This window comes from Pseudomonas sp. A125, assembly GCF_055409485.1.
The window spans coordinates 1-55,095 of record NZ_JBUZVP010000010.1 but is presented as its reverse complement, the minus strand read 5'-3'; the positions used below and the strand labels follow the sequence as shown (position 1 = coordinate 55,095).

Below are 55,095 nucleotides of genomic sequence, written 5' to 3'. Positions count from 1 at the left end.
TCATGCAGGTGGCGGCGGCGCATTCGCTGGCGCTGGGCTTTTTCCCGCGCTGGATCGCGCAGTTGCGCAACGAAGGGTTGAACATCGCCACGCGGTTGGTCGCCACCAACGTGGGCGACGCCGTGCATGCGCTGCGCGAAGGCGGCTGCGACTTGATGCTGGCGTTCTACGATCCGGATGCGGCGATGCAGATGGACCCGGAGATCTTCCCGTCCCTGCACCTGGGCAACACCGAGATGTTGCCGGTGTGCGCCGCTGATGCTGACGGCAAGCCGCTGTTCGACCTGGAGGGCGAGGGCAGCGTGCCGCTGTTGGCCTACAGCGCCGGTGCGTTCCTGGGGCGTTCGGTAAACCTGCTATTGCGTCAGCGCGCTTTGCGTTTCACCACGATTTACGAAACCGCGATGGCCGACAGCCTGAAAAGCATGGCCCTCGAAGGCTTGGGCATTGCCTGGGTGCCGCAGTTGAGCGTGCGTGCCGAGTTGGCCCGGGGCGAACTGGTGGTGTGCGGCGGCCCGCAATGGCATGTGCCGCTGGAGATTCGTTTGTACCGCTGTGCCCTGGTGCGCAAGGCGAACGTGCGGTTGTTGTGGCGCAAGCTGGAAGGTGGCGCGGCGCAGAATACCTGAGCCCACACAGATCAAATGTGGGAGCTGGCTTGCCTGCGATAGCGGTATGTCAGCCAACATTTCTGACCCTGACACGGCGCCATCGCAGTCAAGCCAGCTCCCAGAGTATTTTGCGGTGTTTTCGCTGACCTGGAAGTCAATAAAACCGCCTGTTTGAGGTGTAAGACAGATGGTCACCCAAGGGGCTGTTTATCTGCGTTATTACGGTATACTGCGCGGCCTTCGGCCGGTCCAACCGGCCTTAATTCGTACAACAAGCCACGCCGGATTTCCCGCGTGGCTTGTTGTTTTTTGACGCGCCTGCGGGCGCCCAGAGAGAAGAGGCACGACGATGAGTGCATTGGTTGGCGTGATCATGGGCTCCAAGTCCGATTGGTCCACCCTTAGCCACACCGCCGATATGCTGGAAAAACTCGGCATTCCCTATGAAGTGAGGGTGGTTTCCGCCCACCGCACTCCGGACTTGCTGTTCCAGTATGCCGATGAAGCAGAATCCCGTGGCATCGAGGTGATCATCGCCGGTGCCGGCGGTGCAGCTCACTTGCCAGGCATGTGTGCGGCCAAGACTCACCTGCCAGTGCTTGGCGTACCGGTGCAGTCCTCGATGCTCTCGGGCGTGGACTCGCTGTTGTCCATCGTGCAGATGCCCGCCGGTATTCCGGTGGCCACCCTGGCGATCGGCAAGGCCGGCGCGATTAACGCCGCGCTGCTGTCTGCCAGCATCCTCGGCGCCAAGCACCCGCAGTTCCACGCGGTGCTGAAGAAATTCCGTGCTGAACAGACAGACAGCGTCCTGGACAATCCAGACCCACGCATTGCCTGAGGGTGTTGATTGATGAAAATCGGTGTAATCGGTGGCGGCCAACTGGGCCGCATGCTGGCCCTGGCGGGTACGCCGCTGGGAATGAACTTCGCTTTCCTGGACCCGGCGCCGGACGCCTGCGCGGCTGCGCTGGGTGAACACCTGCGGGCTGACTACAGCGACCCGGACCACCTGCGCCAACTGGCCGATGAAGTCGACCTGGTGACCTTCGAGTTTGAAAGCGTCCCGGCTGAAACCGTGGCCTTCCTGTCGCAGTTCGTACCCGTGTACCCGAGTGCCGACGCGTTGCGCATCGCGCGTGACCGCTGGTTCGAAAAGAGCATGTTCAAGGACCTGGGTATCCCGACGCCGGCCTTTGCCGACATCCAGTCCCAGGCCGACCTGGACGCAGCAGTCGCCTCCATCGGCCTGCCGGCCGTGCTGAAGACCCGCACCCTGGGTTACGACGGCAAGGGCCAGAAAGTCCTGCGCACCGCTGCCGATGTGGTAGGCACTTTCGCCGAGTTGGGCAGCGTCGCCTGCCTGCTCGAAGGCTTCGTGCCGTTCACCGGCGAAGTCTCGCTGATCGCCGTGCGTGCCCGTGATGGCGAAACCCGCTTCTACCCACTGGTACACAACACCCACGACAGCGGCATCCTCAAGCTGTCCGTGGCCAGCACCGATCACCCGTTGCAAGCCCTGGCCGAAGACTATTCGAGCCGTGTGCTCAAGCAACTGGATTACGTCGGCGTGATGGCGTTCGAGTTCTTTGAAGTGGACGGTGGCCTGAAGGCCAACGAAATTGCGCCGCGCGTACACAACTCCGGGCACTGGACCACCGAAGGCGCCGAGTGCAGCCAGTTCGAAAACCACCTGCGGGCGGTGGCGGGATTGCCATTGGGCTCCACGGCCAAGGTCGGCGAGAGCGCCATGCTCAACTTCATCGGCGTGGTGCCGCCGGTGGAAAAAGTCATCGCCATCGATGACTGCCATCTGCATCACTACGGCAAGGCCTTCAAGGTCGGGCGCAAGGTCGGCCACGCCAACCTGCGCTGCAAGGACCGCGCAACCCTTGAAGCGCAAATCCTCAAGGTCGAAGCGCTGATCGCCGAGCAATAACCCAAGGCCGGGCGGGAACCATTGGTACCCGCCACCCTCTGATTGCAGGAAGCCAAAGTCTGACTAGGCTTTGACTGAGTTCACTTCAATCAGAGGGAAATGCCATGGGTATCATTGGAACCATCTTTATCGGTTTGATCGTCGGCCTGCTGGCGCGTTTCCTGAAACCAGGCGACGACAGCATGGGCTGGATCATGACCATCCTGCTGGGTATCGCCGGTTCGCTGGTTGCAACCTATGGTGGCCAGGCACTGGGCATCTATCAGGCTGGCCAAGGTGCAGGCTTCATCGGTGCGCTGGTGGGTGCCGTGGTGCTGCTGGTGATCTACGGTCTGCTGAAAAAGAAGTAATTTAGCGACCAAGCCCTCTGCGCTGCGCAGGCGCAGGGGGCTAGAATGCCGGCACTGTAATCCTTGCCGAGCCTCTCCATGCGCCGTCTTCTGTTGACTCTCCTTTTGCTGGGCTCAGGCCTGGTGCACGCTGGCGAACTGCCGGAAACCGACTGGCTGGAACTGATGCCCAAGTCGGACCAGAAAGCCCTCGAAGAAATGCCGGAAATCGACCACAACTCCCCGGAAGCCCAAGGCACCTTTACCGTGAAGGGCGGCCTGAAGCAGAGCAAGGGTTTGCCGGCGGTGATGTATTCCACCAAGACCGTGGCCGCCATGAACGGCAAGAACATCCGCATCGGCGGCTACCCGGTGCCGCTCGAAACCGACGCCAAGGGCCGCAGTACGCTGTTCTTCCTGGTGCCTTACCCGGGCGCCTGCATCCACGTGCCGCCGCCACCGCCCAACCAGTTGGTGCTGGTGCGTTACCCCAAGGGTTTGAAGCTGGACGATATCTACACGCCACTGTGGGTGACGGGCACGCTGAAGGTGGAAAAGGTCAACAATGACCTGGCCGACGCGGCCTATGCGCTGGATGCGGGGAAAGTGCGGGCGGTCAAGGAATCGGACTTGTAAGCCGCGACACGATTCAAAATGTGGGAGCTGGCTTGCCTGCGGTGAGGGCCTGACAGTCGACATCTCTGTTGGCTGACACTGCGCAATCGCAGGCAAGCCAGCTCCCACATTGGAATCGGTTTACAGGGCAATACCGGCGATGCTCACGCCCAAGGTATGGCTTTCACCTGGCGCCAGTGTCACCACATCGTCCAGCACGTTCGCCGTCTCGATGCATAACATGCCTTGCCAGCCGTCGTCGGCCATGTCGCTGAAGGCCTTGGCGCGCTCGGTCCAGGGGTTCCAGATCACCGTCGAGCGCGAGCCTGTGCTGGTGAGCTGAACGCGGCGCTGCCAGTCTTTATCGACGATGTGCAGTTGGGCTGGCGTGTTTGGATAGATGCGGTCGGTCTCGGCGGTAAAGTGCAGCAGCCCCGATTGTTGCTTGTGGCTCCAACCTTCGGCGGTATCGATATAGGCCAGGCCGTCCAGACCTTCGACTTGCACGTTGCGCACATCGCTGACTGCAAAGTAGCTGTGCAGTGCCTGGCTGAGGCTGACGGTCTCGGTGCCACGGTTGTGGCTGGTCAGGCGGATGTGCAGTTGATCATCCAGCAGGAGGCTCATCTTCAGGTCAACCTGATGCGGCCAGCCCGGGAAACCACCTTCAGGCACCGGCAGTTCCAGCTCAACCCGCACTGCCGTGCCTTCAGCCTCAACGCCAACCAGCGTCCAGTTCGCCGTTCGCACGAAACCGTGGGCGCCCGCCGGCTCGTCGCCCTGGTACATGGCTTTCACGCTGTGCGGGTTGCGGTCGAACACGCCAAACCACGGCCAGCACACCGGCACGCCGGTACGAATGCCTTTGCCTTTCTTGAACACCACGTGGTCGTTAGGCCAGATCAGCGGCTTCTCGCCCGTGCGCTGGTAACTGACGATGTGCGCGCCTTGCTGGGCTACCACCAATTCGGCGCCGTTGTGGCGGATGCGCCAAGCGTTCAGCTCATCCAGTTTTACGGTTTCAACGTTGGGTGTAGACATAGGCGCGCGCTCTCAATGGCAGACAATGGGGCAATGGACCGTCAAAACATCGAGATGTTTAACGCGCCCGCGACGGAACCGACCGGGTGCGACCGCTGCCGTCGATGGCAACGAACACAAACACCGCCTCGGTCACCTTGCGCCATTCGCTGGAGAGCGGGTCATCGCTCCACACTTCGACCATCATCTGGATCGAACTGCGGCCGATTTCCAGGGCCTGGGTATAGAAGGACAACTGCGCGCCGACTGCCACCGGTACCAGGAACGCCATGCGATCAATCGCCACGGTCGCCACACGGCCACCGGCAACCTTGCTCGCCATGGCCGTGCCGGCCAGGTCCATCTGCGCGACCAGCCAGCCGCCGAAGATGTCGCCGAAACCGTTGGTTTCACGCGGCAGTGCGGTGATTTGCAGGGCGAGATCGCCTTGCGGGATAGGATCTTCTTGTTCGAGTTCGATCATGCCGGTGCCTCTGACCCGTGACGCTTCATGGGTATTTCAAGTGGATAGCCGTCTTCTGGAAAAACGTTTCAGCACCAACATACACCGCTCGATGCGTTTCTCGTAAGGCGTACTAAAGGGAAACTCTGCCAAATCGGCTGGCGGGCGGCCAACGGCGTTTTGGCACAGCAGCCCCTCAAGGATGCGGGTCTGGCGCTTGCAAGGGCCGAGTATATCGAGCCGTCGGCGCCGCGACGACCTCCCGACGCTCATTTGGTCGGTAAATAGACGCTGTATCGCGGCTTTTTCCGGCAACTGTGCTCCTGCTCAAGTTAATTGCACGTCTGCTACGGGAATATTTCGCTGAACTGAACTGTTAACTGCCCAACGCTGTGCTTTTTCAAGCGATTTGCTATCTTGCCAAGCCTGCCGCAAGTCCCGGGCTTGCCGTCCTGACTACTATAAGAGAAGCCTTGCCATGTCCTCCGTGCCCGCAAGCAGTGCGCAACCTTCGCGCCCGCTGACCCGCAACGACTACAAAACCCTGTCGCTGTCTGCCTTGGGCGGTGCGCTGGAGTTCTACGACTTCATCATTTTCGTATTTTTTGCCACGGTGGTCGGGAAGCTGTTCTTCCCCGCGGACATGCCCGAATGGCTGCGCATGATGCAGACCTTCGGCATCTTCGCCGCCGGCTACCTGGCGCGGCCGCTGGGCGGGATCATCATGGCGCACTTCGGCGACCTGCTGGGGCGCAAGAAGATGTTCACCCTGAGCATCTTCATGATGGCCGTGCCTACCTTGATCATGGGCCTGCTGCCGACCTACGCGCAGATCGGCCTGTGGGCACCGATCCTGTTGCTGCTGATGCGCGTGATCCAGGGCGCGGCGATCGGCGGTGAAGTACCGGGCGCGTGGGTGTTCGTTTCCGAGCATGTGCCGCCGCGTCATATCGGTTATGCCTGCGGCACCCTCACCAGCGGCCTGACGGCCGGCATCCTGTTGGGTTCACTGGTGGCGACTGCCATCAACACCCTTTATAGCCCGGAGCAGGTGTCGGATTACGCCTGGCGCATCCCGTTCCTGCTGGGCGGCGTGTTTGGCCTGCTGTCGGTGTACCTGCGGCGCTGGCTGCACGAAACCCCGATCTTTGCCGAAATGCAGCAGCGCAAGACCCTGGCGGCTGAACTGCCACTGCGCGCCGTGTTGCGTGACCACCGTGGCGCCATCGTGCTGTCGATGCTGCTGACCTGGCTGCTCTCGGCCGGCATCGTCGTCGTCATCCTGATGACCCCGACGGTGTTGCAGACCGTCTACCACTTCAGCCCGACCGTTTCGCTGCAAGCCAACAGCCTGGCCATTGTCACCCTGAGCATCGGTTGCATCATCGCCGGTGCCCTGGCGGATCGCTTCGGTGCGGGCCGTGTGCTGATCGCGGGTTGCGCGCTGTTACTGGCGACTTCCTGGACGCTGTATCACAGCCTCGCCAGCCACCCTGAGTGGCTGTTCCCGCTGTACACCCTGACTGGCCTGTTTGTCGGCACAGTGGGCGTTGTGCCCTACGTGATGGTGAAAGCCTTCCCGCCAGTTGTGCGCTTCAGCGGCCTGTCGTTCTCCTACAACGTAGCGTATGCCGTGTTCGGCGGCCTGACGCCGCTGGTGGTGTCGCTGCTGATGAAGGAAAGCCCGATGGGCCCGGCATACTACGTGGCCGTGATCTGCACGATGGGGATGCTGGTGGGTGCTTACCTGTGGAAACGCGGCCGCTGACTGACAGATAACCTTGTGGCGAGGGAGCTTGCTCCCGTTGAACTGCGCAGCAGTTCCATTTTTGGGGCCGCTACGCGACCCAACGGGAGCAAGCTCCCTCGCCACAGATTTTGCCTTACAACGATTACAGATTGTTTCCACGAAATCGCTCCAACCTCCTCGCAAGCCCCGGATTTATTGATCTTTCCCCTTCCTGTCAGCTTTTTCATAAATGCTGGCCTTTCATCTAATTGTCATATTCCAGACATAGAGTGTTCACACGGCCTACCGATACTTGGCCCCGATCCAACTATCCCTATCTGCTAGGAGCAAGGCATGAAACTGAAACGTTTGATGGCGGCAATGACTTTTGTCGCTGCTGGCGTTGCGACCGCTAACGCGGTAGCCGCTGGTGTTGACCCGGCGATTCCGGCTTACGTGAAGACCACTGGTGTGTCGGGCAACCTGTCCAGCGTTGGTTCCGATACCTTGGCAAACCTGATGACCCTGTGGGCTGAGGGTTACAAAAAGGAATACCCGAACGTCAACATCCAGATTCAGGCCGCCGGCTCCGCCACCGCACCTCCTGCGCTGACTGAAGGCACCTCCAACCTGGGCCCGATGAGCCGCAAGATGAAGGACACCGAACTCGCTGCCTTCGAGCAGAAGTACGGCTACAAGCCAACCGCTATCCCGGTTGCCGTGGATGCCCTGGCCGTGTTCGTGCACAAGGACAACCCGATCCAGCACCTGACCATGGAGCAAGTCGACGCGATCTTCTCCTCGACGCGTCTGTGCGGCGCCAAGGCTGACGTCAAGACCTGGGGCGACCTGGGCGTGACCGGCGACCTGGCCAACAAGCCAGTGCAACTGTTCGGTCGTAACTCGGTATCCGGCACCTACGGCTACTTCAAGGAAGAAGCCCTGTGCAAAGGCGACTACAAACCTAACGTGAACGAACAACCTGGTTCGGCGTCGGTTGTGCAGTCCATCAGCTCCTCGCTGAACGGCATCGGTTACTCGGGCATCGGTTACAAAACCGCCAGCGTGAAAACCGTGGCCCTGGCCAAGAAAGGCAGCACTGACTTCATCGAAGACAGCGAAGAAAACGCCCTGAACGGTAAATACCCGCTGTCGCGCTTCCTCTACGTTTACGTCAACAAAGCGCCGAACAAGCCTCTGGCCCCGCTGGAAGCCGAGTTCGTGAAGCTGGTTCTGTCCAAACAGGGCCAGGAAGTGGTAGTGAAAGACGGCTACATCCCGCTGCCAGCCAAAGTTGCCGCCAAGGCACTGGCTGACCTGGGCCTGAAAGAAGGCAACTAAGCCTGTAATACCCTGTGTAGGGGCAGGCTTTTAAGTGGGAGCGGGCTTGCCCGCGATGCTGGCGACGCGGTTCAAGGTTGAAATCGTGTTGATGCCATCGCGGGCAAGCCCGCTCCCACACAAGCCCGGCCTACACCATCAATTTTTTAATCCGCTGCCAGCCCTGCTACGCGGCGGATTTCTTGCGTCACTGCATTGTCATCTTTCTGTCATACAGGACCGCTAGGGTGTGCGCATGAATGATCTGGCCAATTCCACCATGACGACGACTTCTCCCCCCAAGCGCATTGATTTCAATACGCCTGAGCTGCAACGCAAGCGCCGCATTCGCGCGCTAAAGGATCGCCTAACCCGCTGGTACGTGCTGATCGGCGGCCTTGCCGTCCTGGGCGCGATCACGTTGATCTTCTTTTTTCTTGCCTACGTGGTCGCGCCGTTGTTCCACGGCGCCAACCTGACCAAGGAAGACGCCCTGACGCCGGCCTGGCTGCAGGACGCCGGCAAGCCGCTGATGATCTCCATGGAAGAACAGAACCAGGTCGCCATGCGCGTTTCCGACAAGGGCCAGGCACTGTTCTTCAGCGTTGACACGGGTGCCGAGCTCAAGCGCGTTGACCTGCCATTGCCGGCGGGTGTCACGGTCGCCTCCATCGGTGAAGACCAGCCCGGCAGCCCGCTGGTGATCCTCGGCCTGTCCAACGGCCAGTCCCTGGTGTTCCGCCACACCTATAAAGTGTCGTACCCGGACGGCAAGAAGACCATCTCGCCCGCCATCGAATACCCTTACGGCGAAACGCCGATCGTGCTCGACGAACAAGGTCGCCCGCTTGAGCACGTGGCCTTGAACGCCACTGACTCGACGCTGGTAGTAGCCGGTTCCAGTGGGGCACACCTGAACGTGCTGTCGATCAGCCGTGAAGAAAACATGATGACCGAGGAAGTCACCACCGAGCAGAAGCGCATCGAGCTGCCGCAAATGACCGAGCCGGTGAAAGCCATCTTTGTTGATCCGCGCCAGCAGTGGCTGTACGTGATCAACGGCCGTGCCCAGGCCGACGTTTTCAGCCTGCGGGACAACAGCCTCAATGGCCGCTACAAACTATTGGAAGACGGCGTCGCACAAGTCACCGCCAGCACCCAACTGGTGGGCGGCATCTCGCTGATCATCGGTAACTCCAGCGGTGGCCTGGCGCAGTGGTTCATGGCCCGCGACCCGGACGGCGAGCAACGCCTGAAGCAGATCCGTACCTTCCAGATGGGCACCGCGCCTATCGTTGAAATCACCGCTGAAGAACGTCGCAAGGGCTTCACCGCCCTCGACGCCTCCGGCAAGTTCGGCGTGTTCCACAGCACGGCCCACCGCACCTTGCTGGTGGACCCGGTTGTCGAAGGCACCGGCGTGTTCGGCATGTCGCCACGGGCCAACCGGGTGATCGTCGAAGCCGGTGGCAAGCTGCAACCGCTGCTGCTGGACAACCCGCACCCGGAAGTGTCCTGGAGCGCGTTGTGGAGCAAGGTCTGGTACGAAAACTACGACGAGCCTAAATACGTCTGGCAATCGACCGCCGCCAACACCGACTTCGAACCCAAGATGAGCCTGGCGCCCCTGACCTTCGGTACCCTGAAGGCCGCGTTCTACGCCATGCTGCTGGCGGCGCCACTGGCGGTTGCCGCTGCGATCTACACCGCCTACTTCATGGCCCCGAGCCTGCGCCGCAAGGTCAAGCCGGTGATCGAATTGATGGAAGCAATGCCGACGGTGATCCTCGGTTTCTTCGCCGGCCTGTTCCTGGCGCCGTATGTCGAAGGGCATCTGCCGGGGATCTTCAGCCTGCTGATGCTGCTGCCGATTGGCATCCTGGTGGCCGGGTTCGTCTTCAGTCGCCTGCCTGAGTCGATCCGCCTGCGGGTTCCGGATGGCTGGGAAAGCGCGATCCTGATCCCGGTGATCCTGTTTGTGGGCTGGCTCTCGCTGTACATGAGCCCGTACCTGGAAACCTGGTTCTTCGGCGGCGACATGCGCATGTGGATCTCCCACGACCTGGGGATCACCTACGACCAGCGCAACGCCCTGGTCGTGGGCCTGGCCATGGGTTTTGCGGTGATCCCGAACATCTATTCCATCGCCGAAGACGCCGTGTTCAGCGTGCCGCGCGGCCTCACCCTGGGCTCCCTGGCCCTGGGCGCCACGCCGTGGCAGACCATGACGCGCGTCGTCATCCTAACCGCCAGCCCGGGCATTTTCTCGGCGCTGATGATCGGCATGGGTCGCGCGGTCGGTGAGACGATGATCGTGCTGATGGCCACCGGCAACACCCCGGTGATGGAGATGAACCTGTTTGAAGGCCTGCGCACCCTGGCGGCCAACGTCGCGGTGGAAATGCCCGAGTCGGAAGTCGGCGGCAGCCACTACCGCGTGCTGTTCCTCTCGGCGCTGGTGCTGCTGCTGTTCACCTTCATCATGAACACCCTCGCCGAGCTGATTCGTCAGCGTCTGCGCAAGAAATACTCGTCGCTTTAAGAAAGGTAGAAGTCTGTGAAACAGAACTCCCTGAATGGATGGTTCAAGAGCGGCGCCCCGGGCGTCTGGATCAGCGGTGGCGCGGTGTCCATCGCGGTCATCATGACCATTGGTTTGCTGGCCGTGATTGCCGTGCGTGGCCTGGGCCACTTCTGGCCGGCCGACCTGATCCAGGCCAGCTACAACGTGCCGGGCCAGGAAAACCATATCGTCATCGGCGAAGTGGTGCAGAAAGAACAAGTGCCCCGCGAGCGCCTGAAAAGCGCTGGCTTGCCGGTGCCCGACCAAGGCCCGGAATTCATGACCCGCGAGCTGATCAAGGTCGGTAACCGTGACTTGAACGGCAACGACTTCACCTGGGTCGTCGGCGAGTGGCTGACCAACCAGACCAAGCCTGTCGAGTTGATGGCCATCGAGCGTCGTGAGTGGGGCAACTTCTATGGCACCCTGGTCAACGTCAAGCAGGACGGCAAGGTCATCGCTGAAGGCGAGGCCGCCTGGCCGGAACTGCAAGCCCGTGTCGACCGCGTCAACAAGCTCGCGGCCCAACTCAAGACCCTTGAGAAGTCCGACATCGGCGCGATCAACGCCGGCCTTGAACGCATCCGCCTGCACGGTCGCAAACTGGAGCTGGAAGGCAAGCTGGACGCCACCGCCCAGGCCGACATGGACAGCGGCCGCGCCGAACTGAATAACCGCTACAAGGACATTGAGGCCCGCCTGGCCGACCTGCACAGCCAGTTCAATCGCGACAGCCTCACCGCTCGTGATGCCAACGGCAAAGAGCTGGAAATCGGCATCGGCAAGGTGGTGCATGCCTACCAGCCGAACGCCATGGGTTACATGACCAAGGTCGGCTTCTACTTCAGCAAGGTATGGGAGTTCCTCAGCGACGACCCACGGGAAGCCAACACCGAAGGCGGGATTTTCCCGGCGATCTTCGGCACCGTGATGATGACCCTGATCATGGCGATGATCGTGACCCCGTTCGGCGTGCTGGCGGCGGTGTACCTGCGTGAGTACGCCAAGCAGAACACCCTGACCCGCATCATCCGTATCGCGGTGAACAACCTGGCCGGTGTTCCTGCCATTGTTTACGGCGTGTTTGGTCTGGGCTTCTTCGTCTACGTACTGGGCGGCTCGCTCGACCGGCTGTTTTTTGCTGAAGCCCTGCCGGCGCCGACCTTCGGTACCCCGGGCCTGCTCTGGGCGTCCCTGACCCTGGCGCTGCTGGCCGTGCCGGTGGTGATCGTGGCCACCGAAGAAGGCCTGGCGCGGATTCCTCGTACCGTGCGTGAAGGTTCTTTGGCACTGGGCGCGACCAAGGCGGAAACGCTGTGGAAGATCGTGCTGCCGATGGCCAGCCCGGCGATGATGACCGGCATGATCCTCGCCGTGGCCCGCGCCGCCGGTGAAGTGGCGCCGCTGATGCTGGTGGGTGTGGTGAAACTGGCGCCGTCGCTGCCGGTGGACGGCAACTACCCGTACCTGCACCTGGACCAGAAGATCATGCACCTGGGCTTCCATATTTATGACGTCGGCTTCCAGAGCCCCAACGTCGAGGCCGCGCGGCCGCTGGTGTACGCAACCGCCTTGCTGCTGGTGCTGGTGATCGCCACGCTCAACTTGTCGGCGGTGTGGATTCGTAACCACCTGCGCGAAAAATACAAAGCACTGGACAGTTAAGCGGGCACCTGTGGGAGCTGGCTTGCCTGCGATGCAGGCGACTCGGTTGAACAGGTACAGCGCGGTGATGCCATCGCAGGCAAGCCAGCTCCCACAGGGTTGGCGCTAGACACAGATTTTGAGTAAGCCGCCCCGGGCGGTTCAATGAAACGAATTGGTAGCACAGGGAGCATCCCATGCAACATGAAACCCATTCCCACGGCATCAACATGTCAGCCTTGGGTCGCGACAAGCAGAGCCTGAGCCTGGCCCAGGAAACCGTGGCCATCGAAGTCCCGGGCCTGAGCCTGTACTACGGCGACAAGCAGGCGCTGTTCGACGTCAGCATGAACATCCCCAAGCAGCGCGTGACGGCCTTCATCGGCCCGTCCGGCTGCGGCAAGTCGACCTTGCTGCGCACCTTCAACCGGATGAACGACCTGGTGGACGGCTGCCGCGTCGAGGGCGCGATCAACCTGTACGGCACCAACATCTACCGCAAGGGCGAAGACGTTGCCGAGCTGCGACGCCGGGTCGGCATGGTGTTCCAGAAGCCCAACCCGTTCCCCAAGACCATCTACGAAAACGTGGTCTACGGCCTGCGCATCCAGGGCATCAACAAAAAACGCATCCTCGATGAAGCCGTTGAATGGGCGTTGAAAGGCGCGGCCCTGTGGGATGAGGTCAAGGACCGTCTGCACGAGTCGGCCTTGGGTTTGTCCGGCGGCCAGCAGCAACGCCTGGTGATCGCCCGCACCATCGCCGTAGAGCCGGAAGTGCTGCTGCTCGATGAACCGTGCTCGGCACTCGACCCGATTTCCACGCTGAAAGTCGAAGAGCTGATCTACGAACTCAAATCCAAGTTCACCATCGTGATCGTGACCCACAACATGCAACAGGCGGCGCGGGTTTCCGACTACACCGCGTTCATGTACATGGGCAAGCTGGTGGAATTTGGCGACACCGATACCCTGTTCACCAACCCGGCGAAGAAGCAGACCGAAGACTACATCACCGGTCGTTATGGCTAGCAGGTGCTGAGTTGCTCCCTGAATTGATGCTGCGGTCGACCGCACCTTACTGGACGTTCCAAGGACGCCAACATGATTAGCAAAGAAAGCCTTACCCATCATATCTCCGCGCAGTTCAACGCCGAGCTTGAGGAAGTGCGCAGCCACCTCCTGGCCATGGGCGGGCTGGTGGAGAAGCAAGTCAACGATGCGGTCACCGCGCTGATCGAGGCCGACTCGGGCCTGGCCCAGCAAGTGCGCGAGATCGATGACCAGATCAACCAGATGGAACGCAACATCGACGAAGAATGCCTGCGCATCCTGGCCCGTCGTCAGCCGGCAGCCTCAGACCTGCGGTTGATCATCAGCATCTCCAAGTCGGTGATTGACCTTGAGCGCATCGGCGACGAAGCCACCAAGATCGCCCGCCGCGCCATCCAGTTGTGCGAAGAAGGCGAAGCGCCGCGTGGCTACGTCGAAGTGCGCCACATCGGCGATCAGGTGCGCAACATGGTCCGCGATGCCCTCGACGCGTTTGCCCGCTTTGACGCCGAACTGGCGTTGTCGGTGGCCCAGTACGACAAGATCATCGACCGTGAATACAAGACCGCCCTGCGTGAACTGGCGACCTACATGATGGAAGACCCGCGCTCTATCTCGCGGGTGTTGAGCATCATCTGGGTGCTGCGTTCGCTGGAGCGCATCGGCGACCACGCGCGCAATATCTCGGAACTGGTGATCTACCTGGTGCGCGGTACCGACGTGCGGCACATGGGCCTCAAACGCATGAAAGCCGAAGTTGAAGGCACAGCCGATCAAATCCCTAATGTTCCGGGCGTTCCTGACGATAAGTAAGATTGCCCGAGAAATAAACGCCCGGCCTTTGGCCGGGCGTTTTCGTTTGTGGTGTTGGAATTTTTGGCAAAATGCCATCAGCGAAGCGTTATGCTTGCCGGGGTTTTTATAGGATGAAGGGTCGATGAGCAAAGTCAGTGTATTGGTGGTGGATGACGCCTCGTTTATTCGCGACCTGGTGAAGAAGTGCCTGCGCAACTACTTCCCGGGGATCAAGATCGAAGATGCGGTGAACGGCAAAAAGGCCCAGGCCATCCTGATGCGCGAAACCTTCGATATGGTGCTGTGTGACTGGGAAATGCCGGAAATGTCCGGCCTGGAACTGTTGACCTGGTGCCGCGAGCAGCCTCATCTCAAAGCCATGCCGTTTGTCATGGTGACCAGCCGTGGTGACAAGGAAAACGTGGTGCAGGCGATCCAGGCCGGGGTTTCCGGCTACGTCAGCAAGCCGTTCACCAACGAGCAGTTATTGAATAAGGTCAAGCAGGCGCTGAACAAGATCGGCCGCCTCGACGCACTGATCGCCAGCGCGCCGACCAAGATGAACTCGGCATTCGGCAATGATTCCCTCAGCGCCCTGACAGGTGGCAAGCCTGAAGCGGTCAAGCCGGCCCCGGTGGCCACGCCGAGCAAGGGCTTGCTCAACAGCCCCCCGGTGCTGGCCCCTGCACCGTCGCCGGCGGGTGGCCGTGGCCAGGGCCAACTGCGTTTGTCCAGCGGCACCCAGCAATGTGTGATCAAGGCGTTGAGCATCAAGGAGGCGCTGCTGGTGGTGCGTCGCGGCGAAGTCCTGCCTCAGGTACTGGAAAGCGCCGTGCTCGACCTTGAGCAGGGCGACAACGCCGAGATCGCGCGTTTGAACGGCTACCTGCATGCCGTCGTGGCCTACGAACCCAAGCCTGACAGTGATTGGCTGCAACTGACCTTCCGGTTTATCGACCAGGATGCACAGAAGCTTGATTACATCTCGCGGCTGATCGCCCGCGGGACCGCACAGAAGCATTTTGTGCCGGGTGCGTGACCGGTAGCCAGCCAAGGTTAACGCTTTACCTGTGGCAAGGGAGCTTGCTCCCGTTGGCTGCACAGCCCCGAACACTTTGGCGCGGTCTGTTCTGCAGAACTGCAGTGACTTTATCAGGGACGCTTCGCGCCCCAACGGGAGCAAGCTCCCTCGCCACATAACCAGCCGATGCAGGCGTTGCCCAATTTTGCATTGGGCACGCGGTAAGGCTTAATCCAGCAGCAGCACCTTGGCCAACACGATCTTCGGCCCTTTCATCTTCTTGATGATGATCCGCAGGCCTTCGACTTCCAGCACTTCTTCCTCTTCCGGCACCCGCTTGAGGGTGTCGTAGATCAGCCCGGCGAGGGTTTCGGCTTCGATGTGGTCCAGGTCGACGCCCAGCAGACGCTCCACCTTGAACAGCGGCGTGTCACCACGCACCAGCAGCTTGCCCGGCTGGTACGCGAGGATGCCGCGCTCGGCCTTGCGGTGTTCGTCCTGGATGTCGCCCACCAGCACTTCCAGCACGTCTTCCATGGTCAGGTAGCCGATGATCTTGCCGTCGGCTTCTTCCACCAGGGCGAAGTGCGCGCCGCCCTTGCGGAACTGCTCGAGCAACTGCGACAGCGGCATATGGCGAGATACGCGCTCCAGCGGGCGGGTCAGTTCGGCCAGGTTGAACGACTCGGGGATGTGGTCCAGGGCCGCCAGTTCCAGCAGCAGGTCCTTGATGTGCAGCAGGCCGACAAACTCGTTGCGTACCGCGTCGTACACCGGGTAGCGGCTGAACTTGTGGCGGCGGAACAGCGCCAGGATTTCCTTGAGCGGGGCGTTGAAGTCCAGGGTCACCAGGTCTTCGCGGGAGTTGGCCCAGTCGACCACTTCCAGTTCGCCCATTTCCACGGCGGAGGCCAATACACGCATGCCTTGGTCGCTCGGGTCCTGGCCACGGCTGGAGTGCAGGATCAGTTTGAGTTCTTCACGGCTGTAATGGTGCTCGTGGTGCGGGCCAGGCTCGCCCTGGCCGGCGATGCGCAAGATCGCGTTGGCACTGGCGTTGAGCAGGTAGATCGCCGGGTACATGGCCCAGTAGAACAGGTACAGCGGCACGGCGGTCCACAGCGACAGCAGCTCGGGCTTGCGAATCGCCCAGGACTTGGGCGCCAGTTCACCGACCACGATGTGCAGGTACGAGATCACGAAGAAGGCGGCAAAGAACGACACGCCCTTGATCACTTCCGGCGACTGCACGCCGATCGCGCCCAGCAATGGTTCGAGGATGTGCGCAAAGGCCGGCTCACCGACCCAGCCCAGGCCCAGGGAGGCGAGAGTGATACCCAACTGGCAGGCCGACAGGTACGCGTCGAGCTGGCTGTGTACGGTGCGCAGGATCTGCCCGCGCCAACCGTTTTTATGGGCGATGGCCTCGACCCGGGTCGAGCGCAATTTGACCATGGCAAATTCCGCCGCAACGAAAAAGCCGTTGAGCAGTACCAGTATCAGTGCAAAAAGAATCATGCCGAAGTCGGCGAAGAGTGTCGCGAGGGTGATGCCAGGGGAAGGGTCCATGATTGGGTTTTGCGGGTTCCGTCTAATCAAAAAGGGTGAGCAGGTGGGCCTGAAAGGCAGGCACAAGTCAGCCAATGTAGCGGCTGACGGGGCGCTTGCCTAGTGGCGGCTGCCGGGTGGAGGGTCACTCGTCCTGATGAATGACCCGTGAACGCGTCACCTGGGCCGGCGGAAAATGGCAGGTGAAGGTGCTGCCATGGCCCAGCACGCTGCTGATTTCCAGCCGTGCGCGATGGCGCAGCAGCACATGCTTGACGATGGCCAGGCCCAGCCCGGTGCCGCCGGTGTTGGAGTTGCGGCTGGAGTCGACGCGGTAGAAACGCTCGGTGAGGCGCGGCAAGTGCTTGGCGTCGATGCCCATGCCGGAGTCCTGCACGCTGAGGTGTGCGCCCTGGTCATCGGCCCACCAGCGGATCCGGATGTTGCCCTTGTCCTGGGTGTATTTGACGGCGTTGAACACCAGGTTGGAAAAGGCGCTGCGCAACTCGCCCTCGCTGCCCTTGAGCAGGATCGAGGGGTCGGCTTCCAGGGTGATTTGCTGTTCACGCTGCCCGGACAGGGCCTGCGCGTCGCTCTTGATGGTCTGCAACAGGCTTTCCACCGGGACCGGGTGGTTGTCCGAGGGGTAGTCAGTGGCTTCCAGCTTGGCCAGCAACAGCAGGTCGTTGAGCAGGGTTTGCATGCGTGCGCCTTGCTGCTGCATCTGCTGCAGGGCACGGCTCCAGCGCGGGTTCACGTCGTCGACGTTATCGAGTAGTGTCTCCAGGTAGCCGCAGATCACTGTCAGCGGCGTGCGCAGTTCATGGGAGACGTTGGCAACGAAATCCTTGCGCATCTGTTCCAACTGATGGATGCGCGTGACATCACGCACCAGCATCAGATGTTCGTTATTGCCGTAGCGCGTCAGGTACAGCTGGATACGCACGCGGTCGTTGGTCGGCGAGGGGATCTCCAGCGCTTCTTCGTAATTGTCCTGCTCGAAGTACTCCTTGAAGCGCGGGTGGCGCACCAGGTTGGTCACCGGCTGGCCGCTGTCCTGGGGCGTCTTGAGACCCAGAAGGGTTTCTGCGGCGCGGTTCCACCATTCCAGGTTGCCGTCGCTGTCGAGCATGATCACTGCATCTTTGAGCGCAGCCGTAGACTCCTGCACCCGATCGATCACCGCCTGCAGGCGCCCGCGTACACGTTGGTCGCGGCGTTGCAGGTGGTAGATGCTGTCGAACACCTCGCCCCACAGGCCATAGCCGTCGGGCGGTGCTTCATCGGATTTGTGCTGGCGCAGCCACTCGTGCAGACGCAGCAATTGCTTGAGGGTCCAGCCAAGGTAGATACCGACGCCGACGGCCAGGCTCCAGCCGTAATAGCCGCTGACCAGGCCCACCAGCAGGCAGCCGGTGATCAACAGGAGCATGTGGCGGATCAGGGTGCCATGCCAGTTTTGATTCACTTAAACACGCGTCCTTTCAGCTGTCTGGGCAGTTCGGTGTGGTTCAGCCTTTGGTTGAAAACCGGTAGCCGGTGCCGCGCACGGTTTGTACCAGATTCTCGTAGGCGTCGCCCAAGGCTTTGCGCAGGCGGCGGATATGCACGTCGACGGTGCGTTCCTCCACATACACGTTGCCGCCCCATACCTGGTCCAGCAGTTGGCCGCGGGTGTAGGCACGCTCCTGGTGGGTCATGAAAAATTGCAGCAGGCGGTATTCGGTCGGGCCCATCTCGGCGGGTTTGCCGTCGATGGTCACACGGTGGCTGATCGGGTCCAGGATCAGGCCGTCGACTTCGATCGGTGCTTCGCCATCGGTCGGGCCGGCACGGCGCAATACGGCCTTCAGGCGGGCGACCAGTTCCCGTGGGGAAAAGGGCTTGGTGATGTAGTCATCAGCGCCGACTTCCAGGCCCTGGATCTTGTTGTCCTCTTCGCCCTTGGCGGTGAGCATGATGATCGGGATGTCCCCGGTCAGCTCGTCACGCTTAAGGCGCCGGGCCAACTCGATGCCGGAGGTGCCGGGCAGCATCCAGTCCAGCAGGATCAGGTCCGGCTTGCGGTCGACGATAATGGCATGGGCCTGCTGGGAGTTCTCCGCCTCCAGGCAGTCATAGCCGGCCATTTCCAACGCAACGGCGATCATCTCGCGAATGGGCGCTTCGTCGTCAACGATCAGAATGCTCCTGCCAACCATGCTAAATCCTCTTGTCATTTAACTGTCTTGCGCCGCATTAGATAACGGAATTATTGCAGTCGTGTGACAGTAATTTAGTCGCTTGGGCAATCGTCGCCTCTCTGGACTACGCTTTGGGTCCGAATCCTGACAACCACAAAAGGAAGGTTCCCATGACGCACAGTACTTTTTCCTGGAAAACCCTGCTGGTAACGGCCGCGTTAACGCTGCCGACACTGGCCTTTGCGGCAGACCCGGCAATGACCAAGGATGGGATGTTGGTGGACCACAAAGGCATGACCCTCTACACCTTTGCCAAGGATGCCGATGGCAAGTCCATGTGCAACGACAAGTGCGCCACCAACTGGCCGCCGCTGATGGCTGAGTCCACCGACAAGCCCATGGGCAAGTGGACCGTCATCACCCGTGACGACCAGAAAAGCCAATGGGCCTACAGCGGCAAGCCGCTCTACACTTTTGTCATGGACAAGAAGGCCGGTGACATGACCGGCGAAGGCAAAATGGACGGCGCCTGGAAGGTCGCCAAGCCCTGACTGAATGCGCGGAATGGTGAGAGGCGTGGCCTCTCACCGAAACCCGTAGTCGGCCACGATGCCGACAAAAATCGCCAAGCCGGCCCAGTGGTTGTGCAAAAACGCCTTGAAGCATTTGAGCCGGTCCTTGTCCCGGGTGTACCAGAACTCCCAGGCAAAACACCCGGCAGCCGCCAGCAAACCCAGGTGGAACCAGCCGCCCAGCTCAAAACGCATCCCCGCCAGCCACAGGCAAACCAGTGCCAGGCCCTGCAACGTCAGGATGATCACCCGGTCGGCATCGCCAAACAAAATGGCGGTGGATTTGACCCCGATTTTCAGGTCATCGTCGCGATCGGTCATGGCGTAATACGTGTCGTAACCCACCGTCCACAACAGGTTGGCGATGTACAGCAGCCATGCCGCCGCTGGCAGGCTGCCGGTCTCGGCGGTGAACGCCATCGGCATGCCCCAGGAAAACGCCGCTCCCAATACTACTTGCGGGTAATAGGTGTAGCGCTTCATGAACGGGTAGCTGGCGGCCAGCGCGAGGCCGCCCAGAGACAGCCAGATCGTCATGGAATTGGTCAGCAGCACCAGCAGGAAACTGATGAACATCAGCACCGCGAAGAACGCCAGCGCCTCTTTCGAGCTGATCTTGCCGCTCACCAGCGGGCGCTGTTCGGTGCGTTTCACGTGGCCGTCGACCTTGCGGTCGGCCCAGTCATTGATCACACAACCGCCAGCACGGGTGAGTGCCACGCCGAGCACAAAAATCACGATGTTGAGCAGCGAGGGCGAACCCTTGCCGGCAATCCACAGCGCCCACAGCGTGGGCCACAGCAGCAGATAAATACCGATGGGCTTGTCCATCCGGGTGAGCTGGATGAAGTCCCAGGCCCTGGGGTTCAGGTGATTGAGGGATTTGAGCAGGCGCTGGTACATCAGCAATTCTCCGGGTGGTCATGCACGGCTTGCCACAAGGTCGGCAGGAAGATTTCGGCCACCAGCACGCTCAACGGCCCGCGATCAAAGCGCGAGCGGCGCGCCCACAGGTTATCGGCCTGGTCTGCCGTGGGCAGCCATTCCCGAGGGTAGCGGCACACCTCGATGGCTTGGCGCGTGAAGGCGTGGTCACAAAACAGCAGCTCCCCCAGCGACCGGCTACCCAACTCATCCATGTGCAAACCGTCACCCTGCAAGGCGCTGCGGGCCGCCACGCTGCGGGCGAATACCCACGGCTGGCCATGGCCACGCAAATACACCTCGCGCACCCAGCCGATGCTGGCGACAGGCAGGTCGAGGGTGGCGCATTCGTCGTCTCGCAGCGCCTGCCAGCCTTCGAACAGCGGCGTCACGCTGAAACCGTCAGCCGACAGGCGCGTGAGGCGCCGGGTCAGCGATCCTTCGTCGAACAGCCAGTTGAGTGTCAGCGGCGCGGGCAGTGGGCTCAGAAGGCTCTGGGTCAGCCATCGGCAAGCATCGGGAAGGGCGTTTGAATGCGGCACGGAGGGTCATTATTGGCAGTTAATGAGGCGGCGAGCTTACCATGGTGCCCTGGTCTTTTGCCGGGGCGCGCCAGGCCCATGCGTCGATCATGCTTGCATCTGCGCGTGCCGATCAGTACAAAACGCCCTGAGCCGCACGGCAAGGTTGCATCTATCGACCGTCGGCCAACACGCCTGGACCCTGAGGAAGCGAGTAATGAAGAAGTGGCAATGTGTTGTCTGTGGCCTGATCTACGACGAGAAAGACGGATGGCCGGATGACGGCATCGCGCCGGGCACCCTGTGGCAGGACGTTCCCGAAGACTGGCTGTGCCCGGATTGCGGCGTGGGCAAAATGGATTTCGAAATGATCGAAATCGGCTGATTCAAGAAGCAACTCAAGAACCGTACTACAAGGAGAAAGGAATGAACGCACCTGTCGTGATCGTCGGCACGGGTTTGGCCGGTTACAACCTGGCTCGGGAGTTTCGCAAGCTTGATAGCGACACCCCGCTGTTGCTGATCACCGCAGATGACGGGCGCTCCTACTCCAAGCCCATGCTCTCCACCGGCTTTGGCAAGAACAAGGAAGCCGACGGCCTGAGCATGGCTGAACCGGGCGCCATGGCCGAGCAATTGAAGGCCGAAGTGCGTACCCACACCCGCATCAGCGGCATCGACCCGGGCCACAAGCGCTTGTGGATCGGTGAGGAGGCGGTGGCCTACCGCGACCTGATCCTGGCCTGGGGCGCAGAAACCGTACGGGTGCCGGTACAAGGCGACGCTGCTGACCTGGTTTTCCCGATCAATGACCTTGAAGACTACGCACGCTTTCGTGCCGCGGCGGCCGGAAAACACCGGGTGCTGTTGCTCGGCGCCGGGCTGATCGGCTGCGAGTTCGCCAACGACCTGATCCTGGGCGGCTACGAGATCGACCTGGTGGCGCCATGTGAGCAAGTCATGCCGACCCTGCTGCACCCGGCGGCAGCGGCGGCGGTGCAAGCCGGGCTCGAAAGCCTGGGCGCTCGCTTCCATCTGGGCCCGGTGCTCAACCGCCTGCAACGCAACGCTGATGGCCTGGAAGCGCACTTGTCTGATGGCGAAGTGATCCAGTGCGACCTGGTGGTGTCTGCCATCGGCCTGCGCCCGCGTGTCGACCTGGCTGCGGCTGCCGGGTTGCAGATCAACCGTGGGATCATGGTCGATCGCCACCTCAAGACCTCCCACGCCAACATCTACGCGTTGGGTGACTGCGCCGAGGTCGATGGCCTGAACCTGCTGTACGTGATGCCCTTGATGAGCTGCGCCCGCGCCCTGGCCCAGACCTTGGCGGGCAACGCGACGGCGGTCAGCTATGGCCCGATGCCCGTCACGGTAAAAACCCCGATCTGCCCGCTGGTTGTTTCGCCCCCGCCACGGGGCGCCGAAGGCGTGTGGAGTGTCGAAGGGCAGGGCGCCGACATCAAGGCATTGTGCCGCGACGCCAGCGGCCGGCTGCTGGGTTACGCCCTGACGGGCACGGCTGTGATGGAAAAACTGGCCCTCAACAAAGAACTTCCGCCGTTGCTGGCGTAAATACCGGTCGTTCTGTCGGAATAAGCATCATCTTGACCGTAGAAAGGTCGCCGTGAGACTGGCGCAGGCCCCGAGGGCATGCCATCCTCACTCCCGTCTGCCGCAGAGTAGAGCCTGCGGCGCCTTGGGCGCTGCTCCGAAAGAGAGCAGCACGGACATAACAACAAAAAACCGTCAAAGAGGCTTCACTTATGCGTAAACCAGAACTCGCAGCCGCTATTGCTGAAAAAGCAGACCTGACCAAAGAGCAGGCCAACCGCGTACTCAACGCCGTACTCGAAGAAATCACCGGCGCGCTGCATCGCAAGGACAGCGTCACCCTGGTCGGCTTCGGCACCTTCCTGCAGCGCCATCGCGGCGCCCGCACCGGCAAAAACCCGCAAACTGGCGAGCCGGTAAAAATCAAGGCGAGCAACACCGTTGCGTTCAAGCCAGGCAAGTCGCTCAAAGACAGCGTCAATCCTTAAGAAACAAAAAACGCGCGACGCATAGAGCGAGCGCGGGATGAAAAAAAGGGCATGCCGACTGGGTCGGGTGCCCTTTTTTGTTGGGCGGCAGCCAGCGTCAGGTTGTCGCGATAAGTGCTAAAAAACCATCGATCTTCTCCCAATACGTCAGATCGGTGGCGTTCTGGGTACAAATCGTTAAACTGCTGCGGCCACCAATAAATACACTGAGGCCGTGTGCATGAAATTTCGTTTTCTTCTCTGGATGCTTGGCCTGTTGATGGGCAAAGCCAGCCGCACCAACCCTGCGTTCCAGCAGCAGTTGGGTGACAAGGACCTGGCGTTCCAACTGCAGACGCTCGACGGCAAGGTTGCCCGTCACTTCATCGTCAAAGACCAGCGCATCACCAGTCGTTCGGGTGTACATCCCGCACCTGCGTTTGCGATCGCCTTTAAAGACGCCGCCTACGGCTTCGCCACGATGCAGGCGAAGAACAAGCAACTGGCGTTCATGACGGGGATTCAGGACAAGTCGATCCAGATCAAGGGCAACCCGGCGCTGGTGATCTGGTTCCAGGGGTTGACCAAGTATTTGAAGCCGAAGAAAAAGCCGAAGGCTTAAGGCCGAGTTGAATTCATCGCAGGCAAGCCAGCTCCCACTTTTGACCGGGTTTCTACCGCTGGAACTCGGTCAAAAGTGGGAGCTGGCTTGCCTGCGATAGCGGTATCACAGGCGCCAGATTTATCCCTGGCTGAACTGCGACGCCAATTCGCGCAACAACGTTTCCGCATCCAGCACTTTAGCCACCACATCCTCCGCTTTGTCCCGGGTCAGGCCCAGGCGCTCAAGCAGTTCGTCCGGGATGTCTTCATCCGGCCCGGAGCCGATGCCGCGGCTGCGCAGCAAGCGCACGGCGAGGCACACCAGGTTCGGGTATTCGGCATATTGCCCGTCATACGTCGGGTCGTGCTGGAAGCGCAGGGCCGTCGACAGTTCGTCCGGCATGTCCCAATAACGCATCAACCACGCACCAATCTGCTCGCGGCTGATGCCCAGCAGGTGCTGCTCGATGTAGCTGTGGCACAGGTGCGGGTTGACCTCCAGGTGCCGGCAGATCAGCGAGAAATGCGGCGGGAACACGTGGGCCAGCAACAGGTAGCCGAAGTTGTGCAGCAGGCCGGCCAGGTACGTCAGGCCGGCTTCCGGGCGTTGGGCGCGGGGCATGGCGCGAGTCAGGCCTTCGATCACGGCAGCGGTATAGATCGACTGATGCCAGTACGGCGTGGCCTGTTGCGGGTGGTCCTTGGGCAGGCTCAAGGTCTTGCCCAGGGCCAGGCCCAGCGCGAGGTTAATCACCAGGTCAAAGCCCAGCACGCGGACGATGGCGTCTTCCACCGAGCGAATCTTGCCCGGCGAGGCGTAGTAGGGCGATGCCGCCCAGCTCACCACTTGAGCGGCCAGGGCCGGGTCGGTTTCGACCACGCCGGTGATGTCGTCGATGGTGGCGTTGGGGTCGACCCGCAGCTTGATAATTTTTTGCGTGGTATCGGCCAGCGGTGGAATCTCGATGGTCGCTTCCAGGCGCTGTTGGATACGCCGGGCGGTGAACGCCTGCATCGCCTGGGTGATTTCCTCGCGGTCGTCGTTGGGGCGGTCCAGGTTCGGCCGGATGCTGCTCAGCGGCTCGCCAAAATGCGCGGCGCTGGCCTTGGTCAGCATGCTCTTGAAGGCGTCCCTGGAAATCTCCAGCAGCAGCCCGGCTTCGCCGGAGTGAACCAGTACGGTGGGTTCACGCAGCAGGCTTTCTTCATAAAGGCACGGGGAGCTGGTCAGCGGCGGCAGGCCAGGCAACAGGCTCAGGCTGTGCTTGCCGAGCATGCGCTCGAGGCGCTCGGGCGACACGGCCGTAAGGCGCCGGCCGGTGAGTTCGGCCAGGCGGTTGAGGTCCAGCAGTTGGTTCTGCGGGAACATCACCATGAGCGCACCCACGGCATCGTCGAGCAACACCGCCTGAACCTTTTGTGCCGGGTTCAGGCCAGGGCGTTCGGCAACTTCCGTGTAGCTGATGGCGAGCTTTGCAAGCAGCGTCCGAATCACCGAGGGGGCGGTCGGCGGAGCTGTGGCGAGGGCAACTTCTGACATGGCCTGAATCCAATTTCCTACAGTCATTGGAGTATAACCAGCTTGATACACGGGAGGGTTGTCTAAGTGAGTCAGCCGTCACACTTGGCCGTATTGCTGCCCATGTCGGAGCCAGCGATCGAGCAACGGGCTCACATGTTCCGGCCAGCGTTCGATCAACGCCTGGGCCGCATCGCGCACGGCGGGCAGCAGGTCGGCGTCGCGCATCAGGTCGGCGACCTTGAATTGCAGCAGGCCGGTCTGGCGGGTGCCAAGCATTTCGCCGGGGCCGCGCAGTTCGAGGTCTTTTTCGGCAATCACGAAACCGTCGTTGGTCTCGCGCATGATGCCCAGGCGCTGGCGGCCGATCTGCGACAGTGGCGGGTGGTACAGCAACACGCAGTGGCTGGCGGCGCTGCCCCGGCCTACGCGGCCGCGCAGCTGGTGCAACTGTGCCAGGCCCAGGCGCTCGGGGTTCTCGATGATCATCAGGCTGGCATTGGGCACGTCGACGCCGACTTCGATCACCGTGGTCGCCACCAGCAATTGCAGGTTGCCGGCCTTGAACTCGGCCATTACCGCAGCTTTTTCCACCGGCTTCATGCGCCCGTGGATCAGCCCGACCTTGAGCTCACCCAAAGCGCTGGTGAGGTCTTCATAGGTGGTTTCGGCGGCCTGGCAGGTCAGCTCTTCGGATTCTTCGATCAGCGTGCATACCCAATACGCCTGACGGCCTTCGGCGCAGGCGCCACGCACGCGTTCGATCACTTCGACCCGGCGGGTGTCGGTAACCAGCACGGTATTGACCGGCGTCCGGCCCGGTGGCAATTCGTCGAGGATCGAGGTGTCGAGGTCGGCGTAGGCACTCATGGCCAGGGTGCGCGGGATCGGTGTGGCGGTCATGATCAACTGGTGCGGGCTCATGCGGCCGCCCACGCCTTTCTGGCGCAGGGCCAGGCGCTGCTGCACACCGAAGCGGTGCTGTTCGTCGATGATCACCAGCGCCAGGTTCTTGAATTTCACTTCGTCCTGGAACAGCGCATGGGTGCCCACCACCATTGGAGCGCCGGCGGCGATTTGCTCCAGAGCGGATACGCGGTTCTTGCCCTTGAGCTTACCGGCCAACCACGCGACTTCCAGGCCCAGCGGTTCGAGCCAGCGCTTGAAGGTGATGAAGTGCTGCTCGGCCAGAATTTCGGTGGGCGCCATCAGTGCGACTTGATAGCCGGCTTCCAGCGCTTGCAGTGCGGCAAGGGCGGCGACCACGGTTTTACCCGCGCCCACGTCACCCTGAATCAGCCGCAGCATCGGTTCTTTCTGGCTCAGGTCGTAGGCGATTTCATTGCCGACCCGGTGCTGGGCGCCGGTGGGTGCAAACCCCAGGTTGGCCAGGTATTGCGCGGGCAGGCGCGTCGCCTTGGGCATCGCCGGCGCACGCAGTGAGCGCATGCTCTCGCGCAGGCGTTGCTGGGACAGTTGGTGTGTCAGCAGCTCTTCGAACGCCAGGCGATGCTGGGCCCAGTGATGCCCAAGAGCCAGTTCGTCGACGTCGGCGTCGGCGGGTGGGTGATGCAGGTAGCGAATCGCATCATCCAGCGGTGCCAGCTGGTAGTCGCGCGCCAGTTCCTGGGGCAGCCAGTCGGGCAGGCTTTTAGGCCCGAGCATCGTCAGGGTTTGCATGCACAACTGGCGCAAGCGCTGTTGAGTCAGGCCTTCGGTGAGCGGGTAGATCGGTGTGAGGGTGGTGTCTACCGGCGGTGGTTCGTCGCCGGTAATGGCGCGGTATTCCGGGTGGTAGATTTCCAGCCCCGAAGCGCCGGGCCGGGCTTCACCGTAGCAGCGCACGCGGGTGCCCCGCTTGAGGCCGTCCTTCTGCGCGTTGCTGAAATGATAGAAGCGCAGGCTCAGGCCGCCGGTGCCGTCTTGCAGGCGCACCACCAAACTGCGGCGCTTGCCCATCACCACGTCGGCGCCGCTGACGGTGCCTTCAACCACGGCGTCCTGCCCGGGACGCAACTGGCCAATGGGCACCACGCGGGTGCGGTCCTGGTAACGCAAGGGCAGGTGGAACAGCACGTCCTGGAGGTTTTCCAGGCCGACCTTGGCCAGCTTCTCGGCCATGGCTTCCCCGACACCCTTGAGTGCGGTCACCGACACCTGCGACAGCTCAGTCATACCTTTACTTAGCTCGCAGCCGGCGGCTTGGCCACCGAACACAGGCGGATCGAGTCGGCGAGGATTTCAATCGCTTTGGGCCGCGGGAAGCTGGCGCGCCAGGCAATCGCCACTGTACGGAACGGCACCGGTGGCGTCAGTGGGCGCACGGCGATCACGCCGGGGGCGTAGTGATGGCTGTCGACCGCCGACAGCGGCAGGATCGAAATGCCCAGGCCGGACGCAACCATATGGCGAATGGTTTCCAGGGAGCTGGATTCCACCGTGGTGTGCTTGGCGCCGTCGTTGCCCTTGGTCAGGGTCGGGCAGGCTTCCAGTACCTGGTCGCGGAAGCAGTGGCCTTCGCCCAGCAACAGCAGGCTCTTGTCGTTGAGCAGCGCCGCGTCGATGGTGTCTTTCTGCGTCCACGGGTGGGACGCCGGCATCAGCACGTAGAACGGCTCATCGTAGAGCGGCAGGGTCAGCACGTCTGCCTCGTGGAACGGCAGCGCGATGATGATCGCGTCCAGCTCGCCGTTGCGCAGTTTGTCGCGCAGCACGTGGGTAAAGTTCTCTTCGATATACAGCGGCATCTGCGGCGCGACGCGGTGCAGTTGCGGAATCAAGTGCGGGAACAGGTACGGGCCGACGGTGTAGATGGCGCCGACTTTCAGCGGGGCGGTCAGTTGGTTTTTACCCGCCTGGGCCAATTCGCGAATGCTTTGGGCCTGTTCCAGAACCTTCTGGGCCTGGGCGACGATGCCTTCGCCAACGGGCGTGAGGCGCACGGCGCTTTTGCTGCGCTCGAAAATCAGCACACCGAGTTCGTCTTCAAGCTTCTTCACACCCACCGACAGCGTCGGCTGGCTGACGTGGCAACGCTCGGCCGCGTGGCCGAAGTGCTGCTCTTGGGCGAGGGTAACGATGTAGCGTAATTCTGTAAGAGTCATAGCGGGCGTCCATGAGGTTGCGGGCCAAGCATACCGGCTGCAATCGATAGACGCACGTTATGTAGGAGCGAGCTTGCTCGCGAAGATCGTAATAACACCGCGGGGCATCAGATACCCCGCGTTGTTGTCAGCGACGGCGCTTCTCGATGTTGTAAACGAACGGCGCAACGATCTCGATGCTGCCGCCTTTCAACATGTCGGCCGGTGGCTTGGGCAGCGGCTGGGCACGGCGGATCATGTCGAGGGTGGCGCGGTCCAGGTCGGCGTTGCCGGAACGGCCCACCAGCTCGTAGGACAGCACGTTGCCATCGGCATCCACCACGAAGCGCAGGCGGTTCAGGCCTTCCTTGCCACGCGCCTGGGCGCCCGGTGGGTACTTCTTGTACTTCTGCAGGTGACCCAGCAGGGTACTTTCCCAGGTGGCCTTGGCCGCGATCTGCTGCGGTGAAGGACCGGGTTGTGGCTGTGCGGATTTTTCCGTCGGTGCGTTGTTCTGCGCAGTTTCGCTCGGCGGCTCTTCGGAAGGTTTTTCCTTGGGCGGGTCGGGCTTCTTCTCCACAGGCTTGGGCGGCTGCGGTTTTGGCTTGGGCTTGACCGGCTTGGGCACCTGGATCGTCGGCTTCGGTGCTTCGGCCAGCTTCGGCAATGGCAGTTCTTCCACCGGCGCGGGCGGCTGTGGCGGCGTGATCACCTTCGGCGGGGCCGGAGGTGGTGGCGCCGGCATCGGTGCCAGGTCGATGACCATGGCCGCCGGTGGCAGTTGGACCATATGTGGCGCCGACCACTGGAGCGCGATGATGATCGCGACGGCGTGGACGCCCAGCACGACGGCGAGGCTGGTGCCATAACGCGTCAGTTTGTGGCGCGTCGTGATCATTTCTTGGCTGCCGTCTCAAGTCCGACCAGGCCTACCTTGAGGTAGCCGGCTGCCCGCAGGGCATCCATCACGCTCATCAGGTCGCCGTAGTCCACGCCCTTGTCGGCCTGGAAGAAGATCGTCGTGTCCTTCTTGCCCTGGGTCTTGGCGTCGAGCACCGCGCCCAGGGTTTCGGATTTCACTTCTTCTTCGCCCAGGAACAGACGCTGGTCCGCCTTGACGCTGAGGAACACCGGTTTCTCTGGCCGCGGCGCAGGTTTCGCGCTGGAGGCGGGAAGGTCGACCTTGATGTCCACGGTGGCCAGTGGTGCTGCCACCATGAAGATGATCAGCAGCACCAGCATCACGTCGATAAATGGCGTGACGTTGATTTCGTGGTTCTCGACGAGCTCGTCGTCGCCTTGATTCAAATGCAGGCCCATGGCCGATTACCCCACTTTCACCATATGCGGTTGCGAGCTGCGCTCGGTAGGCTGGTGATCGAGGTCACGGCTGACCAGCAACAGGACTTCTGCCGAAGCGTCCGACACCTGGGCCTTGTAGCCGGCAATCGAACGGGCGAAGACGTTGTAGATGACCACCGCAGGAATCGCGGCAACCAGGCCCAGGGCTGTTGCCAGCAGGGCTTCGGCGATGCCGGGCGCTACGACGGCGAGGTTGGTGGTCTGGGTTTTGGCGATGCCGATGAAGCTGTTCATGATGCCCCACACGGTACCGAACAGGCCGACGAAGGGCGCGGTGGAACCGATGGTCGCCAGCACGCCGGTGCCGTTGCTCATGTTACGGCCGCAGGCGGCAACCAGGCGCTCGAGACGGAAGCTGACGCGTTCCTTGATGCCTTCTTTTTCACGGCTGTTGGCCGACAGGCGCATTTCTTCGAGTGCGTCGTGGACCAGCAGGTGTGCCAGGGTGCCCTTCTTGGCCGCGCTTTCGCTGGCTTCTTTAAGGGTGGTGGCTTTTTTCAGGTGGACGATTTCAGTGCGCAGGCGACGCTTGGCGCCCAGCAGCTCAAAGCCCTTGGCGATCCAGATGGTCCAGGTGATGATCGAGGCAATGGCCAGGCCGATCATCACGATCTTCACGATGATGTCAGCGTTCTGGTACATGCCCCAGGGCGACAGGTCGTGGGCCATGCCCAGGCTGTTGTCTTCTTCCAGCACGACGCCGGAGTCGTCGGCCGGTGCGCCTTCAGCAGCCAGGGCCGGGTCGGCGGCGGCGGGTGCGGCGGCAGGCGCAGCAGCATTTTGCTCGTGGGCTGGCGCGGTCGCAGCAGGCGGGTTAGCCGGTGCGGTGTTGTCGGCGAACGCGGCGGTCGGTGCCAGCAGAACGCTGAACAGCACTGCAGCTATCGCACGCCAGGCGCGGGATGGGCTGTGAGGCTTGGTTGGCGAAGCGGGGAATTTATTGCGTGTCATGCTGGCCGGACCTGAGGGAAAAAAATGAGTGGTTGTCCTTCCAGACACTAACGAGTCGAGGACAAAAGGGTGGTTATTATTGCAAGTAATTCTTGTTAACAGAAGCAATACGGATACTTTATTTGTTGTTTTGCTGGCCGCTGGTCATCTGTGGGGGCTAACCTTGACCTTTAAGAACGGAGTTTTGTGATGTCTGCGCCTTCTGTGGTGATTGCCGGTTGCGGCGATGTCGGTAGCCGTCTGGCCACCCAATTGCTGGCCCAGGGCTGGGAGGTTCATGGCCTGCGGCGGGATATCTCGCGCCTTCCCGAAGGCGTCATCGGGATTGCCGGCGACCTGTTCAATGAAGACTGCCCCGACACCTGGCCCGTGGGCGGGGTGGACTACCTGGTGTATTGCGCGGCGGCCACCGATCACGACGAGGCCGGCTATCGCGCCGCCTACGTGCAAGGGTTGCAGCATGTGCTGGAGTGGTTGAACGACTACGGCCAGGAGCCTAAGCACTTGCTGTTCGTATCCAGCAGCAGTGTGTATGGGCAGCAGAACGGTGAGTGGGTCGACGAAAGCTCCGAGACCCAGGCCGGCGGTTATTCCGGGCAAGTGATGCTGGAAGCCGAGCAAGTGGCGTTGAATAGCGGCATTCCTGCCAGCGTCGTGCGCCTCACCGGTATTTACGGTCCAGGTCGTGAGCGGCTGTCAACCCAAGTGCGTGAGGGATATCGCGTGGCGATTGAGCCGCCTCTGTATGGCAACCGGATTCACGCCGATGATGCTGCTGGCTTGCTGGCCTTTCTGTTGCTGCATGCAGAGAAGGGTGGTGCGCTGGATAAATGCTACATCGGCGTCGACGATGCGCCGGCGCCGCTGGCCGAGGTGGTGGACTGGTTACGCGAGTACCTCGGTGTGACCGAATGGGCAGCAGACGCCAGTGTCCGAAGGGCCGGCAGCAAGCGTTGCAGCAATGCCCGGGCCAAGGCGTTGGGCTGGGTACCCACGTATCCAAGTTATCGCGATGGGTATGCGGCGATCCTCGGCGGTTAATTGCGCCTGAATTAAAAAGGAACCCTGGGGCTCCTTTTTTTGCGTCACTGTTTTTCCAGCAACCATTGGCGTGGGCCGGGCGTGAGCTGGGGGATTTCGTCGGGCTGGGACAGGTTGATCGCCTTCAAAATCTCCAGCTGCCGGCCATAACGGACGAAAATCCATCCGTCTCCGACATCGCCCTTGCCCAGATAGAGGGTGTCATTGCCTGCCCCTTGCGTGGCGCAATCGCCTCCCAGGCACAGCTCGTATCGATCATTTTGCCCCAGCCCCGACACGCCGCCAGCAGCGTTGAACACTACGATGCTGCCGGTGCCCTGGCCTTCAATGATTTTCCACTGGCCGCCCATATAGGCTGAGTTAAGTGCCTGTCTGAACGTGCTACCCCACTTTGCGCCCGCAACGGCGGGTTGGGCAGGGCGAGCGAAGCGTTGGGCTGCATAATTTTTTGTGGTCTGCTGGATCAGTTGTTGGCCATCCAATTGCAGCTCGTCGGTGCCATGGCCGTTGTAGTCGACGGTCCATATACCCGGCGCTTTTTGCAGCAATTGACCTTCGCCCAGCTCGAACGCGTTGCTGAATTGTGCCTTGGCGCTGCGGGTGTCGATGTTCCATTCCAGGTTCATGCCGTGGGCATCAATGGCTCGCAGCAATGGCCTGCCTTGGGCGGCCGAATCGATGGCTGCCTGGTTGATCCATAGCCCGCTGATGTCGGTTGTTTGCGGTGTATGGGTGCAGCCGGCCAGAAGGATCAGGCTAAGGACAAGTAATTTGCGCACGGGGGCAATCCCTGGACGGTAGAAACCATGAGACTCAATGTAGGAGCGAACTTGCGCGCGAAAAACGCACAGGCACCGCGTTAACTCAGGATGCCAGCGTTATCGTTGACGTCCTTCGCGAGCAAGCTCGCTCCTACAGAAAGCAGGAGCCCTTGGCTCCTTTGTTCTGTATCACTGTTTTTCGAGCAACCACTGCCGCGGCCCCGGGGTAAACGAGGGCACCTCGTCGGCCTGGGCGGTATTGATCGCCTGGAAGATCTCCAGTTGCTTGCCCTTGCGCGCAAAGATCCACGGGTTGCCCTGGCCGTTCAGTTGCAGCCAGATGCTGTCGTAGCCGCCGCTCATGGACGCGCAATCACCTGCCAGGCACAGCGAGTACTGATCGGCGCCCGGCAGTCCGCTCACCTGGCCATTGGCCTGGAACTGCACGGTGGCGCCTTCGCCATTGCCGCTGCTGATTTTCCAGGTGCCGCCCATATAGGCGGCGTACAGGGTGCGTTCGAAGTTGGCACCCAGTGGCGCGCCTTCGGGGGCAGGGTCCTTGGCACGGGCGAACAGTTGCTCGGGCTCGTTATCATTGGCCCCTTGCAGCAGTAGTTTGCCTTTACGCTTGAGTTCGGTGGCGGAGCTGCCGTAGAAATCGACGCTCCAGGCGCCGGATTTTTCACCCAGCAGCTTGCCTTCAGCGACTTCAAAACCGTTGTAGTAGCGCGCCTGGGACGCTTTGGTGTTCACCTCCCATTCGAGGTTCGGACCATAGCTCTGCAGGGCTTCACGCAAAGGGCCGCCCTTGGCTGCCGCATCGATGGCTGCCTGGTTGATCCAGGTGCCGCTCACATCCAGGTCGGCGGGATTGCTGGCGCAGCCGCCGAGCAGCAGGGCGAGCAACGAAGAGGCAACGAGCGCTTTGCGCATTACGAAATCCTTCCAAAACCAATTCGGCGCAGCCTTCCCATGGAAGTGCTGCGCCGGATGTTTTACTCGATGACCAGAATGGCGTCCATCTCAACCTGCGCACCCTTTGGCAGGGCGGCAACGCCGATGGCGGCGCGGGCTGGGTATGGCTGTTCGAAGTACTTGCCCATGATCTCGTTGACCTTGGCGAAATGGCTCAGGTCGGTGAGGAAGATGTTCAGCTTGACGATGTCCTTGAACGAACCGCCTGCGGCCTCGGCAACCGACTTCAGGTTTTCGAAGACCTGGACGGTTTGTGCTTCAAAGCCTTCAACCAGCTCCATGGTCTTTGGGTCCAGTGGAATCTGGCCGGACATGTAGACGGTATTGCCCGCCTTGATCGCCTGGGAGTAAGTACCGATTGCTGCAGGTGCCTTGTCGCTGGTGATAACAGTCTTGGTCATGAATGACTCCTTGTAATGGATGGGCTAGGCGCGCATGCGGGTGATGCGGATCACCCCGGTCAAGGCGCGCAGTTTCTTGATCACGCGGGCCAGGTGCACACGGTCGTGCACGCTGACCACCAGTTGGACCACGCTGATGCGACCATCGCGCTCGTCCATGCTGATTTTCTCGATATTGCCGTCGGCCGCATTGACACTGCTGGCCAGCAACGCGATCAGGCCGCGCTGGTGTTCCAGCTCGACCCGCAGCTCGACGTTGAATTCGCCGGTGACGTCCTTGGCCCACGAAAGCTGGATGCATTTCTCTGGGTTGTGGCGGATTTCACTGATATTGCGGCAGTTGTCCAGGTGCACCACCATGCCTTTGCCGGCGGACAGGTGGCCCACAATCGGGTCGCCCGGAATCGGCGTGCAGCACTTGGCGTAGCTGAGTACCAACCCTTCGGTGCCGCGAATCGCCAGCGGGCCTTCGGGGCTTGGCAACTGTTCGCCTTCGCCCAACAGGCGGCGTGCCACCACGTAGGCCATGCGATTGCCCAGGCCGATATCTTCAAGCAAATCTTCGATCAGTTCCTGGCGGTACTCGTGGAGCATCGCCTGCACGCGCTCGGCCGGGATCTTGTCCAGGGAGCTGTCGAAGCCGTTGAGCACCTTGTTCAGCAGGCGTTCGCCCAGGCTGATGGATTCGGAACGGCGTTGCAGTTTCAGGGCGTGACGGATGTGGGTGCGGGCCTTGCCGGTGACCACGAAGTTGAGCCAGGCCGGGTTCGGGCGCGCGCCCGGTGCGCTGACGATCTCCACCGTGGAGCCGCTTTGCAGCGGCTCCGACAGCGGGGCCAGTCGACGATTGATCCGACAGGCTATGCAGCTGTTACCCACGTCGGTGTGCACCGCGTAGGCGAAGTCGACCGCGGTGGAGCCTTTGGGCAGCTCCATGATTCGGCCTTTGGGCGTGAACACGTAGACCTCGTCCGGGAACAGGTCGATCTTCACGCTCTCGATAAATTCCAGGGAGTTGCCGGCACGTTGCTGCATTTCGAGCACGCCCTTGACCCACTGGCGGGCGCGGGCATGCGTGCCTTTTGGCTGTTCGTCGCCGCTGGATTTGTACAGCCAGTGGGCGGCGATGCCGTTGTTGGCCATCTCTTCCATTTCGCGGGTGCGAATCTGGATTTCGATTGGCACCCCGTGCATGCCAAACAGCGTGGTATGCAGCGACTGATAGCCGTTGGCCTTGGGAATTGCGATGTAGTCCTTGAAGCGCCCCGGCAAAGGTTTGTACAAATTATGTACAGCGCCCAGCACGCGGTAGCAGGTATCGACCTTGTCGACGATGATCCGGAACGCGTACACGTCCATGATCTCGTTGAAGGCCCGACGCTTGCCGCGCATCTTCTTGTAGATGCCGTAGATGTGTTTCTGCCGGCCGCTGACTTCGCCCTCGATCTCATCGATCGCCAGGCAGTGGCTCAGGGACTCTTCGATCTTGTTGACGATTTCCTTGCGGTTGCCCCGGGCGCGTTTCACTGCCTGGTAGATGCGCGCAGAGCGCATCGGGTGCATGGCTTTGAAGCCGAGGTCTTCGAACTCGATACGAATGGCGTGCATGCCCAGCCGGTTGGCGATGGGCGCGTAGATTTCCAGGGTTTCCTTGGCGATGCGCCGGCGTTTTTCGCCGGAGAGCACTTCCAGCGTGCGCATGTTGTGCAGCCGGTCGGCCAGCTTGACCAGGATCACTCGGATGTCCCGGGCCATGGCCATGGCCATCTTCTGGAAGTTTTCCGCCTGGGCTTCGGCCTTGGTCTCGAAGTTCATCTGGGTCAGTTTGCTGACCCCGTCGACCAGTTCGGCCACGGTTTCGCCAAATTGCGCACTGAGCGCTTCCTTGGCAATGCCGGTGTCTTCGATCACGTCATGCAGCATCGCGGCCATCAAGCTTTGATGGTCCATGTGCATGTCGGCAAGAATGTTTGCCACGGCAAGAGGATGCGTGACATACGCCTCGCCACTGCGCCGGCGTTGGCCGTCGTGGGCTTGTTCGGCGTAGAAATACGCTCGGCGGACCAGGTTGACCTGGTCTGGGCCGAGGTAGGTCGATAAGCGATCGGCGAGGGCGTCTATGCTCGGCAAAGTATTAACTCCTGCCGTTGGCTGTGACCCCGCGCCGTGCTACGTCGACCAGGCATAGGCTTAGACGGCCTCGTTGGACTCGTCCTCGAACGCTGCAAACAGCGGTTCGTCTTCAACGATTTCGGCGTTTGCGATGAACTCGTAGCTCATCAGGCCTTCAGCGATTTCACGCAGGGCTACAACGGTAGGCTTGTCGTTTTCCCACTGGACCAGGGGCTCTTTGCCGCCAGTGGCCAGTTGACGGGCACGCTTGGTAGAGAGCATGACCAGCTCAAAGCGGTTATCCACGTGTTCTAGGCAGTCTTCAACGGTTACGCGGGCCATGGTATTCCTCGGAGCGAATGCAATATGCGCGCTGCCCGGTTGGGCGAGCGGACTGAACAGTTTAAAAAATCACCAGCGTTTAGGGAAGCGCTGATTTTTCGCAGGCCATCGCAAACGCGCTACAAGTGCCAATGTAAAGCCCTTGCAGCGGTTTTGGGAAGAGCCAATCAGCCGAGCAGTTCGGCCAATAATTTGCCGAAACGCTGCTGCTGACGCTTTTGCTGAAGCTGATTGGTGCGGAAAATCGCTTTCAAATCGTCCAGGGCGTGGGCGAAATCGTCGTTGATGATCAGGTAGTCGTAGTCGACGTAGTGGCTCATTTCACTGACGGCTTCGCGCATGCGGCCTTCGATGATCTCATCGCTGTCCTGGCCACGGTTGGTCAGGCGCTGGTGCAACGCCTCCAGCGACGGCGGCAGGATGAAGATCGAGCGGGCCTTGGGCATCAGTTGGCGCACTTGCTCGGCGCCCTGCCAGTCGATTTCCAGGATCAGGTCGTGGCCTTCGTCGAGGGTCTGCTGCAGGTGGCTTTGGGATGTGCCGTAGAGGTTGCCGAAGACTTCGGCGCGCTCGAGGAAATCCCCGTGCTCGATCATCTTGACGAACTCGGTGCGCTCGACGAAGTGGTAGTGCACGCCGTTCACTTCACCCGGGCGCATGGCGCGGGTGGTGTGGGACACCGAGATGCGGATCTGCTCGTCAGCGTCGGTCAGGGCTTTGACCAGGCTGCTTTTGCCCGCGCCCGATGGGGCGGAAATGATGTAGAGGGTGCCGGTGCTGTGGGTCATGTCAGGGTGCCTTACTCGATATTCTGTACTTGTTCGCGCATTTGCTCGATCAACACTTTGAGGTTGACCGCAGCCTGCGTGCTGCGCGGATCAAAGGCCTTGGAACCCAGTGTATTGGCTTCGCGGTTGAGTTCCTGCATCAGGAAGTCCAGACGCCGACCGGCGGCGCCGGCCGACTTGAGCACGCGGCGCACTTCCAGGATGTGGGTGCTCAAGCGGTCGAGCTCTTCGGCGACGTCGCTCTTTTGTGCCAGCAGGACCATTTCCTGCTCAAGACGCACCGGATCCAGTTCGGCCTGCATGTCGGCGAAGCGGTCCAGGACCTTCTGGCGCTGGGTGGCGAGCATTTGCGGCACCAGTTCGCGCAGGGTGACCACATCCTCTTCGATGGAGGTCAGGCGTTCGCTGATCAGGCGGGCCAGTTCGGCGCCTTCGCGTTCGCGGCCGGCCTTGAGCTCCTTCAATCCCTGGTTGAACAGGGCCATGGCCTCGGCATTCAGCGCTTGCGGGTCAGTCGCGTCGGCCACCAGCACGCCGGGCCAGGCCAGGACTTCCAGCGGGTTGATGGCGGCAGGCTGCTTGATTAAGCCTGCAATGGTTTCAGCGGCGGCGACCAATTGGGCTGCGCGCTCGCGATCGACCTGCAACGGTTTGCCGGTGGTTTCCTCGGTAAAACGCAGGGTGCATTCCAGCTTGCCGCGGGAAATGCTCTGGCGCAGCGCTTCACGGACCGCGCCTTCGAGGTCGCGAAACGATTCCGGCAGGCGCAGGTGCGGCTCCAGGTAGCGGCTGTTGACCGAGCGCAACTCCCAGCTCAGGGTGCCTTGGACGCCGGCTTTTTCGACGCGGGCGAAGGCGGTCATGCTGTGCACCATGGAGGTACCTCGCGTTGCAGTCCCGCAAACGGGCGGGCTGATGGGTAGATTGGAGCCGACAGGCTGCGAAGGCGCAGGATTGTAGCTCAACGGAACGGGTGGCCCCAAACAGTGGCTTCGGTGCCCGGGTTTGTAACAGGATTTTTTAGCCGTGCCGATAAGGGCTGGCGGCTCTATAATGCTCGGCAGTTTTTCGTCCTCAGTACAGGTATCCCCTATGAAACGTCCAAGTGGTCGCGCTGCCGATCAGCTCCGCTCGATCCGCATCACCCGCAACTACACCAAACACGCCGAGGGATCTGTACTGGTCGAGTTTGGCGATACCAAGGTTATCTGCACCGTCAGCGTCGAAAACGGCGTGCCGCGTTTCCTCAAGGGCCAGGGCCAGGGTTGGTTGACCGCCGAATACGGCATGCTGCCGCGTGCTACCGGCGAGCGTAACCAGCGTGAGGCCAGCCGTGGCAAGCAGGGCGGCCGCACCCTGGAAATCCAGCGCCTGATCGGCCGCTCCCTGCGCGCCGCGCTGGACATGTCCAAGCTGGGCGACGTGACCCTGTACGTCGACTGCGACGTGATCCAGGCCGACGGCGGCACCCGCACTGCGTCCATCACCGGCGCCATGGTTGCGCTGGTCGATGCGCTCAAAGTCATCAAGAAGCGTGGCGGCCTCAAAGGCGGCGATCCGCTCAAGCAGATGATCGCTGCTGTGTCGGTCGGCATGTATCAGGGTGAGCCTGTGCTGGATCTGGACTATCTTGAAGATTCGGCTGCCGAGACCGACCTGAACGTAGTGATGACCAGCACCGGTGGTTTCATCGAAGTGCAGGGCACTGCCGAAGGCGCGCCATTCCAGCCGGCCGATCTGAACGCCATGCTGGCCCTGGCCCAAAAAGGCATGACCGAGATCTTCGAACTGCAGAACGCCGCATTGGCGGATTGAATCAAACCCAAGGAGCTACGCCATGAGTGACAGTCACCTTCCACTGCCGACACCGTCCAAGGAAGTTCGCCAGTGGGCGATGCTCTGTCACTTCGCGGCGTTTTTCGGCTTGATGTTCCCGTTCGGCAGCCTGCTGGGGCCTTTGATCCTCTGGCAGGTGAAGAAGGACACGGACCCGTTCATTGATGACCAGGGCAAGGAGGCGCTGAATTTCCAGATCACCGTGGGCATTGCCTGGGCGGTCTGCTTCCTGCTGGGCTTTATCGTGATCGGCTTTGTGTTGATGACCGTGCTGGTGATCGGCGCGGTGGTGATGACGATCATTGCGGGCATCAAGGCCAACAAGGGCGTGGCGTATCGTTATCCGTTCACCTTGCGGTTGATCAAATAACCACCGCCCACAAAAAAACCGACAGCGATGTCGGTTTTTTTGTGCCTGGAAAAAGACCTTAGATGGTCAATGTCCAGTCGTAGTCCACGATCAGCGGCGCGTGCTGCGAGAAGCGCGGCTGGCGTGGCAAACGTGCGCTGCGCACGAAGCGGCGCAGGCCTGGCGTCAGCAACTGGTAGTCAAAACGCCAGCCGAGGTTGAGCATCTCGGCCTGTTCGTTATCCGGCCACCAGCTGTACTGGTCGCCTTCGCGGCTGACTTCGCGCAGGGCATCGACATAGCCCATGTTGCCGACAATCTCGTCCATCCAGGCCCGTTCCGGCGCCAGGAAGCCCGGGGATTGCTGGCTGTCGCGCCAGTTCTTGATATCCAGCTTCTGTTGCGCCACATACAGCGAGCCACAGTAAATGTACTCGCGACGTTTGCGCCGCTGTTTATCCAGATAACGGGCGAAGTCGTCCATTAGCTTGAACTTCTGGTTCAAGTCTTCATCGCCATTTTGCCCTGATGGAAGCAGCAAGGTCGCGATGCTGACCTTATCGAAATCGGCTTGCAGGTAGCGCCCGTAGCGGTCGGCTGTCTCGAAGCCGAGGCCGCTGATGACCGCCTTGGGTTGCAACCGTGAATACAAAGCCACGCCACCTTGGGCGGGAACTTCGGCATCACAGGCATAAAGGAAGTAGCCATCCAGTTGGAAGGCTGGGTCGTCCAGTTCAAAGGCGGAGGCGCGGGTGTCCTGCAGGCAGATGACGTCGGCATTCTGGGCTTGCAGCCAACTGAGCAAACCACGCTCGACTGCAGCCTGAATACCATTGACGTTCACACTGATGATCCGCATAAATGGCCCCAAAAATCGCGTGCGTGTATGATACACGCCGTCTACCTAATTAGCTAAATCCGTGGTATCTGAGGCTTTTTTCATGCAGGCGTATCAACGCGATTTTATTCGTTTTGCCATCGATCGCGGCGTATTGCGCTTCGGTGAGTTCACTTTGAAGTCCGGGCGCACCAGCCCTTACTTCTTCAATGCCGGCCTTTTCAACTCGGGTTCTGCCCTGGCGCAGTTGGGCCGTTTCTACGCGGCCGCGATCGTTGAAAGCGGTATTTCCTTCGACGTGCTGTTCGGCCCGGCCTACAAGGGCATTCCCCTGGCAGCCGCGACCGCCGTGGCGTTGGCTGAACATCACGGGCTTGATTTGCCGTGGTGCTTCAACCGCAAGGAAGCCAAGGCTCACGGCGAAGGCGGTAGCCTGGTGGGCGCGCCGCTCAAGGGCGACGTGCTGATCATCGACGACGTGATCACTGCCGGTACGGCGATTCGTGAAGTGATGCAGATCATCGCTTCCCAGGACGGCGCCAAGGCTGCCGGCGTGTTGATCGCGCTGAACCGCCAGGAGCGCGGCAACGGTGAATTGTCGGCGATCCAGGAAGTGGAGCGTGACTTCGCGATTCCGGTGGTCAGCATCGTGTCGCTGAACCAGGTGTTGCAGTTCCTGGAAGATGACCCGCAGCTCAAGCAGCATTTGCCGGCGGTCAAGGCTTATCGCGAGCAGTTCGGCGTTTAGAGGGTCCATGTGGGAGCGAGCAAGCCTGCTCCCACATTTTTTGACCGCGTAAATCGAAAAAGCCCCGTTCAATCCAATTGAACGGGGCTTTTTTGTTTTCTGCGCGTTAAGGGCGCTTGCGATTGCTGATCAGGGTACCCACACCGGTGTCGGTGAAGATTTCCAGCAGAATCGCATTCGGAACCCGGCCATCCAGGATCAACGAACTGCCAACGCCGCCTTGCACGGCTTCCAGTGCGCAACGGATCTTCGGCAGCATGCCGCCGTAGATGGTGCCGTCGGCGATCAGGTCGTCCACTTGCTGGGTGGTCAGGCCGGTCAATACCTTGCCTTCCTTGTCCATCAAACCGGCGATGTTGGTGAGCAGCATCAGCTTCTCGGCCTTCAGCGCCTCGGCCACCTTGCCGGCCACCAGGTCGGCGTTGATGTTGTAGGACTCACCGTTGGCACCGACGCCGATTGGCGCGATCACCGGGATGAAATCGCCTTTCACCAGCAGGTTCAGCAGATCGGTGTTGATGCCGATCACTTCGCCCACCTGGCCGATGTCGATGATTTCCGGCTGGGTCATCTCCGGGGTCTTGCGGGTCACGGTGAGCTTCTTCGCCCGGATCAGCTCGGCGTCCTTGCCGGTCAGGCCGATGGCACTGCCGCCGTGGCGGTTGATCAGGTTGACGATGTCTTTGTTCACCTGGCCACCCAGCACCATCTCCACCACGTCCATGGTCTGGGCGTCGGTGACACGCATGCCGTCGATGAAGTGACTCTCGATGGACAGGCGCTTGAGCAGGTCACCGATTTGCGGGCCGCCACCGTGTACTACCACCGGGTTGATCCCGACGGCTTTCATCAACACGATGTCGCGGGCAAAGCCGGTTTTCAGCTCGTCGCTTTCCATGGCATTGCCGCCGTACTTGATCACCAGCGTCTTGCCGACGTAGCGTCGAATGTAAGGCAACGCTTCGGAAAGGACCTTGGCGGTGTTGGCGGCGGCTTCGCGTTCGAGGGTCATTCAGGGCTCCGGTACAAAAAATCAGAACGGTAATTGGAGATCGGGGGCAACACGTTTCAACTGGGCGTGGAACACGTCCTTGATACGCTGCAGCTCTGCCTCGGAATCCGCCTCGAAACGCAGCACCAGCACCGGTGTGGTGTTGGATGCGCGAACCAGGCCCCAGCCTTTGGCGTAATCGACCCGCACGCCGTCAATGGTGGTCAGGTTGGCGCCTTCGCCCCATTGCGCATCGTGCAGTGCGTCAATGATGCTGAATTTGCTCTCTTCGGTCACATGGATATTGATCTCCGGCGTAGAAATATCATTCGGGAAGGTCTCAAACAGGTCTTCCGCGGTGGATTTTTCCTTGCTGAGGATCTCCAGCAAACGGGCGGCGCTGTAAATGCCGTCGTCAAAGCCGAACCAGCGTTCCTTGAAGAACACGTGGCCGCTCATTTCGCCAGCCAACAGGGCGCCGGTTTCCTTCATTTTCTTTTTGATCAACGAGTGACCGGTCTTCCACATTAGCGGACGACCGCCGTATTCCTTGATCAGCGGGGTCAGGCGACGGGTGCATTTGACGTCGAAGATGATCTCGGCGCCCGGGTTGCGTGCCACTACGTCACGGGCAAACAGCATCAGCAGGCGGTCGGGGAACACGATATTGCCGGTGTTGGTCACCACGCCGACGCGGTCGCCGTCGCCATCGAACGCCAGGCCCAGGTCGGCACCGGTTTCCTTGACCTTGGCGATCAGGTCCACCAGGTTTTCAGGCTTGCCCGGGTCCGGGTGGTGGTTGGGGAAGTTACCGTCGACCTCGCAAAACAGCGGGATCACTTCGCAGTTCAGCGCTTCGATCAGTTGCGGGGCAATCACGCCGGCCGCGCCGTTGCCACAATCCACTACCACTTTCAGGCGACGGGCGAGTTTGACGTCGCGGGTGATTTCGTCCGAGTAGCGATCGAGGATCTCGACCTTGGTGATGCTGCCGGTTCCGCTGGTCAGATCGTTGGTTTTCAGGCGGGTGTGCAGGGCCTGGATCTGTTCGTTGGCCAGGGTATCGCCGGCAATCACAATCTTGAAGCCGTTGTAGTCCGACGGGTTATGGCTGCCGGTGAGCATCACGCCCGACTTGCCGGCCAGCACGTTGGCTGCATAGTACAGCGCAGGCGTCGGCACCAGGCCCACGTCGCTGACATGGCAGCCGCTGTCGGCCAGGCCCTGGATCAGTTGTTCGACCAGCTCGGGGCCGGACAGCCGGCCGTCACGCCCTACGGAAACGTTGGGCTCGCCCTGGGCCAGGCTCTGGGAGCCGATGGCGCGGCCGATCCAGTAAGCGGTCTCGGCGGTCAGGGTCTTGGGCACCACGCCACGGATGTCATAGGCGCGGAAGATGCTGTCGGGAAATGTCGGGGCGACTCGGGCTGCGTTGCTCATTGCGGGGGGGAACTCCATCGATAAGGGGCTGGGCTGGCCTCAAGGGTGCTGACCGGCAGGCTCAAACTGAAGGGTAAGACGGCGTTTTTGGCATAGAGTTCGTGGTGCAAAAGTGCCATCGGCGCCGAAGCTCCGCCCTTTTGCCCGCTTAATGCCTTGATTTCACTGGGGAAATCTTGCTGATAAGTTCCGCGCATTCTTCATCCTGAAAGGCCATGCGTTGGCGTCAGGCCGGGCGAGGCACCCGGCCATGTTCCGCTAAGTCAGTACAGCTTAGTCAGTGGCTGCCGGAATGCCCGAAGCCACCTGCCCCGCGCTGGGTTTCGTCAAATTCTTCGACCAATTCGAAGTGCGCCTGCACCACTGGTACCAGCACCAGCTGGGCGATGCGCTCGCCGACGGCGATGTTGAAGGCGGTCTGGCCACGGTTCCAGCACGACACCATCAACTCGCCCTGGTAGTCCGAATCGATCAGGCCCACCAGGTTGCCGAGGACGATCCCGTGTTTGTGGCCCAGGCCGGAGCGCGGCAGGATCAGCGCCGCCAGGCCAGGGTCGCCCACGTAGATCGACAGGCCGGTGGGGATCAGAAGGGTCTGGCCTGGCTCAAGCACGGTGTCCTGCTTGAGCATGGCGCGCAGGTCGAGGCCGGCGGAGCCAGGTGTGGCGTAGGCCGGCAGCGGGAATTCGCTGCCGATGCGTGGGTCGAGGATCTTGGCTTGCAAAGCGTGCATGGAAATTAAACCTGGTTCAGCCGTAGGGCGATAAAAGAGATCAGCTGGCGGGCAATCTTGCCCTTGCTGGTCTGGGCGAAAACGGTAGCGTGCAACTCGCGGTCGATCACGCTGATGGCATTTTCCTCGCTGTTGAAGCCGATGCTCGGGTTGGCGACATCGTTGGCGACAATCAGGTCGAGGTTTTTGTCTTTCAATTTGCGTGCGGCGTAGTCCAGCAAATGCTCGGTTTCGGCGGCGAAGCCGACGCTGAACGGGCGGTCTGCCCGGGTGGCGATGGTGGCCAGAATGTCCGGGTTGCGGACCATTTGCAGCAGCAGGCCGTCGCCGCTTGTAGGGTCTTTCTTGAGTTTCTGCGGCGCAACCACCTCGGGGCGGTAGTCCGCCACCGCTGCCGAGGCGATAAACAGGTCGCAGGGAATCGCTGCTTCACAGGCCGCCAGCATGTCGCGGGCGCTGACTACGTCGATTCGGGTGACGCGATCCGGGGTCGGCAGATGCACCGGGCCGGTAATCAGTGTTACCCGGGCGCCTGCCTCGACCGCGGCTTCTGCCAGGGCAAAGCCCATTTTTCCTGAGCTATGGTTGGTGATGTAGCGCACCGGGTCGATGTTTTCCTGGGTCGGGCCGGCGGTAATCAGCACGTGCTTGCCGGTCAGGGCCAGGTGCTGGAAGCAGTCGGCGGCGCATTGGGCGAGGTCGGTGGCTTCGAGCATACGGCCCATGCCCACGTCGCCACAGGCCTGGCTGCCGGAGGCCGGCCCGAACACCTTGAGGCCGCGGCTTTGCAGGAGTTGGGTATTGGCCTGGGTGGCCGGGTCGCGCCACATGGCCTGGTTCATGGCCGGGGCGATGGCGACGGTGGCGTCAGTGGCCAGCACCAGCGTGGTCAGCAGGTCATCGGCAATGCCTTGGGCGAGGCGGGCGATCAGGTCGGCGGTGGCCGGAGCGATCAGCACCAGGTCGGCCCACTTTGCCAGCTCGATGTGGCCCATCGCGGCTTCGGCCGCAGGGTCCAGCAGGTCGAGGTGAACCGGGTGGCCGGACAAGGCTTGCATGGTAAGTGGAGTGATGAACTCACTGCCGCCACGGGTCATGACCACGCGCACTTCGGCGCCTTGGTCCAGGAGCCTGCGAACCAGCTCTGCGCTCTTGTAGGCGGCAATGCCGCCGCCGACGCCGAGAACGATGCGTTTCCGATACAGACGCTGCATTGGCTTGCCTTTCCAGTTCAGTGATGGCGTTGCGATGCCCCCTCCCCAGGTGAAATCGCACGCAAAAAGATGGCCTAAGATACCACAGCGTCCGCCATGCAACAGCGGCGCACATGCACACGGAGGTGCCATGAGTATTCGCGATTGGCCTGCGGCAGAGCGTCCGCGGGAGAAGCTGTTGGAGTTGGGGGCGGCGAGTCTTTCCGACGCCGAGCTGCTGGCGATTTTCCTGCGTACCGGGGTGTCCGGTAAAAGTGCCGTGGACCTGGCGCGGCACCTGTTGGCGCAATTTGGCAGCCTGCGAGCACTGATGGAGGCCAGGCAGGCGGTGTTCATCCAGCACCTGGGCCTGGGGCCAGCGAAGTTCGCCCAGCTCCAGGCGGTGCTGGAAATGGCCCGGCGCCATCTGGCGGAGCGCCTGCGCAGCGACTCGGTGCTGGAAAGCCCGGTGGCCGTGCGCGACTACCTCAAGGCGCTGTTGCGCCATGAGCCCCACGAGATATTCGGCTGCCTGTTTCTCGACTCCAAACATCGGGTGCTGGGCTTCGAAAAGCTGTTTCAAGGCACCATCGACAACGCCACGGTCTACCCTCGGCAAGTGGTTAAACGCGCCCTGGACTACAACGCAGCGGCGGTGATCCTGTGCCACAACCATCCTTCCGGCAGCGCCGAGCCCAGCATCGCTGATCGAAAATTGACCAAAGTGCTGCAGAAGGCGTTGGAGATGGTGGATGTGCGCGTGCTGGACCACATCATTGTGGGGGAGGGTGATCCGCTGTCGATGGCGGAATATGGATGGATGTAGGGGCTGGCGCACCAGCCCCTGGCAGGGCTTATGGTTTGACGCTGACCTTGGAATAGTCCTGGCGCCCGAACGGGCTCACCTGGTACCCCTCGACATTCTTGCGAGTCAGCGCAAACGCGGTCGGGTGCGCCAGTGGCAGCCACAGTGCCTGTTGCTGGATCTGCGCCTGGGCCTGCTGGTACAGCTTGCTGCGCACGCCCTGTTCGCTGGTGGTTTTGCCGGCGCTGATCAGCTTGTCCAGCGCCGGGTCGCAGTAGCGGGCGAAGTTGGTGCCGGACTTCACTGCTGCGCAGGAGAACTGCGGCGTCAGGAAGTTATCCGGGTCGCCATTGTCACCAGCCCAGCCCATGAACAGCAGGTCGTGCTCGCCGGCCTTGGCGCGCCGAATCAGTTCGCCCCATTCGATTACACGAATTTCCGCCTGGATGCCGACCTTGGCCAGGTCTGCCTGCAGCAATTGTGCGCCCAGGCTTGGGTTGGGGTTCAGCAGGCTGCCCGACGGCCGGGTCCAGATGGTGGTCTTGAAGCCGTCCTTGAGCCCGGCGCGATCCAGAAGCTGCTTGGCCTTGGCGATGTCTTGCGGGTAGCCCGGCAAGTCCTTGGCGTAGCTCCAGGTATTTGGGGGGAAGGGGCCATTGGCGGCTTCGGCGGTGCCTTCGAATACGGCCTTGAGGTAGCTGGCCTTGTCGAAGGCCAGGTTGATTGCCTGGCGAACTTCGGGCTTGTCCAACGGCGGGTGTTGACTGTTGATGGCGACAAATGCGGTCATGAAGGCTGCGGTTTTCTCGACCTTCAGGTCGGCGTCTTTCTGGGCCGCATCAATATCCAGCGGCTTGGGCGACAGGGCGATCTGGCACTCGTCACGGCGCAATCGCTGCAGGCGCACGTTGGCGTCCGGGGTGATCGCAAAGATCAGGTTATCCACCGCTGGCTTGCCGGCGAAGTAGTCCGGGTTGGCCTTGTAGCGAATCGTCGCGTCTTTCTGGAAACGCCCGAAAATGAACGGCCCGGTGCCGATAGGCTGGCTGTTGAGCTTCTCTGGCGTGCCGGCCTTGAGCAGTTTGTCGGCGTATTCGGCCGGGTAGATCGAGGCAAAGCCCATGCTCAATGCGGCGAGGAAGGTCGAATCGGCGTGGTCCAGGGTAAAACGCACGGTCAACGGGTCCAGGGCGTCGATCTTCTTGATCAGCGTGGGCAACTGCAGGGACTGGGCGTGAGGGAAACCGCTCTGGGCGATTTTGTGCCACGGGTTGGCCGGGTCAAGCATGCGCTCGAAACTGAAGCGCACGTCTTCGGCGCTCAGGCTGCGGCTTGGGGTGAAGTAGTCGGTGCGATGGAATTTAACGTCCGGGTGCAGCTTGAAGGTGTAGGTGAGGCCGTCCGGCGATACTTCCCAGCTGTCTGCCAGACTCGGGACCAGCTTGCCGCTGGTGGCGTCGAAGTCCACCAGGCGGTTCATCAATACATCTGCCGAGGCGTTGGTGGTGGTCAGCGAGTTGTATTGCACCACGTCGAAGCCTTCGGGGCTGGCTTCGGTACAGACGCTCAAGGTGGTCGCCGCCTGGGCGTGTGCAGCAATAAAAAGAGGGGCTAGCAATAGCGGTAGGGCAGCGAGGCGCATATTCGGTTTCCTTTGCAGATCGAAGGCCCATCTGCGAGTGCAGTCTGGAAAAGTCCTACCGTAGTGGGCTGATTGACAAATGACTAGCCCATTTTTGCCTGTGCTTTTGCCTCAAATACTGTTTTGATGGCGCCTCAGGTCGTTTTGCCGAGCACTTTGCAGTGCGCGCGGGCGCTGTAAATCATTCTGTGCGACGAGCGGTTAGCTTCTATAGCGGCCCACCCTGGCAACGGTTCAGGCGTCCATGGCCTGGATTTACGCGTGTAAAAACACACGGCCTGTTGTTGCACTGGGGTCTTTCTGGTATAAAGCAGCGCTCTTTTCTAGGGGCCCGGTTCCTTCGCTAGTAGGTGTAGCCGGTAAGACCCTAAAGAAACGCGGCGCCTGGCGCCAAATGACTGAGAGATTAAGCGGCCAACCCATGCCGGGTTGGGCATGTGGTTTTAGAGGGCTGAGGCATGTCGAGAGTCTGTCAAGTTACCGGTAAGGGTCCGGTGACTGGGAATAACATTTCCCACGCAAACAACAAAACCCGTCGTCGTTTCCTGCCAAACCTGCAGCATCACCGCTTCTGGGTTGAAGAAGAGAAACGTTTTGTTCGTCTGCGCGTATCTGCCAAAGGCATGCGTATCATCGACAAGCGTGGCATCACTGTCGTGCTGGCCGAACTGCGCCGCGACGGCAAAATCTAAGGAGCTATATCATGCGTGAATTGATTCGAATGATCTCTAGCGCCGGTACTGGTCACTTCTACACTACCGACAAGAACAAGCGTACTACCCCGGACAAGCTCGAAAAGAAAATGTTCGACCCGCGCGTTCGCAAGCACGTGATCTACAAAGAAGGCAAAATCAAGTAATTGGTTTTCTTCCTTGTGAAAAAAAGCCCGTATCTCACGATGCGGGCTTTTTTTTGTGCTGAAAAACTGATCAGGCCTTTTCTTCGAACACCACGTAGATCTTGCGGCAGGGCTCCAGCACTTCCCAGGTGCCGTTGAAGCCGGCCGGAATGACGAAGCGATCACCGGCGCGCAAGGTCTTGGCGTTGCCGTCGGCGTCGCGCAATACAGAGACGCCCTGCACGATCTCGCAGTACTCATGCTCGCTGTAGTTGACCTTCCACTGCCCGACTTCACCTTCCCAGACCCCGGCGCTCATCTGGCCGCACGGACTGTTGTAGTGGTTGTAGACGGTTTGCTCGGGGTCGCCCTTGAGGATTTTCTCCGCAGCCGGACGGTAGCGGTCAGGCTCGGTCCGAGCCTGGCTGAAGTCGACGATATTCTGGATGTTCATGGGTGTGTCCCGTCTGGCCTGCGGTTGGAGAGCCCAAAGTCTATGTTTATTAAAATGAACATCGCAAGGGCGTTTGCAGGCGTTATGTCAAATATATTGAAACATTCATCGCCGCTGGTTTAGGGTGGCAGCTGCCTTGAGCCGAACAGCTGGCTGGCCGGGCAAGAATTCTTCGAAGGTGCCTGGGTACATCGCCCGGCCCTTGTATTCAATAAGAGGAGGACACTCGCATGACCACCCTGACCCGTGCCGACTGGGAACAACGCGCCAAGGATCTGAAGATCGAAGGCCGCGCCTACATCAATGGCGAATACACCGCCGCCGTTTCTGGCGACACGTTCGAATGTTTGAGCCCGGTGGATGGCCGCCTGCTGGCAACCGTTGCCAGCTGTGACGTTGCCGACGCCCAGCGCGCGGTTGAAAACGCCCGCGCCACCTTCAATTCCGGTGCCTGGTCGCGCCTGGCACCGGCCAAGCGCAAAGCCACCATGATCCGTTTCGCCGGCTTGCTCAAGGCCAACGCCGAAGAGCTGGCACTGCTTGAAACCCTGGACATGGGCAAGCCCATCAGCGACTCCCTGTACATCGACGTCCCAGGCGCGGCGCAAGCCCTGAGCTGGAGCGGCGAGGCCATCGACAAGATCTACGACGAAGTCGCCGCCACCCCCCATGACCAACTGGGCCTGGTGACCCGTGAGCCCGTCGGTGTTGTCGCGGCCATCGTGCCGTGGAACTTCCCGCTGATGATGGCCTGCTGGAAACTCGGGCCGGCGCTGTCCACCGGTAACTCGGTGATCCTCAAGCCGTCTGAAAAGTCGCCACTGACAGCCATCCGCATCGCTGCGCTGGCGGTTGAAGCCGGTATCCCCAAAGGCGTGTTCAACGTGCTGCCGGGTTATGGCCACACCGTGGGTAACGCCCTGGCGCTGCACATGGACGTCGACACCCTGGTGTTCACCGGTTCGACCAAGATCGCCAAGCAACTGCTGATTCGCTCCGGTGAGTCGAACATGAAGCGCGTCTGGCTGGAAGCCGGCGGCAAGAGCCCGAACATCGTGTTCGCCGATGCCCCGGACCTGCAAGCCGCTGCCGAATCCGCCGCTGGCGCCATCGCCTTCAACCAGGGCGAAGTGTGCACCGCCGGTTCGCGCCTGCTGGTAGAGCGCTCCATCAAGGATAAATTCCTGCCGCTGGTGATCGAGGCCCTCAAGGCCTGGAAGCCGGGCAACCCGCTGGACCCGGCCACCACGGTCGGCGCGCTGGTGGACACCCAGCAGATGAACACCGTGCTGTCGTACATCGAAGCCGGGCATGCTGATGGCGCCAAGCTGGTGGCCGGTGGCAAGCGCACGCTGCAGGAAAGTGGCGGCACCTATGTCGAGCCAACGATTTTCGACGGCGTGACCAACGCCATGAAGATCGCCCAGGAAGAAATTTTCGGCCCGGTACTGTCGGTAATTGCCTTCGACAGCGTGGAAGAAGCCATTGCGATCGCCAACGACACCCAATACGGCCTGGCCGCTGCGGTGTGGACGTCGAACATCTCCAAGGCACACCTCACCGCCAAGGCACTGCGTGCCGGCAGCGTGTGGGTCAACCAGTACGATGGTGGCGACATGACCGCACCGTTTGGTGGTTTCAAGCAGTCGGGTAACGGCCGCGACAAGTCGCTGCACGCGTTCGACAAGTACACCGAGCTGAAGGCGACCTGGATCAAGCTGTAAGCTTCCAGAAACACCGCTGTAAAAAATGTGGGAGCGGGCTTGCTCGCGAAAGCGGTATCACAGTCGCTGATGTATTGACTGGTACACCGCATTCGCGAGCAAGCTCGCTCCCACTTTGTTTTGTGTGATCTACAAATAGTTCACAGGAGCGTGGAAATGCGTTGGGCGACCTATTTCGCCGTGTTGGCGTCGGTCTTGAGCGTGGGCCTGGCCTTGGGCGTGAGCATGCCGCTGGTGTCCTTGCGCCTGGAAAGCTGGGGCTATGGCAGCTTCGCCATCGGCGTCATGGCCGCGATGCCGGCCTTCGGTGTGCTGCTGGGTGCCAAAATCTCCAGCGGCCTGGCCTCGCGCCTGGGCACGGCGAACCTGATGCGCCTGTGCCTGTGGGGCGGGGCAATTTCCATCGGTTTGCTGGCGGTATTGCCCAGCTACCCGGTATGGCTGGTGCTGCGGTTGATGATCGGGGTGATCCTGACCATCGTGTTTATCCTCGGCGAAAGCTGGATCAACCAACTGGTGATAGAGCGCTGGCGCGGCCGCCTGGTGGCGCTGTATGGCTGCAGCTATGCCTTGAGCCAGCTGTCGGGCCCGTTGCTGCTGGGCGCGCTGGGTACCGATAACGACATTGGCTTCTGGGTGGGCGTCGGCCTGCTGACCTTCTCGCCGATCCTGCTGCTGGGCCGTTCCGGTGCACCCACCGCCGAGTCCTTCAGTGTGACCTTCGGCGACTTGCTGCGCTTCTGCCGGGGCGTGCCGGCGATTGCCTGGGCTGTGGCGCTATTCGCCGCGTTCGAGGCGATGATTCTTACGCTGTTGCCGGTGTATTGCCTGCAACAGGGCTTCACCGCCGAGATTGCCTTGGCGATGGTCAGTACGGTTGTCGTCGGTGATGCGTTGCTGCAACTGCCGATTGGCGCACTGGCCGACTACCTGCCTCGGCGCACGCTGTTTCTCGGCTGCGCGTTGATGCTGCTGGCGTCGAGCCTGGCGATTCCGCTGTTGCTGGATACGTTGCTGATCTGGCCGGTGTGGGTGCTGTTTGGCGCCAGCGCCGGCGGTTTGTTCACCTTGTCGCTGATCCTGATTGGCGAGCGCTACCGCGACGACGCGCTGGTGCGCGCCAATGCGCACATCGCGCAGCTGTGGGGCATTGGCTGCCTGATCGGGCCGCTGGTGGCCGGTGCGGGCAGCCAGTGGATCAGCGGGCATGCGTTGCCGTTGTTGATGGCGGCGGGGGCATTGGGGCTGGTGATCCTGTTGCTGCGCCAAGGTGCATTCGGCGCCGCACAACCCGCCTGAACTTGAAATGCGATCACCTGTGGGAGCCGGGCTTGCCCGCGATGGCGGAGTGTCAGCACCGGATACGTAAACTGACACTCCGCCATCGCAGGCAAGCCAGCTCCCACAGGTCCCGTCGCTGTTCTTAAAGCATGCGTTCCAGCCCGACGGAGGTGGCAAACCAGGCATTGAACCGGCGCCACCAACTGCCGGGTTCGCGGGTCAGGGTGTGTAGCTGGCCGTTGTCTTCGGTCACCCATACCACCTGGCCATCCTGCAGTTTTGCCTGATAGCTCAACGGCGGCGCCATGCCTTCCAGCGCCAGGTTGCGCACGTGTTCCGCCAGCTCGGGGCTGTCCACCAGCACCCCGACTTCGGTGTTCCACAGCACCGAGCGCGGGTCGAAGTTGAATGAGCCGATGAAGGATTTCTGCCGGTCAAAGATGATCGCCTTGCTGTGCAGGCTGGAGTCCGAGCCGTGGAAGGTGCCTTTGCGGAACAGATGAGGACCGCTGCCGCCACCGTCTCCCGGTTGGCGGCGCAATTCGTACAGTTTTACCCCGTGCTCCAGCAGCGCCTTGCGATAAGGCGCATAACCTCCATGCACCGCAGGCACGTCGGTGGCTTCCAGGGAGTTGGTCAAAAGGCTCACCGATACCCCGGCGTCTGCGCGTCCCGTCAGGTACACCAAGCCAGGCTGCCCCGGTACAAAGTAAGCTGAAATCATCATCAGCTCATGGCTGACACCTTCCAGCTCGGGCGCCAGCTGTGTGGTCAACAGCAGCCGGGGATCCGGATCGGCCTTGGCCAGCACCTTGCTCGGTGCATCCCACAGCGCTTGGTTCCAGGCCCAGATCAGCTCGCCGCGCCAGATGTCCATGCGCGGCTGCGTCTTGTAGGTGCGCAGGCGGTTGTACAGCGCATGGTTTTGCTGGCGCGACTCGGCAAGGGAGTCTTCCAGGCGCACGCGGGCGCTGGCCAAGTCGCCTTTGGAGGCGTCGCTGACGAAGTCGCCGATGGGCTTGCTCAGGGCACTGTTCCAGTACTGGTCGAAACTGTGGCCCAGTTGCTCGGCCACCGGACCCACGCTGAGCATGTCGATATCGGTGAAGTTGAGGTTGGGTTCGGCGTCGAAATACTCATCCCCCAGGTTGCGCCCGCCGACGATGGCCACGCTGTTGTCCGCCAGCCACAGCTTGTTGTGCATGCGCCGATGTTGCAGCGACAGGTCGAACAGCCGCGCCATGGCCCTTGTTACGCCGGTGCTGCGCCCCAGGTGCAGCGGGTTGAACAGGCGAATCTGGATCTGCGGGTGGGCGGCGAGGGTGGCGATGATCTGGTCCAGGCCGTCGCTGGTGGTGTCGTCCAGCAGGATGCGCACGCGCACGCCACGGTCGGCGGCCTTGAGCAGTTCATCCACGAGCATGCGGGTGCTGATGCCGTCGTGGACGATGTAGTACTGCAAGTCGAGGCTGGTCTGGGCGTTGCGGATCAGTTCGGCGCGGGCCATGAAGGCTTCGCTGCTGTTGGGCAGCAGGCGGAACCCGGAGCGGCCTTTGTACGGCGCGGCCTGGGCCTGGATCGAGCGGCCGAATGACGACTCACTGGCGGGCAGCGCCTCGCTGGGCGTGCGCGGCGGGTCGAGGGTGGCGCAGCCGCCCAAGGCCAGGATGCCCAGCAGGAAAAACGGTAATAGCCGTTGGGTCATCAATGACATGGGTTCCGGATCAGGGCGGTTGTCGGCATATGACGGCTATTTCCCGCAAAAGGTCAGTCCACCTCTTCGGCCAGCAACCTGATGGCGGTTGCGCCGACCTTGCGCACAGCCTCTTCAATCTGCGGCGTTGGTTTGGCAGCGTAGTTCATGCGCAGGCAGTTCCTGTACTTGCCGGAGGCAGAAAAGATACTTCCCACAGCAATCTGTACACCTTCATCCACCAGCAGCCGGTTGAGCTTCAGGGTATCGAAGCCTTCCGGCAGCTCCACCCACAACATGAAGCTGCCCTGTGGCCGGCTGGCGCGTGTGCCCGCCGGGAAGTAACGGCTCACCCACTCGAGCATCAGGTCGCGATTACGCTGGTATTGGGTACGCATCCGCCGCAAATGTGGTTCGAAGTGCCCGCTTTTCAGGAACTCTGCAATTGCGATCTGCGGCTGGGTAGCAGTGGAGCCGGTGCTGATGTAATTCATGTGCAGCACGCGCTCCAGGTAACGACCGGGTGCTACCCATCCGATCCGCAGGCCGGGCGCCAGGGTTTTCGAAAAGGAACTGCACAGTACGACGCGGCCATCTTCGTCGAAGGATTTTATGGTGCGTGGGCGCGGGTAGCTGTAGGCCAGTTCGCCATACACATCATCCTCGATGACCGCCACGTCGAAGCGCTGGGCCAGGTTCAGCAGTGCGCGCTTGCGCGACTCCGGCATGATGTAGCCCAGTGGGTTGTTGCAGTTGGGGGTCAACTGTATGACTTTGATCGGCCATTGTTCCAGTGCCAGTTCCAGCGCTTCCAGGCTGATACCGGTGAGTGGGTCGGTGGGGATTTCCAGGGCTTTCATGCCCAGGCCCTTCAGGGTTTGCATGGCGCCGTGGAAGCTTGGCGAGTCGACGGCAACGATATCGCCCGGCTCGCAGATAGCGTGGATGCTGGCCGACAGCGCTTCGTGGCAGCCGGTGGTGATCACCAGGTCCTGGGGCGTCAGTTGGCAGCCTGAATCGAGCATCAGGCGGGCGATCTGTTCACGCAGCTCCAGGTTGCCGTGGATGGTGTCGTAATACAGCCCCGGCATGTCCTGGCGCCGGCTGATCCGGGCGAGGCTGCGCAGCAGGGGTTTCATGGTGGGCGACAATACATCCGGCATGCCACGGCCCAACTGTATGGCGTCTTTGCGTGGCACCGCACGGATCAATTCCAGTACTTGGTCCCACTGCGAAATTTCCACCGGGCGCTGGGCCGGGCGGCTGACAGCAGGCAGGGCCGGCAAGTCCCGGCCCACCGGCACAAAATAACCGGATTTGGGTTTTGGCATCGCCAGTCCGTTGTCTTCCAGCATGCGATAGGCCTGTTGCACGGTGCTCAGGCTGACGCCGTGCTCCACGCTCAAGGCCCGTACTGACGGCAACCGATCCCCCGGGCGATAGAAGCCCTGCTCGATGCGCGTGCCCAACAGTTCGGCGAGATTGACGTATAGCGTCATGGTGATGCTTCCCGGTTACCAGTACAGATAGCCTGAAAATACAGGATTCAGCGGTAGATAGGCACTATCTGTATGGATTTAATGCCGGGTGGCTGAATCTGTCATGGTTTTGCTCGCTGGCTCATCCTTATCTATTCGCGATCTGTCAGATTAGGTGCCGAGAGTCGACGTGGACGATCGCTCGCTCCTCGATTTAGCCGATCGTTACGTAGCAAGGTCTCCA

At 61.3% G+C, this 55,095-nt stretch carries 55 protein-coding genes and 1 pseudogene (1 of these 56 only partly in view); 26 read left to right on the top strand and 30 right to left on the bottom strand.

What is annotated here, in order from left to right:
* The 5 genes from ACZRN6_RS15455 to ACZRN6_RS15435 form a co-directional block, all read left to right on the top strand.
* On the top strand, window positions 1-629 hold the 3' portion of the coding sequence (locus ACZRN6_RS15455; RefSeq protein WP_003213413.1) for a LysR substrate-binding domain-containing protein. Its footprint begins 280 nt before the window's first position; 629 of the gene's 909 nt are visible here — the last part of the coding sequence; the start codon falls outside the window, past its left edge; its stop codon occupies window positions 627-629.
* A 331-nt stretch (window positions 630-960) separates the two neighbouring features.
* Window positions 961-1,452, top strand: coding sequence for a 5-(carboxyamino)imidazole ribonucleotide mutase (gene purE, locus ACZRN6_RS15450; protein ID WP_464008339.1), 492 nt, complete (start codon window positions 961-963; stop codon window positions 1,450-1,452).
* A 12-nt stretch (window positions 1,453-1,464) separates the two neighbouring features.
* Entirely contained in the window at window positions 1,465-2,550 is a 1,086-nt protein-coding gene (locus ACZRN6_RS15445) for a 5-(carboxyamino)imidazole ribonucleotide synthase (protein WP_464008338.1), read from the top strand.
* Window positions 2,551-2,654: 104 nt separating this feature from the next.
* On the top strand, window positions 2,655-2,900 hold the full coding sequence (locus ACZRN6_RS15440) for a GlsB/YeaQ/YmgE family stress response membrane protein (protein WP_003213408.1): 246 nt from the start codon (window positions 2,655-2,657) through the stop codon (window positions 2,898-2,900).
* 78 nt (window positions 2,901-2,978) lie between these two features.
* Window positions 2,979-3,515, top strand: a complete 537-nt coding sequence (locus ACZRN6_RS15435) for a DUF3299 domain-containing protein (RefSeq protein WP_464008337.1) — start codon at window positions 2,979-2,981, stop codon at window positions 3,513-3,515.
* A gap of 120 nt (window positions 3,516-3,635) precedes the next feature.
* Here ACZRN6_RS15435 and ACZRN6_RS15430 read toward each other — a convergent pair whose 3' ends face one another.
* Both ACZRN6_RS15430 and ACZRN6_RS15425 read right to left on the bottom strand, forming a co-directional pair.
* On the bottom strand, window positions 3,636-4,535 hold the full coding sequence (locus ACZRN6_RS15430) for a D-hexose-6-phosphate mutarotase (protein WP_464008336.1): 900 nt from the start codon (window positions 4,533-4,535) through the stop codon (window positions 3,636-3,638).
* A gap of 58 nt (window positions 4,536-4,593) precedes the next feature.
* Window positions 4,594-4,998: an acyl-CoA thioesterase gene (locus ACZRN6_RS15425; protein WP_003176975.1), complete on the bottom strand. Its 405-nt coding sequence runs from the start codon at window positions 4,996-4,998 to the stop codon at window positions 4,594-4,596.
* Between the two features lie 457 nt (window positions 4,999-5,455).
* On the opposite strand from ACZRN6_RS15425, the gene ACZRN6_RS15420 reads away from it, so the two are divergent.
* From ACZRN6_RS15420 to ACZRN6_RS15390, 7 genes are all read left to right on the top strand, one after another.
* Window positions 5,456-6,745 (top strand): MFS transporter, encoded by a 1,290-nt coding sequence (locus tag ACZRN6_RS15420; RefSeq protein ID WP_322148431.1) that lies wholly within the window; start codon window positions 5,456-5,458, stop codon window positions 6,743-6,745.
* A gap of 315 nt (window positions 6,746-7,060) precedes the next feature.
* Window positions 7,061-8,047 carry a phosphate ABC transporter substrate-binding protein PstS gene (locus tag ACZRN6_RS15415; protein WP_017135798.1) on the top strand — a complete coding sequence of 329 codons (987 nt, stop codon included), beginning with the start codon at window positions 7,061-7,063 and terminating at the stop codon, window positions 8,045-8,047.
* Between the two features lie 487 nt (window positions 8,048-8,534).
* Entirely contained in the window at window positions 8,535-10,568 is a 2,034-nt protein-coding gene (locus tag ACZRN6_RS15410; protein ID WP_464008384.1) for an ABC transporter permease subunit, read from the top strand.
* A 15-nt stretch (window positions 10,569-10,583) separates the two neighbouring features.
* A complete protein-coding gene (gene pstA, locus ACZRN6_RS15405; protein WP_322148430.1) occupies window positions 10,584-12,254 on the top strand; it encodes a phosphate ABC transporter permease PstA in 1,671 nt (556 codons plus the stop codon).
* A gap of 176 nt (window positions 12,255-12,430) precedes the next feature.
* A complete protein-coding gene (gene pstB / locus ACZRN6_RS15400; protein ID WP_065883786.1) occupies window positions 12,431-13,264 on the top strand; it encodes a phosphate ABC transporter ATP-binding protein PstB in 834 nt (277 codons plus the stop codon).
* A 72-nt stretch (window positions 13,265-13,336) separates the two neighbouring features.
* Window positions 13,337-14,098, top strand: a complete 762-nt coding sequence (gene phoU / locus ACZRN6_RS15395; protein ID WP_464008335.1) for a phosphate signaling complex protein PhoU — start codon at window positions 13,337-13,339, stop codon at window positions 14,096-14,098.
* 124 nt (window positions 14,099-14,222) lie between these two features.
* On the top strand, window positions 14,223-15,119 hold the full coding sequence (locus tag ACZRN6_RS15390; RefSeq protein WP_464008334.1) for a response regulator: 897 nt from the start codon (window positions 14,223-14,225) through the stop codon (window positions 15,117-15,119).
* A 210-nt stretch (window positions 15,120-15,329) separates the two neighbouring features.
* Here ACZRN6_RS15390 and ACZRN6_RS15385 read toward each other — a convergent pair whose 3' ends face one another.
* From ACZRN6_RS15385 to phoB, 3 genes are all read right to left on the bottom strand, one after another.
* Window positions 15,330-16,670, bottom strand: coding sequence for a hemolysin family protein (locus tag ACZRN6_RS15385; RefSeq protein WP_076013189.1), 1,341 nt, complete (start codon window positions 16,668-16,670; stop codon window positions 15,330-15,332).
* A 124-nt stretch (window positions 16,671-16,794) separates the two neighbouring features.
* On the bottom strand, window positions 16,795-18,117 hold the full coding sequence (phoR, locus tag ACZRN6_RS15380) for a phosphate regulon sensor histidine kinase PhoR (protein ID WP_416152098.1): 1,323 nt from the start codon (window positions 18,115-18,117) through the stop codon (window positions 16,795-16,797).
* A gap of 43 nt (window positions 18,118-18,160) precedes the next feature.
* Window positions 18,161-18,850, bottom strand: coding sequence for a phosphate regulon transcriptional regulator PhoB (phoB, locus tag ACZRN6_RS15375; protein ID WP_003195617.1), 690 nt, complete (start codon window positions 18,848-18,850; stop codon window positions 18,161-18,163).
* A gap of 152 nt (window positions 18,851-19,002) precedes the next feature.
* On the opposite strand from phoB, the gene ACZRN6_RS15370 reads away from it, so the two are divergent.
* Window positions 19,003-19,383, top strand: a complete 381-nt coding sequence (locus ACZRN6_RS15370; RefSeq protein ID WP_322148425.1) for a COG4315 family predicted lipoprotein — start codon at window positions 19,003-19,005, stop codon at window positions 19,381-19,383.
* A 33-nt stretch (window positions 19,384-19,416) separates the two neighbouring features.
* On the opposite strand, the gene ubiA is transcribed toward ACZRN6_RS15370, so the two are convergent.
* The gene (gene ubiA, locus ACZRN6_RS15365) at window positions 19,417-20,307 is read right to left on the bottom strand and encodes a 4-hydroxybenzoate octaprenyltransferase (RefSeq protein WP_464008333.1); all 891 of its coding nucleotides are present in this window, start codon (window positions 20,305-20,307) and stop codon (window positions 19,417-19,419) included.
* Window positions 20,307-20,870 carry a chorismate--pyruvate lyase family protein gene (locus ACZRN6_RS15360; protein ID WP_322148421.1) on the bottom strand — a complete coding sequence of 188 codons (564 nt, stop codon included), beginning with the start codon at window positions 20,868-20,870 and terminating at the stop codon, window positions 20,307-20,309. Before ACZRN6_RS15360 ends, ubiA begins: the two co-directional genes overlap by 1 nt.
* A 196-nt stretch (window positions 20,871-21,066) precedes the next feature.
* On the opposite strand from ACZRN6_RS15360, the gene ACZRN6_RS15355 reads away from it, so the two are divergent.
* The 4 genes from ACZRN6_RS15355 (at window position 21,067) to ACZRN6_RS15340 (ending at window position 23,492) form a co-directional block, all read left to right on the top strand.
* On the top strand, window positions 21,067-21,234 hold the full coding sequence (locus ACZRN6_RS15355) for a rubredoxin (protein WP_003213373.1): 168 nt from the start codon (window positions 21,067-21,069) through the stop codon (window positions 21,232-21,234).
* Between the two features lie 41 nt (window positions 21,235-21,275).
* Window positions 21,276-22,424, top strand: coding sequence for an NAD(P)/FAD-dependent oxidoreductase (locus tag ACZRN6_RS15350; RefSeq protein WP_322148420.1), 1,149 nt, complete (start codon window positions 21,276-21,278; stop codon window positions 22,422-22,424).
* A 191-nt stretch (window positions 22,425-22,615) separates the two neighbouring features.
* Window positions 22,616-22,891, top strand: a complete 276-nt coding sequence (locus tag ACZRN6_RS15345; RefSeq protein WP_003213368.1) for an HU family DNA-binding protein — start codon at window positions 22,616-22,618, stop codon at window positions 22,889-22,891.
* A gap of 220 nt (window positions 22,892-23,111) precedes the next feature.
* The gene (locus ACZRN6_RS15340; RefSeq protein WP_010168229.1) at window positions 23,112-23,492 is read left to right on the top strand and encodes a hypothetical protein; all 381 of its coding nucleotides are present in this window, start codon (window positions 23,112-23,114) and stop codon (window positions 23,490-23,492) included.
* Window positions 23,493-23,612: 120 nt separating this feature from the next.
* On the opposite strand, the gene ACZRN6_RS15335 is transcribed toward ACZRN6_RS15340, so the two are convergent.
* From ACZRN6_RS15335 to exbB, 6 genes are all read right to left on the bottom strand, one after another.
* The gene (locus ACZRN6_RS15335) at window positions 23,613-25,013 is read right to left on the bottom strand and encodes an HDOD domain-containing protein (protein WP_464008332.1); all 1,401 of its coding nucleotides are present in this window, start codon (window positions 25,011-25,013) and stop codon (window positions 23,613-23,615) included.
* 78 nt (window positions 25,014-25,091) lie between these two features.
* Window positions 25,092-27,167, bottom strand: a complete 2,076-nt coding sequence (gene recG / locus ACZRN6_RS15330) for an ATP-dependent DNA helicase RecG (RefSeq protein WP_464008331.1) — start codon at window positions 27,165-27,167, stop codon at window positions 25,092-25,094.
* An 8-nt stretch (window positions 27,168-27,175) separates the two neighbouring features.
* Complete coding sequence (locus ACZRN6_RS15325; protein WP_322148412.1) at window positions 27,176-28,096, bottom strand: hydrogen peroxide-inducible genes activator; 921 nt, start codon at window positions 28,094-28,096, stop codon at window positions 27,176-27,178.
* 127 nt (window positions 28,097-28,223) lie between these two features.
* Window positions 28,224-28,973: an energy transducer TonB family protein gene (locus tag ACZRN6_RS15320; protein ID WP_322148410.1), complete on the bottom strand. Its 750-nt coding sequence runs from the start codon at window positions 28,971-28,973 to the stop codon at window positions 28,224-28,226.
* Window positions 28,970-29,395 (bottom strand): TonB system transport protein ExbD, encoded by a 426-nt coding sequence (gene exbD / locus ACZRN6_RS15315; protein ID WP_084381544.1) that lies wholly within the window; start codon window positions 29,393-29,395, stop codon window positions 28,970-28,972. Before exbD ends, ACZRN6_RS15320 begins: the two co-directional genes overlap by 4 nt.
* A 6-nt stretch (window positions 29,396-29,401) precedes the next feature.
* Window positions 29,402-30,388: a tonB-system energizer ExbB gene (gene exbB, locus ACZRN6_RS15310; protein WP_464008330.1), complete on the bottom strand. Its 987-nt coding sequence runs from the start codon at window positions 30,386-30,388 to the stop codon at window positions 29,402-29,404.
* Window positions 30,389-30,577: 189 nt separating this feature from the next.
* Between exbB and ACZRN6_RS15305 the strand changes: the two genes are divergently transcribed.
* Window positions 30,578-31,429 (top strand): NAD-dependent epimerase/dehydratase family protein, encoded by an 852-nt coding sequence (locus ACZRN6_RS15305; protein WP_322148408.1) that lies wholly within the window; start codon window positions 30,578-30,580, stop codon window positions 31,427-31,429.
* A gap of 44 nt (window positions 31,430-31,473) precedes the next feature.
* On the opposite strand, the gene ACZRN6_RS15300 is transcribed toward ACZRN6_RS15305, so the two are convergent.
* The 7 genes from ACZRN6_RS15300 to ACZRN6_RS15270 form a co-directional block, all read right to left on the bottom strand.
* Window positions 31,474-32,208, bottom strand: a complete 735-nt coding sequence (locus tag ACZRN6_RS15300; protein WP_464008329.1) for a hypothetical protein — start codon at window positions 32,206-32,208, stop codon at window positions 31,474-31,476.
* Between the two features lie 171 nt (window positions 32,209-32,379).
* The gene (locus tag ACZRN6_RS15295; RefSeq protein ID WP_464008328.1) at window positions 32,380-33,123 is read right to left on the bottom strand and encodes a hypothetical protein; all 744 of its coding nucleotides are present in this window, start codon (window positions 33,121-33,123) and stop codon (window positions 32,380-32,382) included.
* 62 nt (window positions 33,124-33,185) lie between these two features.
* Complete coding sequence (locus tag ACZRN6_RS15290) at window positions 33,186-33,566, bottom strand: RidA family protein (protein ID WP_003176922.1); 381 nt, start codon at window positions 33,564-33,566, stop codon at window positions 33,186-33,188.
* Between the two features lie 24 nt (window positions 33,567-33,590).
* On the bottom strand, window positions 33,591-35,696 hold the full coding sequence (gene spoT, locus ACZRN6_RS15285; RefSeq protein ID WP_322148406.1) for a bifunctional GTP diphosphokinase/guanosine-3',5'-bis pyrophosphate 3'-pyrophosphohydrolase: 2,106 nt from the start codon (window positions 35,694-35,696) through the stop codon (window positions 33,591-33,593).
* Between the two features lie 60 nt (window positions 35,697-35,756).
* Window positions 35,757-36,020 (bottom strand): DNA-directed RNA polymerase subunit omega, encoded by a 264-nt coding sequence (gene rpoZ / locus ACZRN6_RS15280; protein ID WP_003176920.1) that lies wholly within the window; start codon window positions 36,018-36,020, stop codon window positions 35,757-35,759.
* A gap of 167 nt (window positions 36,021-36,187) precedes the next feature.
* Window positions 36,188-36,808 carry a guanylate kinase gene (gene gmk / locus ACZRN6_RS15275; protein ID WP_010168203.1) on the bottom strand — a complete coding sequence of 207 codons (621 nt, stop codon included), beginning with the start codon at window positions 36,806-36,808 and terminating at the stop codon, window positions 36,188-36,190.
* Window positions 36,809-36,819: 11 nt separating this feature from the next.
* Window positions 36,820-37,683 carry a YicC/YloC family endoribonuclease gene (locus ACZRN6_RS15270; RefSeq protein ID WP_464008327.1) on the bottom strand — a complete coding sequence of 288 codons (864 nt, stop codon included), beginning with the start codon at window positions 37,681-37,683 and terminating at the stop codon, window positions 36,820-36,822.
* A gap of 217 nt (window positions 37,684-37,900) precedes the next feature.
* Here ACZRN6_RS15270 and rph point away from each other — a divergent pair, with 217 nt between their 5' ends.
* Both rph and ACZRN6_RS15260 read left to right on the top strand, forming a co-directional pair.
* Window positions 37,901-38,623, top strand: a complete 723-nt coding sequence (gene rph, locus ACZRN6_RS15265; RefSeq protein WP_003213280.1) for a ribonuclease PH — start codon at window positions 37,901-37,903, stop codon at window positions 38,621-38,623.
* Window positions 38,624-38,645: 22 nt separating this feature from the next.
* On the top strand, window positions 38,646-39,014 hold the full coding sequence (locus tag ACZRN6_RS15260) for a DUF4870 domain-containing protein (protein WP_322148404.1): 369 nt from the start codon (window positions 38,646-38,648) through the stop codon (window positions 39,012-39,014).
* A 58-nt stretch (window positions 39,015-39,072) separates the two neighbouring features.
* Here the strand turns inward: ACZRN6_RS15260 and ACZRN6_RS15255 are convergent, their stop codons facing one another.
* On the bottom strand, window positions 39,073-39,852 hold the full coding sequence (locus ACZRN6_RS15255) for an exodeoxyribonuclease III (RefSeq protein WP_003176915.1): 780 nt from the start codon (window positions 39,850-39,852) through the stop codon (window positions 39,073-39,075).
* Between the two features lie 82 nt (window positions 39,853-39,934).
* Here ACZRN6_RS15255 and pyrE point away from each other — a divergent pair, with 82 nt between their 5' ends.
* Entirely contained in the window at window positions 39,935-40,579 is a 645-nt protein-coding gene (gene pyrE / locus ACZRN6_RS15250) for an orotate phosphoribosyltransferase (RefSeq protein ID WP_017476704.1), read from the top strand.
* Window positions 40,580-40,685: 106 nt separating this feature from the next.
* Here the strand turns inward: pyrE and argB are convergent, their stop codons facing one another.
* The 5 genes and pseudogenes from argB to coaBC form a co-directional block, all read right to left on the bottom strand.
* Window positions 40,686-41,591 (bottom strand): acetylglutamate kinase, encoded by a 906-nt coding sequence (gene argB / locus ACZRN6_RS15245; RefSeq protein WP_003213275.1) that lies wholly within the window; start codon window positions 41,589-41,591, stop codon window positions 40,686-40,688.
* A gap of 21 nt (window positions 41,592-41,612) precedes the next feature.
* A pseudogene (locus ACZRN6_RS15240) lies at window positions 41,613-43,034 on the bottom strand (phosphomannomutase/phosphoglucomutase); the annotation flags it as partial.
* Complete coding sequence (locus tag ACZRN6_RS15235) at window positions 43,007-43,207, bottom strand: hypothetical protein (RefSeq protein WP_464008326.1); 201 nt, start codon at window positions 43,205-43,207, stop codon at window positions 43,007-43,009. The pseudogene ACZRN6_RS15240 and the gene ACZRN6_RS15235, both read right to left, overlap by 28 nt.
* An 80-nt stretch (window positions 43,208-43,287) precedes the next feature.
* Window positions 43,288-43,743, bottom strand: coding sequence for a dUTP diphosphatase (dut, locus tag ACZRN6_RS15230; protein WP_322148402.1), 456 nt, complete (start codon window positions 43,741-43,743; stop codon window positions 43,288-43,290).
* A gap of 5 nt (window positions 43,744-43,748) precedes the next feature.
* Window positions 43,749-44,957 carry a bifunctional phosphopantothenoylcysteine decarboxylase/phosphopantothenate--cysteine ligase CoaBC gene (gene coaBC, locus ACZRN6_RS15225; RefSeq protein WP_088422070.1) on the bottom strand — a complete coding sequence of 403 codons (1,209 nt, stop codon included), beginning with the start codon at window positions 44,955-44,957 and terminating at the stop codon, window positions 43,749-43,751.
* A gap of 130 nt (window positions 44,958-45,087) precedes the next feature.
* On the opposite strand from coaBC, the gene radC reads away from it, so the two are divergent.
* A complete protein-coding gene (radC, locus tag ACZRN6_RS15220) occupies window positions 45,088-45,762 on the top strand; it encodes a RadC family protein (RefSeq protein ID WP_322148400.1) in 675 nt (224 codons plus the stop codon).
* A 28-nt stretch (window positions 45,763-45,790) separates the two neighbouring features.
* Here the strand turns inward: radC and ACZRN6_RS15215 are convergent, their stop codons facing one another.
* On the bottom strand, window positions 45,791-47,383 hold the full coding sequence (locus tag ACZRN6_RS15215; RefSeq protein WP_322148399.1) for an ABC transporter substrate-binding protein: 1,593 nt from the start codon (window positions 47,381-47,383) through the stop codon (window positions 45,791-45,793).
* 458 nt (window positions 47,384-47,841) lie between these two features.
* Here ACZRN6_RS15215 and rpmB point away from each other — a divergent pair, with 458 nt between their 5' ends.
* Window positions 47,842-48,075 carry a 50S ribosomal protein L28 gene (gene rpmB, locus ACZRN6_RS15210; protein ID WP_007920377.1) on the top strand — a complete coding sequence of 78 codons (234 nt, stop codon included), beginning with the start codon at window positions 47,842-47,844 and terminating at the stop codon, window positions 48,073-48,075.
* Between the two features lie 11 nt (window positions 48,076-48,086).
* Entirely contained in the window at window positions 48,087-48,242 is a 156-nt protein-coding gene (gene rpmG, locus ACZRN6_RS15205) for a 50S ribosomal protein L33 (RefSeq protein WP_003176906.1), read from the top strand.
* 70 nt (window positions 48,243-48,312) lie between these two features.
* Here rpmG and ACZRN6_RS15200 read toward each other — a convergent pair whose 3' ends face one another.
* On the bottom strand, window positions 48,313-48,675 hold the full coding sequence (locus tag ACZRN6_RS15200; RefSeq protein ID WP_464008325.1) for a cupin domain-containing protein: 363 nt from the start codon (window positions 48,673-48,675) through the stop codon (window positions 48,313-48,315).
* Between the two features lie 230 nt (window positions 48,676-48,905).
* On the opposite strand from ACZRN6_RS15200, the gene ACZRN6_RS15195 reads away from it, so the two are divergent.
* The gene (locus ACZRN6_RS15195) at window positions 48,906-50,399 is read left to right on the top strand and encodes an aldehyde dehydrogenase (RefSeq protein ID WP_177086544.1); all 1,494 of its coding nucleotides are present in this window, start codon (window positions 48,906-48,908) and stop codon (window positions 50,397-50,399) included.
* Window positions 50,400-50,555: 156 nt separating this feature from the next.
* Window positions 50,556-51,698, top strand: a complete 1,143-nt coding sequence (locus tag ACZRN6_RS15190; RefSeq protein ID WP_464008324.1) for an MFS transporter — start codon at window positions 50,556-50,558, stop codon at window positions 51,696-51,698.
* 124 nt (window positions 51,699-51,822) lie between these two features.
* On the opposite strand, the gene ACZRN6_RS15185 is transcribed toward ACZRN6_RS15190, so the two are convergent.
* Together ACZRN6_RS15185 and ACZRN6_RS15180 are read right to left on the bottom strand one after the other, a co-directional pair.
* Window positions 51,823-53,385: a phospholipase D family protein gene (locus tag ACZRN6_RS15185; RefSeq protein ID WP_464008383.1), complete on the bottom strand. Its 1,563-nt coding sequence runs from the start codon at window positions 53,383-53,385 to the stop codon at window positions 51,823-51,825.
* Window positions 53,386-53,447: 62 nt separating this feature from the next.
* The gene (locus ACZRN6_RS15180; RefSeq protein ID WP_464008323.1) at window positions 53,448-54,872 is read right to left on the bottom strand and encodes an aminotransferase-like domain-containing protein; all 1,425 of its coding nucleotides are present in this window, start codon (window positions 54,870-54,872) and stop codon (window positions 53,448-53,450) included.
* Between the last annotated feature and the right edge of the window lie 223 nt (window positions 54,873-55,095).

What these genes read in the sequence shown, in the direction of transcription:
- ACZRN6_RS15235 (WP_464008326.1), bottom strand. Translation starts at nt 43,207, where the DNA reads ATGCGCGGAACTTATCAGCAAGATTTCCCCAGTGAAATCAAGGCATTA.
- dut (WP_322148402.1), bottom strand. Translation starts at nt 43,743, where the DNA reads ATGCACGCTTTGCAAGCCAAGATCCTCGACCCACGCATCGGCAGCGAA.
- pstB (WP_065883786.1), top strand. Translation starts at nt 12,431, where the DNA reads ATGCAACATGAAACCCATTCCCACGGCATCAACATGTCAGCCTTGGGT.
- ACZRN6_RS15445 (WP_464008338.1), top strand. Translation starts at nt 1,465, where the DNA reads ATGAAAATCGGTGTAATCGGTGGCGGCCAACTGGGCCGCATGCTGGCC.
- ACZRN6_RS15290 (WP_003176922.1), bottom strand. Translation starts at nt 33,566, where the DNA reads ATGACCAAGACTGTTATCACCAGCGACAAGGCACCTGCAGCAATCGGT.
- exbD (WP_084381544.1), bottom strand. Translation starts at nt 29,395, where the DNA reads ATGGGCCTGCATTTGAATCAAGGCGACGACGAGCTCGTCGAGAACCAC.
- ACZRN6_RS15345 (WP_003213368.1), top strand. Translation starts at nt 22,616, where the DNA reads ATGCGTAAACCAGAACTCGCAGCCGCTATTGCTGAAAAAGCAGACCTG.
- gmk (WP_010168203.1), bottom strand. Translation starts at nt 36,808, where the DNA reads ATGACCCACAGCACCGGCACCCTCTACATCATTTCCGCCCCATCGGGC.
- ACZRN6_RS15415 (WP_017135798.1), top strand. Translation starts at nt 7,061, where the DNA reads ATGAAACTGAAACGTTTGATGGCGGCAATGACTTTTGTCGCTGCTGGC.
- ACZRN6_RS15420 (WP_322148431.1), top strand. Translation starts at nt 5,456, where the DNA reads ATGTCCTCCGTGCCCGCAAGCAGTGCGCAACCTTCGCGCCCGCTGACC.
- ACZRN6_RS15370 (WP_322148425.1), top strand. Translation starts at nt 19,003, where the DNA reads ATGACGCACAGTACTTTTTCCTGGAAAACCCTGCTGGTAACGGCCGCG.
- ACZRN6_RS15215 (WP_322148399.1), bottom strand. Translation starts at nt 47,383, where the DNA reads ATGCGCCTCGCTGCCCTACCGCTATTGCTAGCCCCTCTTTTTATTGCT.
- ACZRN6_RS15430 (WP_464008336.1), bottom strand. Translation starts at nt 4,535, where the DNA reads ATGTCTACACCCAACGTTGAAACCGTAAAACTGGATGAGCTGAACGCT.
- ACZRN6_RS15325 (WP_322148412.1), bottom strand. Translation starts at nt 28,096, where the DNA reads ATGACTCTTACAGAATTACGCTACATCGTTACCCTCGCCCAAGAGCAG.
- ACZRN6_RS15355 (WP_003213373.1), top strand. Translation starts at nt 21,067, where the DNA reads ATGAAGAAGTGGCAATGTGTTGTCTGTGGCCTGATCTACGACGAGAAA.
- rpmG (WP_003176906.1), top strand. Translation starts at nt 48,087, where the DNA reads ATGCGTGAATTGATTCGAATGATCTCTAGCGCCGGTACTGGTCACTTC.
- rpoZ (WP_003176920.1), bottom strand. Translation starts at nt 36,020, where the DNA reads ATGGCCCGCGTAACCGTTGAAGACTGCCTAGAACACGTGGATAACCGC.
- ACZRN6_RS15390 (WP_464008334.1), top strand. Translation starts at nt 14,223, where the DNA reads ATGAGCAAAGTCAGTGTATTGGTGGTGGATGACGCCTCGTTTATTCGC.
- phoU (WP_464008335.1), top strand. Translation starts at nt 13,337, where the DNA reads ATGATTAGCAAAGAAAGCCTTACCCATCATATCTCCGCGCAGTTCAAC.
- ACZRN6_RS15435 (WP_464008337.1), top strand. Translation starts at nt 2,979, where the DNA reads ATGCGCCGTCTTCTGTTGACTCTCCTTTTGCTGGGCTCAGGCCTGGTG.
- radC (WP_322148400.1), top strand. Translation starts at nt 45,088, where the DNA reads ATGAGTATTCGCGATTGGCCTGCGGCAGAGCGTCCGCGGGAGAAGCTG.
- ACZRN6_RS15385 (WP_076013189.1), bottom strand. Translation starts at nt 16,670, where the DNA reads ATGGACCCTTCCCCTGGCATCACCCTCGCGACACTCTTCGCCGACTTC.
- ACZRN6_RS15295 (WP_464008328.1), bottom strand. Translation starts at nt 33,123, where the DNA reads ATGCGCAAAGCGCTCGTTGCCTCTTCGTTGCTCGCCCTGCTGCTCGGC.
- argB (WP_003213275.1), bottom strand. Translation starts at nt 41,591, where the DNA reads ATGACCCTCGAACGCGAAGCCGCCGCCAACACCGCCAAGGTCCTTTCC.
- ACZRN6_RS15200 (WP_464008325.1), bottom strand. Translation starts at nt 48,675, where the DNA reads ATGAACATCCAGAATATCGTCGACTTCAGCCAGGCTCGGACCGAGCCT.
- ACZRN6_RS15350 (WP_322148420.1), top strand. Translation starts at nt 21,276, where the DNA reads ATGAACGCACCTGTCGTGATCGTCGGCACGGGTTTGGCCGGTTACAAC.
- pyrE (WP_017476704.1), top strand. Translation starts at nt 39,935, where the DNA reads ATGCAGGCGTATCAACGCGATTTTATTCGTTTTGCCATCGATCGCGGC.
- ACZRN6_RS15335 (WP_464008332.1), bottom strand. Translation starts at nt 25,013, where the DNA reads ATGTCAGAAGTTGCCCTCGCCACAGCTCCGCCGACCGCCCCCTCGGTG.
- rpmB (WP_007920377.1), top strand. Translation starts at nt 47,842, where the DNA reads ATGTCGAGAGTCTGTCAAGTTACCGGTAAGGGTCCGGTGACTGGGAAT.
- ACZRN6_RS15425 (WP_003176975.1), bottom strand. Translation starts at nt 4,998, where the DNA reads ATGATCGAACTCGAACAAGAAGATCCTATCCCGCAAGGCGATCTCGCC.
- ACZRN6_RS15190 (WP_464008324.1), top strand. Translation starts at nt 50,556, where the DNA reads ATGCGTTGGGCGACCTATTTCGCCGTGTTGGCGTCGGTCTTGAGCGTG.
- ACZRN6_RS15260 (WP_322148404.1), top strand. Translation starts at nt 38,646, where the DNA reads ATGAGTGACAGTCACCTTCCACTGCCGACACCGTCCAAGGAAGTTCGC.
- rph (WP_003213280.1), top strand. Translation starts at nt 37,901, where the DNA reads ATGAAACGTCCAAGTGGTCGCGCTGCCGATCAGCTCCGCTCGATCCGC.
- phoB (WP_003195617.1), bottom strand. Translation starts at nt 18,850, where the DNA reads ATGGTTGGCAGGAGCATTCTGATCGTTGACGACGAAGCGCCCATTCGC.
- ACZRN6_RS15185 (WP_464008383.1), bottom strand. Translation starts at nt 53,385, where the DNA reads ATGACCCAACGGCTATTACCGTTTTTCCTGCTGGGCATCCTGGCCTTG.
- coaBC (WP_088422070.1), bottom strand. Translation starts at nt 44,957, where the DNA reads ATGCAGCGTCTGTATCGGAAACGCATCGTTCTCGGCGTCGGCGGCGGC.
- ACZRN6_RS15340 (WP_010168229.1), top strand. Translation starts at nt 23,112, where the DNA reads ATGAAATTTCGTTTTCTTCTCTGGATGCTTGGCCTGTTGATGGGCAAA.
- purE (WP_464008339.1), top strand. Translation starts at nt 961, where the DNA reads ATGAGTGCATTGGTTGGCGTGATCATGGGCTCCAAGTCCGATTGGTCC.
- exbB (WP_464008330.1), bottom strand. Translation starts at nt 30,388, where the DNA reads ATGACACGCAATAAATTCCCCGCTTCGCCAACCAAGCCTCACAGCCCA.
- ACZRN6_RS15320 (WP_322148410.1), bottom strand. Translation starts at nt 28,973, where the DNA reads ATGATCACGACGCGCCACAAACTGACGCGTTATGGCACCAGCCTCGCC.
- ubiA (WP_464008333.1), bottom strand. Translation starts at nt 20,307, where the DNA reads ATGTACCAGCGCCTGCTCAAATCCCTCAATCACCTGAACCCCAGGGCC.
- ACZRN6_RS15180 (WP_464008323.1), bottom strand. Translation starts at nt 54,872, where the DNA reads ATGACGCTATACGTCAATCTCGCCGAACTGTTGGGCACGCGCATCGAG.
- recG (WP_464008331.1), bottom strand. Translation starts at nt 27,167, where the DNA reads ATGACTGAGCTGTCGCAGGTGTCGGTGACCGCACTCAAGGGTGTCGGG.
- ACZRN6_RS15305 (WP_322148408.1), top strand. Translation starts at nt 30,578, where the DNA reads ATGTCTGCGCCTTCTGTGGTGATTGCCGGTTGCGGCGATGTCGGTAGC.
- ACZRN6_RS15195 (WP_177086544.1), top strand. Translation starts at nt 48,906, where the DNA reads ATGACCACCCTGACCCGTGCCGACTGGGAACAACGCGCCAAGGATCTG.
- ACZRN6_RS15440 (WP_003213408.1), top strand. Translation starts at nt 2,655, where the DNA reads ATGGGTATCATTGGAACCATCTTTATCGGTTTGATCGTCGGCCTGCTG.
- ACZRN6_RS15255 (WP_003176915.1), bottom strand. Translation starts at nt 39,852, where the DNA reads ATGCGGATCATCAGTGTGAACGTCAATGGTATTCAGGCTGCAGTCGAG.
- ACZRN6_RS15270 (WP_464008327.1), bottom strand. Translation starts at nt 37,683, where the DNA reads ATGGTGCACAGCATGACCGCCTTCGCCCGCGTCGAAAAAGCCGGCGTC.